We start from the raw sequence: 57,671 nt of genomic DNA, 5'->3' as shown, positions 1-57,671 counted from the left end.
CAGCAATGACTGCGATGAAAATCCCGTTATGCAAACGTGAAAAATCCGTGATCTCTTGTAAGAACGGTGACGCAAGGGATGCTGATTCCTTGACTGACTCCGTCCGCTCGTTCGTAATACCGATGACGTGACGTAAAATATCATTCGTCACATACAACGCGATATAGTTCATCATGATTGACGTGATGACTTCATGCACGTGGAACTTCGCTTTTAAGATACCAGGAATCGATGCCCAAAGTGCACCTGCTAAACCTGCTCCAATTAGAGCAAGCGGTAAATGAATCGCCATCGGTAGATCAAACTCAATCCCGATCCAAACTGCGACCATCCACCCGACGAGAACCTGACCTTCAACCCCGATGTTAAAGAGTCCAGTTCGGAAAGCAAACGCGACAGCAAGACCGGCAAAGATCAACGGAGCTGCTGCTCGCAATGTTTCACCGATGCTGTATGGTTCGCCAAAAATACCATAGAATAACTGATCAAAACCGGCAATCGGATCATACCCGCCGATGACCATGACGATCGCCCCGACGACCATTCCAAGGATGATGGAAAGAATCGGAATGAGGATGCCGTAAAAACGCTCTAACTTCATGAATGACCTACCTCCTCTTTCTTACCGCCGGCCATCAAGAAGCCAAGCTCGATCTCATTCGTTTCTTTTGGATCCAAGAAGGCAACTGTTTTTCCTTCATAAAGAACGGCAATCCGATCTGATACTTGAAGAATTTCTTCGAGTTCGAATGAAATCAACAAGACAGCGCGACCTTTTTCGCGTTCAAGAACCAACTGTTCATGAATGAACTCGATTGCTCCGACATCAAGACCACGTGTCGGCTGTGCTGCAATCAATAGGTCTGGTGAACGATCCACTTCACGCGCAATGATCGCTTTTTGCTGGTTACCACCTGACAAGGCACGAGCAAATGTCTCTGGACTTGGAGTTCGGACGTCGAACTTCTCGATGAGCGTTTTTGCTTTTTCCATGACTTGTTTATAGTTCATGATGCCTGCTTTTGAATACGGTTGTTTGTAATACGTTTGTAAGACCATGTTATGTCCGATTGAATAATCGAGGACAAGTCCATGTTTATGACGGTCTTGCGGAATGTGACCGACACCTGATTCCGTCACTTTACGTGGCTTCAAGTTTTTGATCGATTTATTGTTGAGGAAGATTTCCCCACTATCCGCTTTACGAAGACCAGTGATGGCTTCAATCAATTCCGTTTGCCCGTTTCCGTCGATTCCGGCAATTCCGACGATCTCTCCAGCACGAATGTCGAGATTTAATCCATCGACGGCTTTGATGCCGCGACTGTCCTTGACGACTAAGTCCTTGATGTCGAGAACGAGTTCTTGTGGAGTTGCCTTGGAATACTCCGCATTAAAGTTGACTTCACGACCTACCATCATTTCAGCAAGACGCGACTGTGTCATCGTCTCATCGATATCGACCGTTCCGATATACTTACCACGGCGAATCGTCGTACAGCGATCAGCTACTTCCATGATTTCTTTCAGTTTATGCGTGATGAGGATGATCGACTTTCCTTCTGCGATCAAACGATTCATGATCTGAATCAATTCCTTGATCTCTTGTGGTGTCAAGACAGCAGATGGTTCATCGAAGATCAAGATGTCTGCACCACGGTACAACGTCTTTAAAATTTCAACACGCTGTTGCATTCCGACTGAGATATCCTCGATTTTTGCATCAGGATCAACAGCAAGACCATACTGTTCAGAAATCTGGCGTACCTTCTCACGTGCAGTTGCACGGTCGATCTTAATTCCGGCACGTGGCTCTGCACCTAAAATGATGTTTTCAGTAACAGTGAAATTTTGAACGAGCATGAAGTGTTGGTGCACCATACCGATTCCAAGATCGTTCGCGACGTTCGGACTCGTAATATTGACTTTTTCACCACGTACACGAATTTCTCCAGCCTCAGGCTGATACAAACCAAATAAGACGTTCATCAGCGTCGATTTTCCGGCACCGTTTTCACCAAGTAAAGCGTGAATCTCACCTTTCCGAAGCTGGAGCGTGATGTTATCATTTGCGACGAAACTGCCAAACTCTTTTCTGATGTTTAGCATCTCAATGACGTATTCCAAGAAAATCCACTCCCATGTTTAGTTTAAAAGGGGGAGCCGCAATGCTAGCGACCCCCGCTTTCATTATTATTTCAGTGACGCTTCGTATTCTTTGTACTCGTCGTCTGTCGCTGGGACTTTGATGTCACCATCGATGATTTGTTTTTTGTACTCTTCAACTTTGTCGAGCGCTTCTTTCGAAACGTTGTCTTTTGAAGGTGCGATATCAACACCGCCGTCTTTCAGACCGAACTCAACGACTTTACCTGCTGGGAAGTTGCCGTCTTTCGTATCTTTCGCGACTTGTTCAACTGCTGTATCAACGCGTTTGACCATCGATGTCAATGTGACGTTCTCTGGCATACCTTCTTCGACTTGGTCACGGTCTACACCGATAACCCAAACATCTTCACCGTTTTTCTTACGGTTTTTCGCTTCTGTGAATACCCCTTGTCCTGTACCACCAGCTGCATGATAGATGACGTCGACTTTTTTACCGTACATACCTGAAGCGATCGCTTGTCCTTTTTCAGCAGCGTTGAAGTCTTCTGCATATTGAACTTCGATGTCAGCGTCTGGGTTGACTGCTTTAACACCTGCTTTGAATCCACTTTCGAACTTCTTGATCAAGTCAGAGTTAACGCCGCCGACGAATCCGACTTTATCTGATTTCGTCGTCAAACCAGCAACGACACCAACGAGGAACGATCCTTCGTTTTCTTTGAAGACGATTGACGCGACGTTTGGCTTGTCAACGACCATATCGACGAGTGCGAAGTTGCTCTTTTTGAACTGATCCGCTACTTTACCGATATCTTCTCCCATCAAGAATCCGATACCGAGGATCAAGTCGTATTTAGCACGAGCTAATTGCTGAAGGTTTGGTTGGTAATCCGATTGTTTTGCAGATTGAAGATATTTGTAGCCAGTACCTTCTTTTAGGTCGTTGTCTTTTCCGAACTTCTGGATACCTTCCCAAGCAGATTGGTTGAATGATTTATCATCCACGCCGCCTGTATCTGTAACCATACCTACTTTAAAGTCTTCTGATTTGCTGCCGCTACCTGAATCTTTTGAATCGTCGTTGCCACCACATGCTGCAAGGACCGAACTCATTGCTAAACCTGTTGCTGCTAATGCGAGAAGTGACTTCTTTTTCATCTGGAAAATCCCCTTTCGAATATGGTCATACAAAGTTCAAGACTACGTCTAGCACCCGAGGCTGGCGATGAGGAGCGTTACGTAGGTTATGACGGAAAGCGCTTTCAGTATTCATCCTAAAACAATGGCTCACACACGTTTACGGATGACGTGGAAATCAAACTTATCTGCTCGGAAATAGTTCGCTGAAAAAAGAACGGAACGGTCGAGCTCATCATAATGCGTTTGACGCAAAGCGAGCAGAGGTTGGTCCGTATGTAATTGTTCAGCGATTTTCGGATCAATACGTGGCTCGATGTGCGTCACGGCATGCGTGACACGTCGTCCAAGTTCTTTTTCTAAAGCATCAAATAATGATGTCGAAGAGGTGAACTGCTCTTCATTTTTAATATAATGGCTTGGAATCTTATCGATACAATAGACGACAGGAACATCCCCTGCGAGTCGGATTCGTTCGATTCGATAAACCAATTCATCCGGACCAAGTTGAAAACGCTCTCGGTCGCGCTCAGTCGGTTGGACCATCTCGGATGATAACACTTCTGATGTCGGAACCATACCTGCGCGCGCAATCATTTCTGTTACGCTGTACAATTCTTCGATTCCAGAAGTAAACGGTGGTCTTGCATTGATAAACGTACCGACACCGTGTTTACGGATGACGATGTTCTCATCTTCAAGAATTCGTAAAGCCTCTCGAAGAGTAGCTCGACTGACGCCAAGTTGCTTTGAAAGTTCAAACTCTGAAGGGAGCTTCTCGCCTTCCTTGTAAACGCCGTCATCGATGTCAGACTTGATCTTTTCAATCACACGTAAATAAAGCAAACGATGATCTAATTTAATCGACATGACGCATCTCCATCCTCTATCTAGTTGTAACCAGTGCTCAGACTTCTGACGTATGAGAACTCCAGCCAAGATAAGTATATGACGCCCAACACAATCCTGCAATCATTTTGTAACAGGTTAGAAGTCTGACTTCTGGCGCTTTTGTAACCCTTTTCATAACGCGATCAATAATGGAAGAAAATAGGGCATTCTACCTAAGAATGCCCCTTCTTTTTTCAACGCTTATTGCTCAGGTACTTCGATTTTTCCAGAAACGACATCTGTTTTTGCTTTCTCAAGCGCAGTCAACGTCTTCTTCGAAATCTTTTCAGATGGTACGATATCAACGCCATCTTCTTTCAGACCATAACGAATCGTTTTGCCGCCCTCGAGTTTACCGTCCTTCGCTGCGTTTGCTGTATCTTCGACTGCACGGTCGACACGTTTGATGACAGAAGTTAATGTAACATCTTCCGGCATACCCTCTTCTTTTTGGTCTCGGTCGACACCGATGACTGAGACGTTTTCACCGTTTTTCTTACGGTTCTTCGCCTCTGTGAAGACACCGTTTCCTGTACCACCTGCTGCTGGGAAGATGATATCTGCGCCTTTACCATACATTCCAGCTGCGATCGCTTGACCTTTTTCTGGAGCTGCGAAGTCTTCCGCATATTGGACATCGATTTTAATCTTCGGATTGACGGATTTGGCACCTGCTTCGAAACCGGCACGGAAACGCTCGATGACGTCCATCTTCATCCCACCAACGAAACCGATGTGATCTTTTTTCGTCTCCATTGCAGCAACGATCCCTGCAAGATACGCTCCTTCATTTTCCTTGAATGTGATCGACGTGACGTTTTTTCCTTCAACGACGTTATCGATGATTGCGAATTGTGTGTCTTTGAATTGATCAGCAACTGTTTTGATATCCTCATTGAACGTGTTCCCGATTCCGAAAACTAAATCTTCTCCCCCACGAGCAAGACGTGATAGATTCGGCTGATAATCTTGTTGCGATTTAGATTGTAGATAAGAGAACCCTTCATTCTTTTGAAGTTTGTTGTCTTTACCGTATGCTTGCAGACCTTCCCAAGCGGATTGGTTGAACGATTTATCATCGATCCCACCCTTATCGGCTACCATCGCTACAGAGAATTGATCTTTTTGATCGGCTTTCTCACCTGAACCACCACAAGCAGCAAGACCAACCGTCGCTACTGACATCATCGATACGATTACCTGTTTCTTCTTCATTTCATCCATCTCCTCTGCAATTATGAGAGCGCTTTCATTATCTATTTGTGAAAAAGCCGCTCCCAGCCCTCGTGTTGAAGGTCGGTCACTCATATGACTGAGTATGCCAAAAACACTACTGAAAATCAACAGACGTCTGACAACTATTTTCATGAAAGCGATTTTATTTTTGATGCATTTATGAATTTTTCCAGTCATTTCTATTTATACAAAATCATCATGTCTTTTTTTCATGTGTCTTTTCTTTTTTTCGAGACACCGGTTCTTATCTATACATTTTTTTAGAAAAGAAAAGGAAGCCTTGGAATATTCCACGACTTCCTTTCTACTCGATTAACGTCCCATGACGCGACGTGGTTTAGATCCTTCAGATGGACCAATCAGACCGTTTTCTTCTAACGCATCAATAAGACGGGCAGCTCGGTTGTAACCGATGCGGTACTTTCTTTGAATCATCGACGTAGATGCCGTCTCTTGTGTCAGAATGAACTGGACGACCTCATCGTAAAGTGGATCGTCGACCTCTGTTTCGCCCTCTGGTACATCTTTTGGAATCATCGCTTCAACATACTGTGCCTTTTGCTGACTGATGACATGATTAACGACCTTCTCGACTTCTTCGTCCGATAAAAAGGCTCCTTGTACACGGACCGGTTTGTTCATGCCGTTACCAAGTAACAACATATCTCCTCGTCCGAGCAATTTATCAGCACCTCCCGTATCAAGAATCGTCCGCGAGTCGGTCGCGCTCGATACACTGAATGCGATCCGCGACGGGATATTCGCCTTGATGACACCAGTGATGATATCAACACTCGGACGCTGAGTCGCGATGACCATATGAATTCCTGCTGCTCGTGCCATTTGTGCAAGTCGCATGATCGCATCTTCGACTTCGTTTGACGCGACCATCATCAAGTCGGCTAACTCATCGACGATGACGACGATGTACGGTAATCGTTGATGCACTTTTTCCTCAGCATTCATCTTATCGATCAATGCATTATAGCCTTCGATGTTACGCGCTCCGTTTTGACTGAAGATCTCATAACGACGTTCCATTTCCGAGACGACCTGTTTTAATGCCTGTGCCGCTTTTTTAGGATCGGTGACGACGGGTGCTAAGAGGTGCGGAATCCCGTTGTAGACGTTCAATTCGACCATTTTCGGGTCAATCATCATCAAACGGACTTCATCCGGTCGTGCCCGCATCAATATCGAGACGATCATCCCATTGATACAGACCGATTTACCAGAACCCGTCGAGCCGGCAACTAAGACGTGTGGCATCTTATTCAACTTCGCTGTCACCGTCTCACCAGAAATGCTTCGTCCGAGTGCGACGAGCAAACGATCGCTGTCCGATTGAACGCTCTCCGCTCCTAGTACTTCTCGAAGTGATACCATGGCGACCTCGCGATTTGGCACCTCGATTCCAACAGCCGCTTTGCCCGGAATCGGTGCTTCGATCCGGATATCTTTTGCAGCTAACGCTAGCGCTAAGTCATCGGCGAGTCCCGTGATTCGACTAAGCTTGATTCCTTGTTTTGGTTCAATCTCGTACTTCGTGACACTTGGTCCGAGATGAATCTTTAAGACTTTTGCTCCGATCCCGAACGACTTTAAGGTCGCAATCAATTTCGTCGCATTGTCCTTCAGTCGTTTGTTCTCGCCGGACAAGTCTTTTGATGTCGGTTCTGCTAACAAATCAAGCGACGGCAATTGATAACCGTCAGGTGTCTCTGTCATCGTCAACGGTCCTTGTGTCTCCGCTGCTTGCGGTTCAACGTGATCCGTGAAACCGATGATCGGAACGTCTTGAATGTTGACGGAAGGATCTTCTGCTTCTTGCTCCGGTTCAATCGGTTCCTCGACAGTTGCTGGTCGCAACGTCTTCGTTTTTTTCTCACGAACCGGTTTCGGTTTCAACTCTTTTTCGACACGAGGACGTGGTGTCCGTTCACGATTGCGAAACTCTTCTGCACGTTCCCGAAGCCCAAGCCACAGCTCTCCATAAAACGATGGGTTTAGTATATGAACGGCCGTTCCGATGAAGAACAGACCAATCAAGAAGGCACCCGCGCTCGAAATATAATAAGCTGCGTTTTGATAGAGCCATCCATTGAGAATACCACGCGGTGCTCCGAGCAATAGATCAATCCAGACGACTGAACCCATCAGTAACATCGACCATGCCCATTTCTGAGCACGTGACGCATTCGAGAGTAGTAAAAGTAGCACAGCACCGATTCCACCATATAATAAGGAGCCGAACTGACCAATTAACCGCTCTCCTCCATCAGCTAGCGTCAGTCCGACTTTCCCGAACTCCCCAAACGCGAGAACGAAAGCTAGTAATGAGACGATTGCGATGATGGTCGCATATGTACGATACGCAATCGGCTGACGTTGTTTCTTCGCTGCCGGTCGTTTCCGTGGCGGCGTTTTTTTTCGTACAGGTTTTCGTTTCGTCGTCGCCATACGTCATCCCTCCTGATAAAAAAACGGCTCAGTGGACCAGGTATTGGTCAATCTGAGCCGCTCGTTTGTTAAATCTCCATGATGATCGGAAGAATCATCGGGCGGCGTTTCGTCTGTTCATAGAGATAAGCACTGAGTTTATCTCGAATCAACGACTTCATCTCCGTCCAATCCAATTCTCCGTTTAATTTACCTTGTAGTTGTTTCGCAACGATTCGGTTCGCTTCATTGATCATATCCTCTGATTCACGCATGTAGACGAATCCGCGAGAGATGATTTCCGGTCCCGAGACGATTGTCTTGTTTTTCCGGCTGATCGTAATGACACAAAGGACGACACCGTCTTGCGATAACAAACGACGATCACGAAGGACGATGTTTCCGACATCACCCACACCGATTCCGTCGATCAAGACGTTTCCGGCGTTCACTTTGCGCGACATCCGTGCTTTGCGCTTCTCGAATTCAACGACATCCCCATTCTCGATGATGAAGATGTTGTTCGCATTGACGCCAACCGTCTGTGCGAGACGACTATGTGCCTTTTGCATCCGGAATTCTCCGTGAATCGGTAGGAAGAATTTCGGTTTGATCAAGTTGAGCATCAGCTTCAGATCTTCCGCATGACCGTGACCGGACACGTGTACTTTCCGTTGGTTGTAAATGACATTCGCACCAGCACGGAATAAGAGATCGATCGTTTTCGAAACCGACTTTTCGTTACCTGGAATCGGCGAAGCCGCAACGACGACCGTATCGTTCAAGCGAATATTGACTTGCTTATGTGCGTTACGCGCCATTCGTGTCAAGGCTGCCATCGGCTCACCTTGTGATCCTGTCGTCAAGATGACGACTTGGTTATCGTCGAGGCGGTTGATATCAGATAGATCAATCAATGTTTTCTGTTTGAAGCGTAAGTAATTCAAACGCTGTGCCACTTCGACGTTATTGACCATGCTGCGACCGACGACCGCTACTTTTCGGTTGTTCGCTTCTGCTGCTGCAAACACTTGTTGTAGACGATGAATATTCGATGCGAATGAAGCGACGATGACACGACCTGGTGCCTCATAGATGACATCGTTCAGTTCAGAACCGACGATCGATTCTGATCCAGACATCCCTGGTCGCTCTGCATTCGTTGAGTCAGACAGTAAGCAAAGTACTCCCCGTTGACCAATTGCTGCAATCTTTCCGAAATCCGCCTGTTTTCCATCGACTGGTGTGTAATCGAACTTGAAATCCCCTGTATGGACGATCGCACCTTGAGATGTTTGAATACAAACCCCGACTGCATCCGGAATCGAGTGGTTGACCCGGAAGAACGTAATAAAATGACCTGCAACGGTTAATTTCGTCTTGGCATCAATTGGACGAAGATCTGCCTTTTTCAATAAACCGGCTTCTTTTAATTTGTGTTCAATCAAACCGAGCGTCAAACGTGTTCCGTAAACAGGTACCTTTAAGTCACGCAAGACGTAACTGAGTGCCCCGATATGATCCTCGTGACCATGGGTAATGAAAATCCCCTGAATCCGCTCTTTGTTTTCTTTTAAATAACTGATGTCTGGAATGACTTTATCGATTCCAAGCATCTCATCTCCTGGGAACATCAACCCGGCATCGATGACGAAGATGTCCTCGTCGAGTTCGACGACGTACATGTTCTTACCGATCTCACCGGCGCCACCAAGAGCAAAGACGCTTACTTTTTCCGTCTTCTTCTTTGACACGACATGACCTCCTATAATTCATATTCACTTTTCGTGAGCCGTCCACTTATCACTATCACTATTCTAGCCGAATTTTCACAATCTGCCAACAATCGGACTAGGAAATCTAAAAAAAACGTCATTCCTGCCACATTACTCCAGGAATGACGTTGATCACGTATTCAACAAATCTTCGACCTCTTCCGTTCGTTTCGCTTTTTCCGAACGGCTTGGACGTTCACCAGCCTTCAGTTCGTCGAGCGAATACCCGAACGTCATCTCAAAATGAGGATAGTCGACGAATCGCTTCCAATCGCCTCCCCATTCGAAACCGAGCGCTTTTCCGATATCAGCGACTTCACGCCAATCACTTTTCCCTGACCGATTCCCATCATACTCAAGATCATATGAAATCTCTCCATTCACGAGCTGAACGAAATCGACAGCGAGTCCATAATTATGCATCGATTCACCACCACGTGCATTCGTGACGACTTCACCTGCCTTAGAACGTCCTTGTTCATAAAGCGCGTTCTGTTGCTGAATCGAGCGGTATCCTTGCGTAATCTTGATATCGATATTGTAGCACGAATGCGCAACACGGATCAGATCCTTTGCCCCTGCCTCGACAGCAGGGTGGAGACGCTTCAGGTTCGTCTCGCTTGCATTGATTAAGCGATCTTCCCCCGCTACATCTCGTGGACAACTATCAATCCCGAGCTCCGGTTGATCCATTAAAATCGTCGGCATCCGATTCATGGATGCCGCAAGAAACAATCCAATCGCAAACATCGTCAATAAAAATACGATCCAACCGAAGATTGTTCCCCGTTTCATCAGCGGCGAAGCTTCTTCCGAAGTTTTTGTAGAATCGGTAACCCAGTCTCAAGCAACAGATAGAGCGGACGATTGAGTACATAATCGAACTCACCGATTTTTTCAATCATCCGGCTGCCCCAACCAGATTTAAAGGCGTAGAGTCCCGCGTAATGATCATCCGGGTCTGTCGAACCACTGACTCCACCGAAGTCATAGGAGAGCGCACCATGTTCTTTCGCATATTGCATCATCGTCCACTGCATCAAGTGGTTCGGCATGAATTCCCGGTACTCGTTCGATGAAGCGCCGTATAAGTAATACGAGCGACGACCAGCAAGCGTCAAAAGACCGCCAGACAAGATGACACCGTTTGGATGTTTGGCAGCAATCGTCATCAGTTCCGTCTTCGACTTCTCTGCTTTTTCGATTTGTGCTGTCGTCTGCTCCAAGCGATTGTTTAAGCTCTTTAACTTCTTCTCAGCCGTCTCTTTCTCGAGCTGACGATGAATCTTCGAGAGTTCCTTATCGGCTTGAAGTAATAAGGCTTCTGTATTCTCAAGAGCACGTACGACATCGAGTTTCGTCAAAAACAAGACCGCATCACCTTTTGGATGGAGATGATCGTACAGATTCTCGAAATAATCCAGACCGCGGATCGAGAAACCATCCCGTTCGCCCGTCTCGACCATCAGTTTCGCAAATGTCTTTAGCCCTTCACGATCCGCTTGTTCGCATACGATACCTTTGCGTTCAGCAAGGCGGACGTTGTAGCGGAACTTCGAATGGAAACTGTCGAAGATCTCTTTTTCTGTCCCCACAAGACTCGTTTCCATCGTAAAGCGTGGTTGCGCGTAGTCAAAACCGCCACCGAAGCCGTTATGTTTGAACCCAAGTCCTTGCATCTCCTGCAACAGACCAGGGTATTCTTCCCGCTCGACGTTTGGATCAAATTTAATCGCAATCGCCTTCTGTTGTTTTGCGACACGAATCGCTTCGTCACGAAGGGCGCGAAGTGCGTCCGTATCCGTATAATCGACGACGAAACCGCGTGGTGCATAACAAAGCGTGAACGGTAGCTTCGGTACTTTCTTGAATAAGAGCAGTCCGACTCCAGCAATCTCACCGGAAGCAGTTCCGACCGCGATGCGTTCATGCGTCCATCCTGTCGAGCTTTTAACTTCTCCCCATGCTGGAAGCTGGAGTAAGTCACCTTTGGGATGTGTTTTTACGAATGTTTCAAATTGATCTATGGTTACAACGATTGGTTGATAAGTCACTTCTGTTCCTCCATTTGCCGTATCATCTCTTTGACGATGACTTCCTCATCGAGAGGGATTTTCTCATCCCCAATGATTTGATATTTTTCATGGCCCTTACCGGCTAAGATGACGATATTGTCTGGTCGTGCGAGACGTGCTGCGTAACGCACGGCCTCTTCCCGATCACCGATTTCAACGAACTGATCGTGGGTCATCCCTTTGGCGATGCCGGATGTAATCGACTCATATGCTTCATATCGTGGATCATCCGTTGTGATGACGACGGTTCCTGCGTAAGTCGAAGCGAGTTCGCCCATCTTCGGTCGTTTCGTCACGTCGCGGTTTCCACCTGTCCCGATCAGGAAGACGATCTTTTCCTTCGGTACGTCAACGAGTGCTTTCAGACATTGTTCGATGCCGTCAGGAGTATGCGCATAGTCGACATAGACGTTATATCCTTCAATCGGCAAGCGTTGCATCCGACCTTTTGCCGGACGGATTGCTGAAATCGCGCCTGCGATCGTCGCTAGATCGTATCCGCAAGACAAGAGGATCCCTGTCGCAAGCAACAGATTATAGACGTTAAAGCGACCGATGAAGTTCGCCGTGACATCGACTTGTTCTTCCTTGTACAGCATCGTGAACGTCGTTTGTTGAAGCGACTGTTCAATCGCTGTTGCTCGGAGGTCAGCTGCGTTGTCGATGCCGTATGTCATGACACGAGCACCTGTCATCATCTCATACAGCTCACTCGTCGGATCATCAGCATTCAAGACCGCGACTTTCTCTGTCGACAGCCGTTGACCGAGTTGTGCAAATAACAATCCTTTGGCACGCGCATAGTTTTCAAATGTTTTGTGAAAATCAAGGTGATCATGCGTCAGATTCGTGAATCCCGCAACATCGTAGTCCACACCTGTTACCCGACCAAGCTCTAATCCATGTGAAGAGACTTCCATGATGACATCTTGGACATCTTCTTCGTGCATCTGATACAGAAAGGCTTGTAACTCGGAGCTTTGTGGTGTCGTATTGCGACTTGGCACGACGCGGTCACCAATCTTGACTTCAACCGTACCGATGATGCCCGTCTTCCGACCAAGGTGCGCTAATATATCACGGACGATCGTCGTCGTCGTCGTTTTCCCATTCGTTCCCGTAATACCAATCATCCGCATCTTTTCAGAAGGATAATCATAGAATTTGCCAGCCAACTCGGCAATGGCACGTGATGTACTACGAACAAGAATGACAGGAATCGACACGTCGACCGGTTGTTCCGCAACGATCGCGACCGCTCCTTGTGCTTCCGCCTGTTTAGCATAGTCGTGTCCATCAACAGTATATCCTTTGATGGCGACGAACAATGTTCCCGGTTTAACATCCCGTGAATCGGTCGTAATGGACGTAACGTCCACTTCTACCATTCGTTCGATTTTTTGCGTCTGTATGACTTGAATCAATTCAGCTAAATTCAACGGTATTCCTTCTTTCTCGACATCGTCATTTCATATGTTTCATCTATTCCGTTCTGCTATCATGCTTCCTCTTCTTCGTCTGCCGGAAGAATATAGGCCTTTGCCGGTTCCTCCGAAAAGATGTGCTCAATCAGCCCTTCGATATCCGATGGACAAATCCGTTCGACATCCGCTAACACTTCTTCAAGTGATGGATGGCGATGTAGATGCAACTCATTTCGGGCGTTTCGATTCATGTGACTCGATGTGCCTTCGTTGCCTAGAATCAGAGAACCTTTCAGCTGCTCAATCCCATCTTCGAGTTCCTTCGTCGATAATCCATCCCGCTTCAAGCGATCGATTTCAGCAGCGAGGACCTGTTCGACCTCTTCGACCGATTCCGGAGACGTGCCGACATAGATCGTGAACGTTCCATGATCGTCAAACGTCGTGTAATAGGAAAAGACTGAATAGGCAAGACCGCGTTCCTCTCGGATTGATTGGAACAAGCGACTCGACATCGTCGCACCGAATGCATTATTGAGTAAGGCGAGGGCAGGCAAACGTGGGTCAGCAGAAGGAATCGCACGGAAATTATAACAAATATGAGCCTGTTCCGTATCCTTTTCCTTGCGAATCACACCATTTTGTAACCTTGGCTCTATCGTCTCGCGTGTCTTCGATCGTGATTCGAGGATCGACATCCGCTCTTGAATCTGCGCAATCAACGCGTCTGAGACGTTTCCGGCAACAGAAATGACGATTTGATCCGGAGCATACGCTTCTTCGAGATACCGCCCGATCATCGCACGATCAATCCGAAGCACACTCTCTTCTGTTCCAAGAATCGGACGAGCCATGACATCCTCTCCGTAAGCCGCAACAGCTAATAACTCATGGACGAGATCATCTGGTGTGTCATCGTACATTTTAATCTCTTCAATGACGACCTTTTTCTCTTTTTCCAGTTCATCCGCATCAAACGTCGATTCGAGGAACATATCCGCCAACACGTGAAAGGCTTCTCCTGCATGTTCATCTAATGTCTTGACGTAATAACACGTTTGATCCTTACTCGTGAACGCATTAATATTTCCACCAAGTCGGTCAAAGTAAACCGCAATCTCTTTTGCCGTATGGCGTTTTGTCCCTTTAAACATCATATGCTCGATGAGATGACTGATACCATGCTCCTCGATCTGTTCCGTCCGACTTCCTGCTTGAATGAAGATTCCGGTCGCGACGCTGCGTGCTTCCGGCATCCGTTCAACGATCAGTCGAACTCCATTTTCTAATTGTATCCGTTCGATCATAGTAATTCCTCCAAATATAGGAAACAAGGTGGCTCTCGTTGCATTCTCTGCACCGTCGAGCCACCTTGGATTCATTAGTTACGACGTGGTGGACGTTGTCCGTCACGTGGTGGGCGTGAACCCTGATCCCGGCGTGGCGGGCGGTTCTCACGCTCTGTCTTTTTCTTTTCTTCATATGCCGCACGATCTTCTTCGCTTAAGCCTTCGACGAGCAGGACTTTGTGCGAAGCATTGACGCGTCCCTTGTCATCGATTTCCGTGACACGGACTTTTAGCTTATCACCAAGTTTGACGACATCTTCTGTTTGACCGACACGGTTAAGTGCAAGTTCCGAAATGTGGACGAGTGCGTCTTTTCCTTTGAATAACTCGACGAATGCACCGAATTTCTCAACGCGACGGACTGTTCCATCGAACTCTTCACCGACAACGACTTCACGGACGATATCTTCGACCAATTGACGGGCACGATCGATGCCAGCTTGATCCGTCGAAGCGATAAAGACGGTTCCGTCTTGATCAATGTCGATCTTGACGCCTGTCTCATCGATGATACCGTTGATGACTTTACCACCAGGTCCGATGACATCACGGATTTTATCTGGATTAATTTTGAGTGTGACGATTTTTGGCGCGTATTGTGACAATTCGACACGTGGTTCAGCGATGACAGTTTGCATATGCTCAAGAATGTGCAGACGACCAAGACGTGCTTGTTCGAGTGCTTCTTCGAGGATTTGACGCGTGATTCCGCCAATTTTCATATCCATTTGCAGAGCTGTGACACCTTCGTGAGTTCCAGCGACTTTAAAGTCCATATCTCCGAGATGATCTTCCATCCCTTGGATATCTGTCAAGATCGAGTAATTGTCGCCTTCCATGATCAAGCCCATCGCAATACCAGCGACAGGTGCTTTTAATGGAACACCCGCATCCATCATGGCAAGGATCGAACCACAGATTGAAGCCTGTGATGAAGAACCGTTCGACTCAAGAACTTCTGACACGAGACGAATCGTGTATGGGAAATCAACTTCATTCGGAAGAACTGGTAAGAGTGCGCGTTCTCCGAGTGCCCCGTGACCAATTTCACGACGACCTGGTGCACGCATCGGACGTGCTTCCCCGACTGAGAATGGCGGGAAGTTATAGTGGTGCATGAAACGTTTCTCTTCCTTCAGACCAAGTCCATCGATGATTTGAGCGTCACCCGCAACACCGAGTGTCGCAACAGACAAGACTTGTGTCTGACCGCGTGTGAACAGACCTGAACCATGTGCACGTGGTAAGAGACCGACTTCTGAATCGAGTGGACGGATCTCAGCAAGACCACGACCATCCGGACGGACTTTATCTTCTGTGATCAGACGGCGGACTTCGTCTTTGACGAACTTATTGAGAACGCCTGATACTTCTGCTAGTTGTTCTGCTGTGACTGACTCGTCAGCTGCATACAACTCGATGTATTTTGCGATGACTTCGTTGATGGCAACGTCACGTGCTTGTTTTTCTTCGACTTGAACTGCTTGTGTGACTTCTGCCAATGCTTCTGCTTTCAGGCGATTGACGATTGTCTCATCGAAGCTTGATACCGTATATTCGAACTTCTCTTTACCGACTTGTGCGACGATCTCCTCTTGGAAAGCGATCATTTCCTTGATGACATCGTGTCCAAGCAAGATCGCTTCAAGCATTGCTTGTTCCGATACTTCCTTCGCACCTGCTTCGACCATGTTGACGGCATGTTTTGTTCCGGCAACTTGGAGGTCGATATCGCTAACTTCCATTTGCGCTGAAGTCGGGTTCACGACGAACTCTCCGTCGACGCGACCGATCGTCACGCCTGCGATTGGACCATCGAAAGGAATATCCGAGATCGAAAGGGCAATCGAAGCCCCGATCATCGCAGCGACTTCTGGTGAATTATCAGCATCTGACGAAAGGACCGTCGTCGCCACTTGTACGTCGTGACGGAAACCGTCCGGGAATAATGGACGGATCGGACGGTCGATCAGACGCGAAGTCAAGATCGCACTCTCTCCAGGGCGTCCTTCACGTTTCAGGAATCCACCTGGGATTTTCCCTGCCGCATATAATTTTTCTTCATAGTTCACTGTTAATGGAAAGAAATCTAAGTCCTTCGGTTGTTTTGATGCAACGACCGTAGCAAGAACGGCTGTATCGCCGTAGCGAATCAATGCTGCTCCGTTCGCTTGTTTTGCTAATTGACCGATTTCAATCGTTAATGGACGTCCACCGAGTTCGGTCGAAAACGTCTGTTTTGTTTGTGACATGCACAAATCTCCTCTCACTGCTATCCGTTTTTTCATTCAAATCTAATTATGTAGGTTCTTGCGCAAAAAGTCCATGAATCGGCAAAAAAAAGAAACAGGAGACGATGCTCCTGCTTCCCTACCTCGTTCTCGTCGGGATTAGCGACGGAGACCAAGACGCTCGATCAACGAACGGTAACGTGCAACATCCTTGTTACGAAGGTATGTGAGCAAGTTACGGCGACGACCGACCATTTTCAAGAGACCACGACGTGAGTGGTGATCCTTTTTGTGTGTACGTAAGTGATCGTTCAAAGTTGTGATCTGTTCAGTTAAAACAGCAACTTGTACTTCCGGCGAACCAGTATCGCCTTGTTTCGTAGCATATGCTTCGATGATTTCGTTTTTACGTTCTTTTGTGAGTGCCATTGTCACTCCACCTCCATCTTATGAATGACCGTATTCCCGAGCATCGGATGGTGAGACCAGATGCCAAGCGAATCGGCTGTACGTGATCGTACTGACCTATCATAACGAACCCTGTCCGTACTGTCAAACGCTTAATCGTGCATTTGCCTCTTCACGGTCCCGCGCCAATTGTTCTTTCAATTGATCGATACCATTGAAGGCTTTTTCATCGCGTAAGTAAGCGATCCATTCAAGCGTCAATTCTTGACCATAAAGATCCTCATCAAAGTCAAGAAGATGTGTCTCAATACTGACGTCTCCCGTCTCATAAAACGTCGGGCGTCTTCCGACGTTCGTCATCGCTTTGAATCGACGACCGTCCGCTAAGCGAACGAATGTCGCATATACACCGAGTTTCGGAATGACGTAAGAAAATTCCGGACGCATGTTGGCTGTCGGGAAGCCAATTTGTCGACCACGTGCGTCACCGTGAATGATTGTACCTTTGATTTGGTAGGGTTCTCCAAGCAAACGTGCAGCCGGTTCGACTTCTCCTGCAGCAAGTAAACGACGAATCCGGGTTGAGCTGATTTTTTCTGCTTCTTCTTGGAACTCTGCTACAACGGTGTGCGTGAACGTGCTCCGACTATGAAAATCAAGCGTCGTCATTTTTCCGGCTCCGAAGCGACCGTAGGAATAATCAAATCCAGCGACGACGTGCTCTGCTCCAGACGCAATCAGATATTCATCGACGAAAGCTTGCGGTGACAATTCCGAGAAAGGAATCGTGAACTCAATGACGTAAACACGATCGACACCAAGGCGTTCGATTTTCTCTAATTTACGTTCAAGCGGCGTGATGTAGCGGACCGGTTCATCCCCTTTACCAAGTACTTGTTTCGGATGTGGATCAAAGGTCATGACAGCCAAAGGCAGGCGACGAGCCTCCGCTTCTTTCCGTGCTGCTGCGATGACTTGCTGATGTCCGAGATGTACACCGTCAAAAAAGCCAAGTGCGATGACAGCAGGGGCTTTTTGAGGCTGTTCCGGATATGTCAAATGTATGATGTCCATGATGCTCTCTCCGATCTTAATCGATTTGTAGCATGACCTCGACGCGTGCTACCTGTTCTTCTGGAAGACGTCGATATAGCGCTAAAGGTACGTCCTCTTCATTATAGACAGTAAACAGCTCGAATTCGACTGGAATGCTTGTCAGCTTGGCTCCGTTCAAGACACGCTGCGCTGTTGCTGCGTCAACCGTCAATCGTGGCCATTTTTGGATGACGTGTTCGATCGGTAGGACGTGCTGCATCCGTTCTTCGACCGTCTCATACGATTCGAGTGTTTCGAGTGTGACGGTATCCGTCTCAGCAATCGCACCAGATCCTGTCCGGCGTAAGTCGCTCATGTGTGCCGCATAACCAAGTCGTTCTCCGATCTCGACTGCTAGCGTCCGGATATACGTCCCTTTCCCACACGCGATATCGAGGCGGAATCGGCAGAGACCATCTTCGAACACAAGGTCCGATGTCCGTTCTAATCGATCGATGCGAACGATCCGGGTCGGTCGCTCGACTTCAATCCCTTTTCGTGCATATTCGTATAACTTCTTCCCGTTCACTTTGACTGCTGAATAATACGGTGGCGTCTGTTCGATCTCTCCTGTCAAGGCGCTCAGAATATCAGCGATCGCCTCTTCAGTAATACTTTCGGGTTCGACCGGTGTTTCACGAACGATCTCTCCGTGTGCATCTTCTGTCGTCGTTGCAAAACCGATCGTCACTTCCGCCGCGTAACGTTTTCCTTCATCCGTGATGAAACGGGCAAGTTTCGTCGCTCGACCGAGACAAATCGGTAAGACACCTGTTACTTCTGGGTCAAGCGTCCCTGTATGTCCGACTTTTTTCGTCTGAAACAAGCGACGTAGACGAAAGACACAATCATGACTCGTCATGCCGGCTGGTTTATCTAGTGGTAATACTCCGATGGGTTCCACGTGATGTCCTCCTTGAAAAAAGGCAACCACACGCGTGGTTGCCTTAGGTGTTAATCTTTGTTCAAATTCCGAAGCAACTCATCAATGCGTGATCCGTATTCGACAGAAGAATCGACCTCGAACAATAGTTCAGGTGTTTTCCGCAGACGAATCCGCGATCCGATTTCCTTACGCATGAAGCCTTTTGATTTTTCAAGACCGATGCGCGCATCCTCACGTGCTTTTTCGTCACCGAGGACTGAATAGAAGATCGTCGCTTGTTGCAAGTCTCCTGTCACTTCGACACCTGTGACGGTAATCGGCTTGACGCGTGGATCCTTGACATCTTTGATGAGCAGTTGCGTAATTTCCTTACGCACCTGTTCGGCGACACGATTCGAGCGTAAACTCATGTTTGTTCCCTCCAGTTCGGAAGAATGGATTCCGTTCTGTTACTTCCGTTTGACTTCTTCCATGATGAACGCTTCGATGACATCATCAACTTTTATGTCATCATAACGTTCGATCTTAATTCCACACTCGTAACCAGCAGCGACTTCTTTGACATCATCTTTAAAGCGGCGAAGTGTATCGAGTTTTCCTTCGTAGATGACGATACTATCACGAACGACACGGACACCTGCATCACGTGTCAACTTACCTTCCGTGACATATCCACCTGCAATCGTACCGACTTTCGATACTTTGATGACATCGCGGACTTCAGCTTGACCGATGATTTTCTCGACGAACTCAGGATCAAGGAGACCTTTCATCGCTTGCTCGATTTCTTCAATCGCATTGTAGATGATCCGGTGAAGACGAATTTCGACTTTCTCCTGATCTGCCATTGATTTCGCGTTACCATCCGGACGAACGTTGAATCCGATGATGATCGCATTTGCTGCTGAGGCGAGGATGACATCACCTTCCGTGATTGCACCAACACCTGAGTGTACGATGTTAATTTTAACACCTTCGACATCAATTTTCTTCAATGAACCGGCTAAGGCTTCAACTGAACCTTGGACATCACCTTTGATGATGATGTTGAGGTCCTTGACTTCGCCTTCTTTAATGCGGTCAAAGAGATCTTCTAAGCTAACTTTCGCTGAATCGCGACGTTGTGCTTCGATTTCACGTTGGTAACGTGCTTCACCGATTTGGCGTGCTTTTTTCTCGTCTTCGAATGCGAAGAATTGATCGCCCGCTTTCGGAACATCATTTAAACCTGTGATTTCGATTGGCGTCGATGGTCCAACTTCTTTGACACGACGACCGATATCGTTGACCATTGCCCGGATACGACCGAACGTGTGACCGACGACGATTGGATCTCCGACACGAAGTGTTCCGTGTTGAACGAGAAGGGTAGCGACTGGACCGCGTCCTTTATCGAGTTTCGCCTCGATGACTGTTCCGCGACCGTTCATGTCTGGTGTTGATTTGTATTCTTGAACTTCTGAAACGAGAAGGATCATCTCGAGCAATTCGTCGATACCGTCTCCTTTAAGAGCTGAAACCGGTACGAAGATCGTATCGCCGCCCCAGTCTTCTGCAACGAGTTCGAACTCTGTCAATTCTTGTTTGACACGGTCAGGGTTTGCGCCTTCTTTATCCATCTTGTTGACCGCGACGATGATCGGAACGCCAGCTGCTTTCGCGTGGCTGATCGCTTCTTCCGTCTGTGGCATGACACCGTCATCTGCTGCAACGACGATGATCGCGATATCCGTGACATCTGCTCCACGTGCACGCATCGTTGTGAACGCCGCGTGACCTGGTGTATCGAGGAACGTGATCTTCTTGCCGTCGATCTCAACTTGGTAAGCACCGATGTGCTGCGTGATCCCGCCGGCTTCGCCTGCAGTGACCTTCGTGTTACGGATCGAGTCGAGCAATGTCGTTTTACCGTGGTCGACGTGTCCCATGATCGTAACGACCGGTGGACGCTCAGACAATTCGTACTGGTCAAGGTTCAATTCGTATTGATCAAAGTCCGTCTCATCGACTTGGACTGTCTTTTCGACTTCAAAACCAAACTCTGTCGCGAGCAGTTCGACTGTTTCGTCATCAAGATCTTGGTTGATCGTCGCCATGACACCGAGACCCATCAATTTCATGATCAGCTCATTCGGTTTTTTCGCCATTTTTTCAGCAAGTTCACCGACTGTCAAGTTGTCAGAGTATTGAACGACGTTTGCCATCGCCTCTTCTTGAGCCCGGCGAGCTGCTTTCCGTTGACTCGACTTCGAGTTCGGATCCGCTACTTCGAGTTTACGCGGTTCTGCTTTCTTTTGGTTCGGACGACGTTTGCCGCCACGATTGTTACGGTTGCCGAATTCTGGGCGTCCGCCTTTGCTGTTACGTGATTGGTTACCTGCTGGTTTGTTTGTACTTCCTGGTCGGTTCGGTTTATTATCTGATTTCACTTGTTTTGGAGCCTCCGTCTTTTGAGCCCGATATTTCTCGGGATTAAATACTTGATCGAGTTGCTGTACTGTCTGTTCATCTAATACTGCCATATGATTCTTGACTGGTTTCTCCAGCTTTTCGAGCTGGGTGATGACCTGCTTACTTGTTACGTTTTGTTCCTTGGCGAATTCGTATACACGTTTACCCAAAGGATCCACCTCCAATTAGTCGTTCGAGAGGAGTTCAGTTAGCTTTTTCGCAAATCCGGCTTCATTGACTGACACGACAACACGCGCATCCTTTCCTAATGCTTGACCGAGAATCGTCCGGTCGGCGACTTCTAGGTAAGGAACTTGATAACTCGTACATTTATCTGTGACTTTCTTACGCGTGGCAGCCCCCGCATCTGCTGCTAAAAGAACAAGCTTCGCTTGTCCTCCCCGTACTTCTTTCAGTACGAGTTCTTCTCCAGTCGTCACTTTCCTAGCTCGATTCGCGAGACCGAGAAGGGATTCCCATTTACTCATTTGTACCTCCCGCGATTTCAAGCAATTCATCGTATAAGGCATCTGTCGTCTTGACCTTCAAATGATGATCAAGCGTCCGTTTTTTCTTCGCCGTCGCAATGACTGCCGCATCTTTCGATAAATAGGCACCTCGCCCATTCATCTTACCATTTAAATCGATGACGACCTCTTGTTCAGGTGTTCGGACGACGCGAATTAATTCTTTTTTCGGCTTCATTTCCTGTGTGATGACACACTTGCGTAATGGTACCTTTTTTTGCACGAATTATTCCTCGCCTTCGACTTGGACCGCTTCTACTGCCGGCTCTTCCGTCGCGAAGACATCTTCGAGATCCATCGCTTCCGCTTCAGACTCGCTCTTGATGTCGATTTTCCAGCCTGTCAACTTCGCTGCGAGACGCGCGTTTTGACCACGTTTCCCGATGGCAAGTGACAATTGGAAATCCGGAACGACGACAATCGTCGCTTTCGCTGGTTCGTTGACGTAGACCGCAACGACTTGAGCTGGGCTGAGTGCATTCGCAACATATTCTTTCGGATCATCCGAGTAACGGACGATATCGATTTTTTCCCCGTTCAAATCATTGACGATGCGTTGAACACGTGCCCCTTTTTGCCCGACACATGCACCGACTGGATCGATGTCGTCAGCTGCGACTGCGATTTTCGAACGGTCACCCGCTTCACGCGCAACAGACTTGACTTCGACTTCGCCACTTGAAATCTCTGGTACTTCGATTTCGAAGAGACGTTTTAAGAGACCTGGATGTGTCCGTGATACGAGAATTGATGCTCCTGATCCTTTGACCATCGGATCAACCTTCGTGACGTACACCTTGATGCGATCACGAATCCCGAAACGCTCGTTCGGCATTTGCTCGTGTGTCGTCAAGACGGCTTCGATACCTTCTAAGTTGACGTACAAGTTCCGTGCATCTTGACGTTCGACGATACCCGTCATGATCTCGTCTTCACGATCCGCGAAGTGATTGTAGATACGTTCACGTTCTGCTTCACGCATTTTTTGTGTGACGATTTGTTTCGCCGTTTGTGCTGCAACACGACCGAAGTCGCCTGGCGTCACTTCGACTTTATGGAAATCGCCGAGTTCATATGTCGGATCGATCTCGTGCGCTTCTTCAAGCGAAAGTTGCTCTTCTGGTTGTGTCAATCGTTCGACGACTTCCTTAAGCGCGAAGACACGGATGTCTCCTGTCTGCTGGTCGAATTCGACCTTTACAGCCTCCGATTCTTTTCCGAAGTTGCGTCGGTACGCTGAAATCAATGCCTGTTCGAGCGCATCGATGATGATGTTCTTGTCAATTTCCTTCTCTTTCGCGATTTGATTGATCGCCTCGAGTAACTGTGGTCCCATCGTTCTCTTCCTTTCCGTCAGAACATTACCGCAAGTCGCGCAAGTGAAATCTTGTCGACCGGTATCTCAATTTTCAATTTTCTTGTTTTGACACGCACTTCGATTTCAAGCATCTCAGGTGTGTACGCGAGCAACGTTCCTTCGAATTCAACCGCATTCTTTACTGGATCGTGCGTTTTGATGTACACATGTTTCCCAATCGCCTTTTCGAAGTCCTCGTCTTTCTTCAATGGACGTTCCGCTCCTGGACTAGCGACGTCGAGGTAATACGGCTCGTCGATCGGATCATTGTCATTCAATGCTTCCGATAACTGTTCATTGATTTTGACGCAGTCTTCAAGATCCACGCCACCCTCTTTGTCGATGGAGACACGTAGGAACCAATCCGCCCCTTCTTTGACGAATTCAACGTCGACTAGCTCCATCCCCTCTCGTTCGACGATTGGTTTTGCGAGCGCTTCGACCTTTTCCGTTACGTTCGTCATCTTCATCCTCCTTCAAAAAACAAACAAGAAAGGAGCAGGTCCCCCTACTCCTTCCAAGTCGTAGTATAAAAAACATTTCCTCACTCAATATAGCATAGGAAAGCGCTCAAAGCAAGTGTTCCTAAGGGCTTACAAGTCGAACAAGGAGAGCTGATTCTCGTCCGGTAACCCTTCGAGACAGCCTAGGTTATCGAGCGTCTCAATGATCGATTTCGATAACTTAGCGCGTTTTTGGAGGTCTTCCTTCGAGAGGAATTCGCCGCCTTTACGTGCTTCGACGATCTGCTTCGCTGCATTCGTCCCGAGACCTGTCACAGCATTAAAAGGTGGTAACAACGTATCTCCGTCAATGAGGAATTCCGTTGCACTTGAGCGGTAGAGATCGACCTTTTGGAACGTAAAGCCACGTTCGATCATCTCAAGCGCGATTTCAAGAACCGTATACAGCCCTTTATCCTTCGCCGTCGCTTCAAATCCTTTATCCTTGATGTCTTGCAAGACTTTCCGAACGGCAGCAGAGCCTTTATTCATCGCACCGATATCAAAGTCACCCGCACGAACCGTAAAGTACGAAGCGTAGTAATACATCGGATGGTGGACCTTATAGTAAGCAATCCGGACGGCCATCAAGACGTAGGCGGCAGCGTGGGCTTTTGGGAACATGTACTTGATTTTTTTACAAGAATCGATATACCAAAGCGGTACATCGTTCTCGATCATCGCCTCTTCCATGTCAATCGAGAGTCCTTTCCCTTTTCGGACCGACTCCATGATTTTAAAGGCAAGCGACGGTTCAAGACCGGCGTAGATCAAGTAGACCATGATGTCATCTCGACAACCGATGACGTCTTTTAGTTCACATGTTCCGTTGTAAATCAATTCGCTGGCGTTTCCGAGCCAGACATCCGTTCCGTGCGAGAGTCCTGAAATCTGGACGAGTTCCGAGAACGTCGTCGGTTTCGTCTCTTCTAACATTTGGCGGACGAACTTCGTTCCAAACTCCGGAATACCGAGCGTTCCTGTTTTCGAATCAATCTGTTCCGGCGTCACACCGATCGATTCCGTCGAACTGAAGATTTTCATGACTTCTGGGTCATCGACAGGAATCGTCTTTGGATCTCGTCCTGATAAATCCTGTAGCATCCGGATCATCGTCGGGTCATCGTGACCGAGGATATCGAGTTTGAGTAAGTTATCGTGAATCGAGTGGAAGTCGAAGTGTGTCGTCTTCCATTCAGAACCCATATCGTCTGCCGGATACTGAATCGGACTAATATCATAAATATCCATATAGTCCGGTACGACGATGATCCCACCTGGGTGTTGCCCGGTCGTTCGTTTGACACCGGTGACACCACTGACGAGACGATCGACTTCCGCATTCCGATACGTCAGCTCATTCTCCGACTGATACCCTTTGACATAGCCATACGCCGTCTTCTCGGCGATCGTTCCGATCGTTCCGGCACGATAGACGTAATCGTCACCGAACAAGACTTTCGTATAGGCATGGGCTTGCGGCTGGTATTCTCCACTGAAGTTCAAATCGATATCCGGTACTTTATCCCCTTTAAATCCAAGGAACGTCTCGAACGGAATGTCATGACCATCCTTAAACAACGGGATATCACATTTCGAACAGGATTTATCCGGTAAGTCGAATCCCGAACCAACGGAACCATCATCGAAGAACTCCGATTCCTTACAATTTGGACAGACATAATGCGGTGGTAATGGATTGACTTCCGTGATCTCGGTCATCGTCGCAACGAGACTTGATCCGACCGATCCCCGTGAACCTACCAAATAGCCGTCGTCAAGTGACTTTTTAACGAGTTTATGGGAAATCAGATAGATGACGGCGAATCCGTGACCGATGATCGACTTCAACTCTTTTTCGAGTCGGGCTTCGACGATTTCTGGTAACGTGTCGCCGTAAATCCGGTGCGCCATATCGTACGACAAGTTTCGGACTTCTTCATCTGCCCCTTCGATCTTCGGTGTATAGAGATCTTTTGGAATGATGTCGATGTTCTCGAACTGTTCCGCGACGGCTTGACTGTTCGTGATGACGAGACGTTCCGACACATCCGGTCCGAGGAACTTGAAGTCGTCCATCATTTCCTTCGTCGTCCGGAAGTGCGCCGGCGGCAATTGCTTTCGCATGTTCAGCATGTTCGCTCCACCTTGCGTCCGGATCAAAATCTCCCGGTACGTGGCATCATGTTGATCGAGGTAATGCACATTCCCTGTCGCGACTGGTAAGATATCATGTTCTTCCGCGACGCGGATGATCTTTTTAATCAGTTCGCGCAGTTCGAGTTCATTCTGAACGATTTCCCGTTCGATCAAATGTCCATACATCGCGGGTGGCTGAATCTCGATGAAATCATAGAACTGCATCACTTTCGCTAAATCTTCGTCCGACTTGTTCAAGGCGGCATCAAACACTTCGCCATTATCGCAAGCTGATCCAATGATCAATCCATCCCGGTGCGCGACGAGTTGCGAGCGCGGTGTGCGGACGACACGGTGCACGTGTTTCGTGTGAGCAATCGAAATCAATTGGTACAGATTCTTCAAGCCTGTCCGGTTCTTCGCATAGACCGTCGCGTGGTATGGTCGTGCCCGCGAGATATCTTTCCCCATCTCCCGGTTGAGCGAGGCGTGTGTCTTCATGTCGAACATCTCATCTGCCATTTGAAGTAATTTGACCATCAAATAGCCTGTCGCTTCCGCGTCATAGATGGCGCGGTGATGCTGCGTCAATTCGATGTCAAATCGTTTCGCGAGTGTGTTCAATCGGTGGTTTTTTAGCGTCGGCATCAAGACACGGGCTAGCTCAAGCGTATCAATGACCGGCAAGACCGATTCATCGTGTCCACCGGATCGTAGCGTCGCATTCAAGAATCCGATATCAAACGAAGCATTATGGGCAACGAGAATCGAGTCGCCGACCCAGTCCATGAATTCCTTGACGACTTGTTCCGGATCTGGTTTTCCGCGGACCATATCATCGGTGATCCCTGTCAAATCAATCGTCGTCGCCGACAACAGATGCTTCGGATCCGCGAATGCTTCGAACTTATCGATGATATCACCGTCGTGGATTTTGACGGCTGCAAGTTCGATGATCTTGTTGTACATCGCGGATAAACCAGTCGTCTCGACGTCAAAGACGACGAATGTCGCGTCATCTAAGTTACGTTCCACCGGATGATAGGCGACTTGCACCCCATCATCGACGACGTTCGCTTCGATTCCGTACAATACTTTGATATCGTTTTTCTTTCCGGCATAGTAGGCATCCGGGAAACTTTGTGCACCCGCGTGATCCGTGATCGCAACAGCAGGATGACCCCATTTCGCCGCGCGTTCAACGTATTTCGTCACGTTCATGACGGCGTCCATTTGACTCATTTGCGAGTGCGCATGTAACTCGACACGCTTCTCGCCTGCCCAAGGGTCAGCAGGGGCTTCCATCTTCACCTCTGACAGTTGGGCAATCATCATACAAAGATCGCGCAGGAACGTATCGAACTCAACGCGACCTGCCGCTTGAATCCACATGCCTTTTTTGATGGCTGAGAGGATCTTGACGTCTGTTTCGTCACGCGCAAACATCTTGACGACGAGGGAGTCCGTATAATCCGTCATCTTAAACGTAAAGATCGTCTTTCCACTTCGTAGTTCACGACTCTCTGCCGAGAAGACGAGACCACGGATCGCAATCCGTCGTTCCTCATCTTGGATCGTCTTAATCGGGACAATCTCATCTTGAATTGGTTTCCCGATCCGGATCTCAACCGGTCCTTCATCGTCATCCCGCGATTGTTCCCGCTTGAATTGCAACTCGAGCATCCGTTTTGCTTCTTCCATGTCTTCCTGTTTCACCTGATTGCGCAACGCTTCTTGTTTCGATTCGTTGATTTGAACAATCGGTTCACAGTTGAATTTCGGAAATCCGTAAGCACTGTAAAGTAACTGCAACTCACCACATAAGCTACTTTTTAAGAATCCTGCTTCCGGTTCACTCCGGACCGGAATGAATAATTTCTGTTCTTTGAACTCCGGTAAGACCCGTCCAAGTTGTGTCCGCATCGCCGATGAGACATCTGCGAGATCCTGCACGACGTATGGCCAGTAATCATGATACAGGCGTTCGTCTGGTCGACCATCCGCGTATAGGATGACCTTGACTTCGGCGAATTGCTGATACCGACTTATCAAGCGACTCGTAAAGAGTTGATAGACGTTTTGTGGCAAAACCTGTGGCAAGCGGATCTCAAATGTCCAGGTTGCTTTTGCTTTATTGACGCGAAGCTTCTCAAGAACTGCTTCGTTAAAGTATTCTTCAATGATACCATTCGGTAATTCCAAGTCACTAAGCAACAGTGACATGCGTTGTTGTGTATCCACTCGCAATTGTGCTGTCTGATCGCTTCACACCGTGACAGCAACTCCTCCTCCTCTTGCGGATTGCCCAAGGGGCGAATGGGTGTGAGACAAGAAAACAGTCACTTTATGAAAAGTGACCGTCTCCATTCTTTATTCTAAACCTTCATAGAGTGAACGAACAGCCTCAACGACTTGTTCTTGTCCAATTTCTTCTGCATCGCCACCACGACGGGCTTTTAATTCGACGATTCCTTCTGCCGCTTTTTTGCCGACGTTCAAGCGAACCGGTAGACCGATCAAATCCGCATCGGCGAATTTGACGCCTGCTCGTTCTTTCCGGTCGTCAAGTAGGACGCTAAAACCTGCAGCTGTCAACTCACGGTATAGTGTTTCTCCGAGTTCAAGCTGTTCCGCATTTTTACCATTGACGACGATCAAATGGACATCGTATGGTGCGATCGCTTTTGGCCAAATGATCCCACGCTCATCATAATGCTGTTCGACGACTGCCGACAATGTCCGCGAGACACCGATGCCGTAACATCCCATGATGAGTGGTTGTGCTTTACCGCCTTCATCGAGGAACGTCGCTCCCATTCCTTCAGAGTAACGTGTTCCGAGTTTGAAGACTTGACCGACTTCGATGCCACGTGCGAATTTAACGTTTCCGTTGCCGTCTGGTGACGCGTCACCTTCTTCAACGAAGCGCAAGTCTGTATATTCTGCTTCGAAATCACGACTTGGGTCGACATGGATATAATGCGTTTCCGCTTTGTTTGCACCACAGACAGCGTTCGTCAAGGCACGAATCGCGTAATCGGCGACGATCTTCATGTCTGCCCCGATTGGTCCGAGTGTTCCAGGCGTTGAGTGAAGCGCTGCTTCAATCTCTTCGTCGCTCGCCATCGTGATGTCGAGTGCTCCCAGATAGTTTTTCAACTTGATATCGTTGACTTCGTGATCGCCCCGGACGAGTGCCATGACAAGCCCTTGCTCCGTCTTGAAGATGACGGTCTTGATTGATTCGTTTGCTGGTAAATTCAGATGTGCGCTGACCGCTTCGATCGTCTTCGCATCTGCCGTATGCACTTCTTCAAGTGCTTCTGGTGCTTTGTCTTGCTTCGGATAGGCATCGATGGACTCTGCCATCTCTAAGTTCGCTGCATAATCCGATTGGTCCGAGTAGACGATCGTATCTTCACCGATTGCTGCTAACGCATGGAACTCATGTGTTCCACTACCACCAATCGCACCTGAGTCAGCGACGACTGGACGGAACTCAAGACCAACACGTGTGAAGATCCGCGAATACGTATCAAACATGTTTTGATACTCTTCGTCTAAGCTCTCTTGTGAAGAATGGAACGAATAAGCGTCCTTCATGATGAACTCACGACCACGTAATAAACCGAAACGTGGACGACGTTCGTCACGGTACTTCATTTGAATCTGGAAGAGATTGACCGGTAACTTTTTGTACGAGTTCAATTCATCGCGAACGATTGAAGTGATCAGTTCCTCGTGCGTCGCTCCGAGCGCGAACCGGCGATCATGACGATCCGTCAAGCGCATTAATTCAGGTCCATAGATATCCCAGCGTCCTGTTTCTTCCCATAGTTCAGCTGGTTGAATCGCTGGCATCAGTAATTCTTGCGCACCCGCCGCTTCTAATTCCTCGCGGATGATCGTCTCGATGTTTGCGAGTACTCGTTTTGCGAGTGGTAGATACGAATAGATCCCAGCGGCATTTTGACGCATGAATCCTGCACGAAGCAAGAGTTGGTGACTGATGGCTTCTGCATCAGATGGTACTTCACGCAACGTTGGCATGAATAGTTTTGATTGTTTCATAATGAGTCACGAACTCCTTTGACTGAGTGATTAATTAAAAGAATTTTTGAATGTCGTTCCAAGTGACGACGAGCATGAGTAGCATCAAAAGCGCAAAACCGACGAAGTGAACCAATCCTTCTTTTTGAGGATCAACTGGTTTACCGCGTAAGGCTTCAAGGAAGAGGAACAACAATCGTCCTCCGTCAAGTGCTGGAAGTGGCAATAAGTTGAAGACTGCTAAGTTGACGGACAACAATGCTGTCCATGTCAATAGCATCGAGAACCCACTATCTGCGACCTGATCGGTCATTTTGACGATCCCGACTGGTCCTGATAATTGATCGACGCCAACGACACCCGTTACGAGATCTCCAACAGCTCCGACGATAAGCGTCGACATCCGCCATGTTTCTGAAACGCCCGTTTGTAGTGCTGTTCCGAATGATTTTTCTGTCTCATTCGTGACACCGATGATGCCAACCTTCTGTTCCCCTTGCTGTTGCACTTTTGGCGTGATCTCAGTTGTCGTCTCTTTTCCATCACGCTCATATTTTACTTCTGTCGCTTTCCCAGCACGATCTTGGAATCCAGCACGTAAATCTGTCCATTTTGCTGTATCCTGTCCGTTGACCGAGATAATCCGGTCACCTTCAACAAGTCCTGCTTGATCGGCAGGTGAACCTTTTTGTACTGTTCCGATGACGCTTTCCCCTGTCGGAGAACCATTATATAAGGCAAGACCGAATAAAATGACGAACGCAAGGACAAAGTTCATGAACGGTCCTGCAGCAATCGCAAGGACGCGTTTCCATACGGATTTCGAACCAAATGTGCGGTCATATGGCGCAATTTGTGTCCGTGTCTGACCTTCGACAAGAAATGCTGTCGGTGAGACAGGATAGCGAACCGATGTCTCGTCTTGTAACCCAACGAGTTCGAGTTGACGCAACAAGTCAATCCGCTCGACAGTAACGACTTGATCGACTTGTGGCTGATCCGCATCGAAATAAATCGTCTCGATGACGCCGTCCTTTAACTGTAATCCAACGGTTTGACCTGATTTGATCTCTACGAGTTCAGGTTCTTCACCCGCCATCTTGACGTAACCGCCAATCGGCAACAGGCGTACCGTATACAACGTCTCATTCTTAAACACTGAAAAGATCTTCGGTCCAAATCCAATCGCGAATTCCCGACAGAGAATACCTGCCCGCTTCGCCATTACGAGATGACCCCATTCATGGACGGCGACGAGTACACCGAACATCAGCACGATTGAAATAAAGGTCGTCATTACTTATCCCATCCTTAGTTAGCGAATGTAAGAGACGATACGAACTCACGCGCCCATCGATCAGCTTCAAGGATTTGATCCAAAGAAGGCTCCTCGATAAGCTCATGAGCTTGAAGCGCCGCCTCGACGCTCGCTTCGATTTCTAAAAAGCGAATGTCCCCTTTTAAGAAACGGTCCACCGCTTGTTCGTTCGCAGCATTGAGTACTGATGGCATCGATCCGCCGGCTTGACCCGCTTCAAAAGCAAGTCGTAACAACGGATAACGCTCAAATGATGCATCAGCAAAGTGTAAGCGTCCGATTTCCTTTAAGTTTAACCGTTCTCCCCCTTGGATTTCAAGGCGGGACGGATATGTAAGAGCGTACTGAATCGGTTCTCGCATGTCGGGCATACCAAGCTGAGCCATGACAGCCCCATCGTTGAATTCGACCATCGAGTGGATGATGGATTCACGGTGAATGACGACATCGATATCCGCATAGTCGACATCAAATAACCAGTGTGCTTCAATGACTTCGAACCCTTTGTTCATCATCGTCGCGGAATCAATCGTGATTTTTGCTCCCATCGACCAGTTCGGATGCGCTAGTGCTTGTTCGACCGTCACGTCTGCCAGTTCTTCACGTGATTGATCACGGAAGCTTCCGCCTGACGCCGTCAAGATGATTTGACGGACATCTTCTCGCCGCTCACCGTTCAAGCATTGGAAAATCGCCGCATGCTCACTATCGACTGGTAAAATCGTCACGTTTTTTTCGCGCGCGAGCTTCATGACAAGGTGCCCTGCCGTGACGAGTGTTTCTTTGTTCGCAAGACCAATCGTCTTACCCGCCTCGATCGCGGCAAGCGTCGGACGTAAGCCAACAGCTCCTACGACCGCTGTAATGACTGTATCGACTTCAGGATGCGTCACGACATCAAGCAATCCTTCTTCACCGATGACGATCGTCGGCTGATAACTCAACTGCTGCTCGAGTTCTTGACGTGTTGTCTCATCTTGAACTCCGACAAGCATCGGTTGCAAACGATTCAACCACGGTACGGCGACCGCCGTGTTGCGACCAAATGCAAAACTCGTCAATTCAAAAAGGTCTGGATTAGCCGCAATGACATCAAGTGTCTGCGTACCAATCGATCCCGTTCCACCGATGATACTGATTTTCTTCATAATGAAGTGCCTCCTCAAGCAAAGATATCGAGTACGACGAGGACCGTAAAGACGATCATCATGCTGTCGAACCGATCTAGAATACCACCATGGCCCGGTAGTAACGTTCCAGAATCCTTCACACCATAATGGCGTTTGTAAGCGGACTGGACCAAGTCACCAAGTTGCCCAACGACGGCAACGATGATGGCAAGGACAATGACTTTCCCAAAACCGACTGTCGGTTCGATACTTTCAAACACGACACCGAGTAAGATGGCAAGTAGCACGCCACCGACTGCCCCTTCAATCGTTTTGTTCGGGCTGATTGACGGCCACAGTTTATTCTTACCAAATCGTTTCCCGACGAAGTACGCCCCTGAATCCGTAAACCAGATCAAGAGAATGATCAAGAGCGACCACGTTAATCCATGTTCGAGTAAACGGATGTAGGCGAACGATGCAAAACCGACACCGACATAAACCGCAGTCAGCAGTAAAAAGGCGACATCATCGAACGTAAAGACATTTTTCGAAAACACATTCCAAAAGAGACCGATCAATAAAATGATCATTGCCCAAGCGATTGGTGAAAGTCCGATTGGGAGTGTCCGATCGACTGCCTCTTCATAGATACCGACGAATGGTAATAATGTGCCGATCCCGAATAAAATCCGTGGAATGCGCGAACCGCTCCATTGTCGCATCCGGACGAGCTCGGTATAACCGAGAATCGTTAGTATTGCCATAAACGCTAAAAAGGGAAGTCCACCGATGTACAAAAGCGCCAAAAAGATGGCGCCTGCCCATATCCCTGTGATAATCCGAGTTTTCATAAGCTAGTTCCTCATTTAATCAGACGCCGCCAAATCGGCGTGTCCGTTGATTGTAATCTTCAATTGCTGCCAAGAAAGCATCCCGACGGAACTCTGGCCACAAGACATCTGTAAAATAAAACTCTGCGTACGCCGCTTGCCAAAGTAAGAAGTTCGATAACCGTTGTTCGCCACTCGTTCGAATCACGAAATCGACATCGGTTACGGATCCTGTCATTAGCTCGCGCTCGATCGTCTCCGGTGTAATCGCGTCCGGTGACAATGTTCCTGCCTGAACCTGTGCGCCCAGTTTTTGCATGACTTGCACGAGCTCATCGCGTCCTCCATAATTCAGAGCGAAAATCAGACGAAGTCCTGTATTGTGTTGCGTATCCAGTTTCGCTTGTTCCACTGCCTCACGTGTGAAATGAGGGAGGCGTGACACTTCTCCTGCTACCTCGACTTTGACATTTTGCGCGTCTAACTCTTTTAAATCCGACTCTAGAAATTGTGCCGGCAGTTTCATGAGAAAACTCACTTCTTCTTCCGGACGCGTCCAATTCTCCGTCGAGAAGGCGTATAATGTCAGACTCTTAACGCCGAGTTCATTTGCAACCCGAACGACCTCACGAATCGATTTCATGCCTTCGCGATGTCCCATGATACGCGGAAGTCCGCGCTTTTGTGCCCATCTACCGTTTCCATCCATGATGATAGCGACGTGCTCAGGCACCCGGTCATAGGTTTCGGTTTCTTTCGTCTGATTCAACCATTGAAACATCCGCACTTCCTCCTCTCTCAATTATGAAGAAAGGGACTCTTCGTGTGACAAAGAGTCCCCCCCATGACGATCCGTCGCGTCATACTTCCATGATTTCTTGTTCTTTTTCCGTTGCTGTCTGATCAAGTTGTTTAACGAACTTGTCTGTCAACGTCTGAACATCTTCTGTGTAGCCACGCAAATCATCTTCTGTCAATGCACCATCTTTTTCTTGTTTCTTTAACTGCTCGTTCGTATCACGACGAATGTTACGGAGGGCGACCTTACCTTCTTCCGTATACTTCTTGACGAGTTTGACGAGTTCCTTCCGGCGCTCTTCCGTTAGTGGTGGAATCGCAAGACGGATGACTGTACCATCAGATGATGGCGCAAGACCAAGATCAGCACGTTGAATCGCTTTTTCAATCTCGCTTACCATTGATTTATCCCATGGAGTGATCAAGATAAGACGTGCTTCTGGTGTGTTGACGTTCGCTACTTGATTGAGCGGTGTCGGTGAACCGTAGTATTCGACTTGAACAGGATCTAAAATCGCAACGTTCGCACGACCTGCGCGGAGTGTCGCAAGTTCTTTCTTAAGTGAAAGATGTGCTTTTTCCATCCGTTCTTCGGCTTGTTTTAAGATTTCTTTTGACATATTATTTCCCCCTTACGATTGTCCCGATTTCGTCACCGATGACGACACGTTTGATGTTACCTTCTTCCATCAACGAGAAGACGATGAGCGGGATGTCATTGTCCATACAAAGTGATGTTGCTGTAGAATCCATGACTTGAAGTCCATCCTTTAAGACATCCAAGTAAGAGAGCGTTTCGAACTTCTTCGCTTCTGGATCAACATTCGGGTCAGCTGAGTAGACACCATCAACGTTGTTTTTCGCCATCAAGATGACCTCTGCTTCAATTTCAGCTGCACGAAGAGCAGCTGTCGTATCTGTCGAGAAGTACGGATTCCCTGTACCTGCTGCAAAGATGACGACGCGTCCTTTTTCAAGGTGACGCATCGCACGACGGCGAATGTACGGTTCTGCTACTTGGCGCATCTCGATTGATGTTTGAACACGTGTTTCAACACCTACATCTTCTAAGCTGTCTTGAAGCGCAAGCGAGTTCATGACTGTCGCTAGCATCCCCATATAATCGGCGTTGGCCCGGTCCATCCCAAGTTCTGCACCTGTTTTGCCACGCCAAATGTTTCCAGCTCCGACGACGACCGCTACTTCAACGTTCAATTCAACTAATTCGCGAATCTGTTCCGAGATAGATTTGACGATGACAGGATTGATCCCAAACCCTTGATCTCCTGCGAGCGCTTCTCCGCTCAATTTTAACACAATCCGGTTATATTTCGGTTGCATGACTATGTCCCCCTTGCTAAATTCCGTAAAAAAGGAACACGAACCACTTCCACACGAAAGTGGATTGAAGCATACGTGTTCCTTCTCTTGTCATCAGGATGATCCCGATTCTTATTTTTTAAGTTGGTTCATAACTTCTTCAGCGAAGTTCTCTTCGCGTTTTTCCATACCTTCTCCAACTTCGAAGCGTACGAATGACACGACTTTACCGCCTTTAGATTCTACATATTTACCAACTTTGAAGTCTGGATCTTTGACGAACGTTTGATCGACGAGGCAGATTTCCTCGAAGAACTTGTTCATACGACCAACGATCATTTTTTCAACGATGTTAGCTGGTTTTCCTTCGTTCAACGCTTGCTCAGTGAGGACTTTTTCTTCACGCGCTTTTTCTTCTTCTGTGACAGAAGTACGGTCAACGTAAAGTGGACGTGCTGCTGCGATGTGCATTGCAACGTCTTTTGCAACTGTTTCGTCTGTCGTACCTTCGATGACGACGACTGAACCGATGCGTCCACCCATGTGGAGGTAAGAACCGAAGACTGCGTCATCTGCTTTTGTGAAGAGTGCTACGCGACGGAGTGAGATTTTCTCTCCGATTGTTGAAGCTTCTTCTGAGATGTATGTGTCGATTGTTTTACCTGCTTCGTATTCAGAAGCAAGAGCTGCTTCAGCAGTCTCAGAACCGTTACGGAGAACAGCGTCTGCGATATTTTGAACGAGTGTTTGGAAACGTTCGTTTTTCGCAACGAAGTCTGTTTCTGAGTTGATTTCGACGAGTGCCGCTTTGTTACCGTCAACTGCAACTGCAGTCAACCCTTCAGCAGCGATACGATCGCCTTTTGCTGCTGCTTTAGCGATCCCTTTTTCACGCAAGAAATCTACTGCTGCGTTCATGTCACCGTCAGTTTCAACGAGTGCTTTTTTGCAGTCGAGCATACCTGCACCTGTTTTTTCACGAAGTTCTTTAACCATTGCTGCTGTAATAGCCATTCGATATTCCTCCTTATAACATCCTTAGTTTCAAAAAAAAGGTGATAAAAGGTCGATTCCCTTTATCACCTGGCATCACGAATTACTCAGCGTCTGCTACTACTTCTTCAGTAGTTTCAGGTGCTACGTTATCTTCGCCTTGTTTAACTTCGAGGATTGCGTCAGCCATTTTACCAGTGAGCAATTTGACTGCACGGATCGCATCGTCGTTCGCTGGGATGACGTAGTCGATTTCGTCTGGATCACAGTTAGTATCAACAATCGCAACGATTGGGATGTTGAGTTTGTGTGCTTCTGCAATCGCGATACGCTCTTTGCGTGGGTCAACGATGAAGAGTGCATCCGGAACGCCTGGCATATCTTTGATACCGCCGAGGAATTTCTCAAGACGAGTCATTTCTTTTTTAAGAATGATGACTTCTTTTTTAGGAAGAACTTCGAATGTACCGTTCTCTTCCATTTTTTCGAGTTGTTTCAAACGGTTGATACGTTTTTTGATTGTAGAGAAGTTCGTGAGAGTTCCACCCAACCAACGTTCGTTGATGAAGTATTGACCTGCACGGATCGCTTCTTCTTTCACAGTGTCTTGAGCTTGTTTTTTCGTACCAACGAAAAGAACGTTTCCGCCTTCAGACGCTACTTCACGGATGAAGTTGTATGCTTCGTCTACTTTTTTGACCGTTTTTTGAAGGTCGATGATGTAGATTCCGTTCCGTTCTGTGAAGATGTATTTTGCCATTTTTGGGTTCCAACGGCGTGTTTGGTGACCGAAGTGTACACCAGCTTCTAACAATTGTTTCATCGAGATTACTGCCATGATGAATTCCTCCTTTTGGGTTTTGGATGTCCTCCGCGATGATCGTCTGTCCAGCTAACCTATTAAAGGCACCGCAGCTGGCGATACATGCGTGCGTAATTAACACCGTAGACTAATATAGCATAAAGATTACCGAGGGGCAACCTTCGTTTGATGAGAAAGTTTAGCAATCAAAGCAACCTCTCCCGTCCCACGATTCAAAGACCGCGCAAGCGTCTCAAGATCTGCTCCTTCTCGTAGCGCCTGCTTGACATCCGTTAACGTTGGTTCTTTTGAAATGGATTGTTCGATTTCGACGGTTTCCGATTTCTCGTATGTAGCCGCCTTCACCATCTGTGGAGACGCGTCCGGTACTTGATCAACCTGTTTGTTCGCTTCAATTACGGATGTCTCCGTCATGGCGTTGACGTTCTCCATGAAATGAAGCAACACTTGTTCCGTCTCATTCTTTTCACGTTCCAACCGGGTAATTCGGTCTTTAAGCGCTGCCTGCTGGCGAAACAACACCAGCAGCGCATAACAGACTAAAGCAGCTAATAAAATATAAACGACAGTCATAATTCTTCCTTTCACATGGCGACACGATCTGCTAAGTAGGCACTTCCGAGCGCATTCTTCAACTTACGAAGCGCTTTTGAATGGATTTGTGAAATACGGGAAGTCGAGAGCCCGAGGACTTCACCAATTTCAGTAAGCGTCAATTCTTCATAATAGAACAACGAGACGACAAGTTGTTCTTTTTCGGATAGCCCTTCGACTTCCTCTGCCAGTTTAGCAATCAACTCTCGCATTAATAACATATCTTCCGGTGTAGCAGTATCTGGATCTAAATAGGAGACGGTCATCGCCTTCCCCTCATCCTGTAGCGTGACTGCTTCATCGATCGATAATACATTCGCAAAATAGCTTTCTGCTAAAGCACCCTTGACCTCGTCCGGTGTCATGTCGACGATGGAAGAGACTTCGTCTAACGTCGGCGTCCGTTGCAAAGATTGTTCAAGGATCTCGACGGCTGCCTCGACCCGTTTTGCTTTTTCCCGTAAGGAACGTGGTAACCAATCGATTTTACGAAGCCCATCTAAAATAGCTCCTCGAATCCGAAAGGCGGCATACGTGTCGAATTTATTATTATGATTTTGATCGAATTTTTGAAGCGCATCGTACAATCCCATCATCCCTAAACTTTTCAACTCGTCTCGATCGACACTTTTAGGCAACGTCGCACTTAAACGCTGAACATGGTATTGAACAAGTGGTTCATAATTGTGAAGTAACAGGTCTGCCACCGCAATATCGCGTGTGGTCAGCCATCGATCCCAAAGTTGTTGTAATTCCTCACGCATGACCATTCCTCCTCTAGATTTCCAGCGTCCCGACATTCACCGTCCGGATGACGAGACGCCCTGATTGTGAGTGGAACTCGATCGTTCGTCCATTCGTGCCGCCAACATCTTCGGCAACGAGTGGAATTTTGACTTGTTGAAGCATTGCTTTGACCGCAGCGATGTTTCGCTCACCAATCCGCATTGATTCATGTTCATACTTAAATTGAAACATCTGAGCCCCACCCGCAATCTTCGCACGTAATCGGATGGCTCCACTTGCTCGTAATTCGCGGGCTACCTCTAGAATTGCCGTATCCGCGAACTTTCCGACTTCAAGCTCCCGATTCCGACTGATCGCTGAATCAGGCAACATGACATGCGCCATACTCGATAACCCTCGTTCCTGGTCATAGATGACGACGCCTACACACGATCCAAGACCCGCCGTCCGTAAAATGACGGGGCGTTTACTGATGGCGTACTCCGCAATCCCAATCCGTACGATTTCATCCATTCAAGTCCACACCCAATCGTTCGAAGACCGTCTGAAAGGCGTTAGCTTCAGGCAACAAAAGTAAATGTCCGGTCAAATCGTTTCCTGCACTAGACAAATGAGTGTCGATATAGACAGCCATATTTCCTGGAGTCGTTGATTCAAGTAAGGCTACTTCAAGTAACGCACCAACCATATCAAACGCTGATGCAGGAACACTGACATGTAACGATAAATCAAGCCAATCGGAGATAGCCCGAGCGTATGCTCCAATTAAAATATTCCCAATTTCTTCCCAAGCAGAAACCCCCATTTCGTGGGAATCGGAAAAAAAGTGGAATTCCGTCTGCATCAATTGGCTCACGAGCTTCTCTGCATCACGAAGTGGCATCAAAAAAAGTAACGTTGCTTGAATATCGCCAGAAAAACGTAACAATGCACCAGCGGTATACGTTTCCGCCCCTCCACTTCGCTCGATGATCGTCGTGAAATCCTCAAGTTCAGCGGAAGGTACTTCGATCTCAATCGGTTGTCCAAGTAAGGTTGAAAGTGCTGTCGCTGCGTGACCAGCTCCAATGTTGCCGACTTCCCGTAAAATGTCCCGTTCGTTTGGATTAAGCATGAACGATGTCCTCAAATAAGCGATTCGGTTCAATCAACGAAAACAATTGCTGATCGCCTTTTGCGACTGCAGTCAAATACGAGGCATCCTCCTGCTTTTGTTCACTGAGCGGTTCAATCCGAACATCCGTTGATTCGACGACTTCGTTTGCCCGGTCGACGATGAATCCAGCGTCCCCATGCTCCAAAGTGGCGATGATGATGCGTGTTTCTTCCGTTTCTTCCATTAATTCGAATCCAAGGCGGGCACGCAGGTCAATCACGGGAGTGACGACACCTCGCAAATTGATGACTCCTTTGACATAGGATGCAGCGTTCGGAATCCGTGTGATCGGGATGAGCCGTTCGATTGAACGAACAGACTGTACATCAATACCGTATGCATTATCTTCTAATTGAAAAACAACCCATTTTTGTTCCATCTTCGTTCCCCTCACTTCCGTAATAGTGCATTGCTGTCAATGATCAATGCGACTTGTCCGTCTCCAAGAATCGTCGCGCCAGAAATGGCACGGATGCCTTCTAGATAACTACCGAGTGGCTTCATGACGATCTCCTGTTGACCGATCAATTCGGATACGATCAACCCTGCTAATTTTTCGCCACTCCGGACGACGACGACCGAATAGGCTTCTGCCTCATGTTGTGGCAATCCGTAAACTTCATTCAGCGAAATAAGTGGAACCAATTGTCCACGGAAATCAAATACTTTTTCCCGGTGCGCTTGCAGGATCGCCGATTTACGTAAAGATGTCGTCTCGATGATGGCAGTCAGTGGAATTGCATACGTTTCTTGTCCGAGCTCAACGAGCATGGCTGAGATGATCGAGAGCGTCAATGGTAAACTGATACGGAAAATCGTTCCTTCTCCGCGACGTGTCTCAACGAATACTTCTCCACCCAATGATTCGATCTTTGATTTGACGACGTCGAGACCAACACCACGACCAGACAAGTCCGTGACTTCTTCTGCTGTCGAGAAACCAGGTGCGAATAACAGCATCGAAGCCTCTTCGATCGTTAATTGCATCGTTTCTTCTTCTGTGATCAATCCTTTTTCAATCGCAATCCGTGTGACACGTTCGTGATTGATACCTGCTCCATCATCTTCAATCTCGATGAAGACTCGGTTTCCTGAATGGTAGGCACGAAGCGAAAGATTTCCTTCGACCGGCTTATTCGCTAAAATCCGTTCCGCTTTGTTTTCAATTCCATGATCGATCGCATTACGGATCAAGTGGACAAGTGGATCACCAATCTCATCGATGACTGTGCGATCAAGTTCCGTCTCAGCACCCGTAATGTGTAGTTTGATATGTTTTCCGACATCCTTCGAAACGGAACGCACCATTCGTGGGAAGCGGTTGAATACTTGTTCGATCGGCATCATTCGTAACGTTAAAACGAGTGATTGCAATTCGTTCGTGCCCCGTTTGATCCGTTCGACCGTATCTGTCAATTCCGGTGAGCTGACTTCTGCTGCAATACGCTCCAAACGTCCGCGGTCGATGATGAACTCTTCGAACAGATTCATCAAACGATCAATCCGCTCGAGATTGACACGAATCGTTTTCGAAGCGACAGGCACAGATAGATCTGTCTGTTCTGGTGAATCCGGTGAAGCTATTGGTGCAGGTACTGATGTCGCAACCGGCACTTCCTGTGGAAGGGTGGATGTCGCCACCTCTGCTTCTGGTGTTGCTTCGAACACGTCCATCGTTACTGTTGCGACTTCAGAAACCGAGGCAACCGCCTCTTGAATGACCGATTGCTCTTGTTGTGTCACGAATAAAACAGAGAATGACGTCTCAAAATGTTCTTGCTCCAGTTCATCAGATGTCGGATTCGACAAAATGACATCTCCGAGCTGTTGTAAACGATCAAAGACCATGTAGACACGTGCCGCTTTTAAGATGACGTCTGCTGAAAGTTCGACTTGGACGATATAGGCTTGATAACCGGACGCAATCGATTGTTTGACGACCGCTTCCGAATAGACATCACATTCGAATGTTGATGGTGCAGTTGATGGCGTAACCGAAATGATCTCTTCTTGTTCGGGACGAATGAACTGCTGTAATCGTCTCACTGTTTCCGTAACGTCAAGTTTCCCTTTTCCACCGCGACTGATGTCTTCTACCATCGTTTCCAGTTGCTCAGCAGCAACGAATAGGACATCGATCAACTCAGCTGTAGCGGGTTGTTTCTTTGATCTGACTAAATCAAGGGCGCTCTCCATCTCATGCGTCAAATCAGCGATCGCATCATATCCCATCGTTCCTGCCATCCCTTTTAGCGTATGGGCAGAACGGAAAATTTGATCGATGACCGCTTCATCGTCTAATCGTTCTTCAAAAACCAATAAGCTTGTGTTAATAGCTTGTAAATGCTCCATCGACTCATCGAGGAACAACCCCACATATTCATTTAAGTCCATGACTGATACCCTCCTTTAATCTTAACGGACATGATCTTTTCGTTTTTTCAGACGATGTAACAATCGATCTAAAAACTTCCGTTCTTTGACTTGTACACCTGTTAGAGACGTCGTGATATGATCGAGTCGCCAACTGACGTCACTCGTTCGATCCATCAAGTAAAATGGCATCTGTGCCTTGACTGCTTTGACGACTGTCGGATCTTCCGGCAAAAAACCGGTAAAGCGCAGTGGCTTTTGTAAAAATTGTTGGCTGACGAGCGCTAGTCGATCAAACGTTTCAAGTGCTTCTCCACCATTCGTCGCCCGATTGACGACTACGGAAATCGGAAGATCCGTCGCATGATGGTGTGCCAGTTTGACGAACGCATAACCGTCCATGATTGAAGTCGGCTCTGGCGTGACGATCAACCAGGCTTCGTCTGCACTACTGATAAAATCGAACGTCTGATGATTGGCGCCGGCTCCTAAATCGAGCAACACAAAATCATACTCATAGAAAAATTGGAATTCCCGCAGTAGGAACACGACATCCTCCTTCGTCAGATTCGTCAGTTCCGCAAATCCACTCCCGCCATGAATGAAATGAAGGGATGGCGACTGTTCAACGATTGCGTGCTGGAGTGATTCTCGTCGTTTGACGCATTCCATCAAGGATGACTTCGATGATTTACCGAATAGAATACCAATGTTCGCCATCCCGATATCAAGATCAATCAAGAGTACTCGTTTTTCTTGTAACGATAATGCCACGCCAAGATTCACCGCGACATTCGTTTTTCCGACGCCACCTTTTCCACTCACGATGGCAATCGTCTTCGTTTCCTTGACGGTCACTTTTGATCGTAAGACACGTGCTTGATCTTCTCGCATCATCTCATCCCTCTCTCGACGATCATTCGGGATAACTCATCCGCCGTAGCGAACGTGATGTCTTCTGGCACTTCTTGACCCGTTGTCACGCAATAGATTGGTAACTCCGTTTCTGTCATAAGTCCAAACATCGACCACAGTTCACTTGTTTCATCTGCTTTCGAAAATACGAACCCTGATAAGGGAATCTTGCTGAAACGATCGTGGATCTGTAATAAATCTCGATATTTCGATGTCAAACTAAGAACTAAGAATACATCCGTATCCTCAAAGTCATGACGACTTCGTAATTGCTCTACATATGCTTCGTCAAGGAAATTCCGTCCCGCTGTATCGACAAGTACGATATCGCATGAAGCTAGCGCCTGCTTCGCTTGTTCGAAATCTTCCAGGTCGTATGCAACATGAATAGGAATACCTAATATGTCGGCATATGTCTTCAGTTGTTCAATCGCTGAGATCCGGTATGTATCGGTTGTGATGAGACCGACTCGTTGATTTTTGATGAGCGTATGGTGTGCAGCGAGTTTAGCGATGGTCGTCGTCTTACCGACACCAGTTGGTCCCGTCAGCATGACATAACGTGCAGTCGACGGCGTCACGCGTAATGCCGTCTTTACTTCTTCCGTCAAGAGATCGGTTAATTCCGTTTGCTGCGTTTGATAGTACGCAGTCAGTAATCGCTCATGCAATCGTTCAGACACTTGTTGTAACGCTGGTTCTGCCAACAGCGGCGCATAATGTCGCAATTCTTTTGGCAATGGTCGTTCGCCGATCGTAACGATCGTTGGACGCACGGGGATCGGTTGGATGGTTTCCACAATGTCCTTCCGACTCGTTGTTTGCTTCGAGACGATCGGTTCGTTCGACACATGTTCATCCACCGATGCAACCAGTTCCACTTTTTTCTTCGCAAATAATCCAAAGAATCCGCCCACTTTGATATGGCGAGTATTTAATATGATGGCATCGTTACCGAGTTCGCGTTTGATGCGTTCCATGGCTTCGCTAACGGAATCCGCCGTGACTTTTTTGACTATCATCGCTTAAATCACCCCAATACTCTTAACTTCAATCGTCGGCATTAATTCGTTATAAGACAAAATCGGAATATCTGGAAAATACCGTTCTGTCAATTGACGGACGAACATCCGGATACTTGGAGAAGTCAGGATGATCGGATGCGCCCCGTACCGTTCGAATTCCGTTGCTCGCTCCTGTAACGTCTCGATGAAACGTGTCGCCTTTTCGGGATCAAGCGCTAAATAATTTCCAAACTCCGTCTTTTGGATGGCCGACTGGATATCCAGTTCCATCTCACTCGAAACCGTCACGACATGCAAGACATCTCCTTGCATGACCTGTTCCGTAATTTGCCGCGATAAGGATTGACGGACATATTCAGCAAGCAATTCGCTGTCTTTCGTCACCGCCGCATAGTCCGCGAGCGTTTCAAAAATCAATGGTAGATTTCGAATCGAGACTTTTTCTTTTAATAATTGAACGAATACTTTTTGAAGTTCCCCGATTGATAACAGTTGTGGTGTTACTTCCTCGACCAAAATCGGATGCGATTCCTTCAAATGATCGACCAACTGTTTCGTCTCTTCTCGACCGAGTAACTCAGCGGCATGTTTCTTCAAGAGCTCCGTTAAATGCGTCGCGACGACGGAAGGTGGATCAACGACCGTATAGCCTGACATCTCTGCTCGGCTCCGTGTCTGCTCATCAATCCAGAGTGCCGGCATACCGAAAGCCGGTTCAACCGTCTCGATACCTCGAATTTCTGGATCGTCGACACCCGGGCTCATCGCTAAATAATGATCCAGTAATAGCTCACCACTTGCCATCTCACTTCCGCGAATCTTGATTCGATACTGGTTCGGTGATAACTGCAGGTGATCACGAATCCGAACGGTCGGTAGAACGAATCCAAGTTCGAGTGCTAGCTGCCGACGAATCATGACGACACGATCGAGTAGATCGCCACCTTGCGCTTCATCAGCGAGTGGAATCAAACCGTAACCGAATTCAAATTCAATCGTATCGACATTCAATAAGGAAATGACCGATTCACTCGAACGCAAGTTTTCGCTCGGCGCTTCCTCAACGGCGACCTCTTCTTGCATCGTCTTCGTCGTCTGTTTCATTCGCCAAGCGAAGAAGCCGAACAACGCTGCAATCGGCATCGTGACGTAATCAGGAATCGCTGTGAATAGTCCGAGTAAGAAGATTGCTCCAGCCGCGATTCCGACGAGTAACGGTGTCCGTGTCAATTGACCGATGACATCCTCCCCAAGGTTTCCGTCGGATGTCGAGCGCGTGACGATGATTCCGGTCGCAACCGAAATCAACAGTGCTGGAATCTGACTGACAAGACCATCTCCGACCGTCAGTAACGTATACAATTTGACTGACTCAGCCATCGGTAAGCCTTGTTGGACGACACCGATGATCATTCCAAAGATCAAGTTAATGATGACGATGATGATACCAGCAATCGCATCTCCTTTAACAAACTTCGAGGCCCCGTCCATCGCGCCATAAAAGTCTGCTTCCGATTGAATTTTTTGACGACGAGTCCGAGCTTGTAATTCGTCGATCATACCGGAGTTCAAGTCGGCGTCGATTGCCATCTGTTTTCCGGGCATCGCATCAAGCGTAAAACGTGCCGACACTTCCGAGACTCGTTCTGACCCCTTCGTAATGACGAGGAACTGGATCAAGACGAGAATCAAAAAGACGACGAAACCGACGAGTGCCTTACCGCCGACGACAAAATTTCCAAAAGCCTCGATAACTTCGCCACCATTTCCGTTTGATAGGATCGCCCGTGTCGTCGAGACGTTAAGTGCCAGACGAAACAAAGTGACGATCAATAACAACGTCGGAAAGACAGAAAACTCAAGTGCCTCTTTGGCATTCATCGCAACGAGTAATACCATCAAAGCAATTAAGATATTGATGATGATTAAAAAATCGAGCATGATAGCAGGCAGTGGGATGACGAGCATGAAGACGATCATGATGACGCCTAGCAGAACCGTTAAATCTCGTGTTGATATACTCATGATGCTTCATCCTTTCATTTTGCTTGTTTCAGTTGATAGACAAAGGCGAGTGTTTCAGCGAGCGCCTGATAGAACGTTTCATCCACTGCCATACCAATCTCTGTTTGAGCGAACAACGCCCGCGCCAGCGGACGATTTTCAACAATCGGGACATCAGCTGCTGTCGCCTTCTCCCGAATCCGGAACGCGACAGCATCTACGCCTTTTGCAACGACAATCGGTGCCATATGTTTTCCGTCATCGTATTGGATCGCTACCGCATAATGGGTCGGGTTCGTGATGACGACATCGGCATTCGGTATTTCTTGCATCATCCGCCGCATCGCCATCTCCCGTTGTTGTTGTTTAATCTTTCCTTTGATTTGAGGGTCACCTTCCGTGTTCTTATGCTCATCCTTTAAATCCTGTTTACTCATTCGAATCGACTTTTCGAAATCAAATTTTTGATAAGCGAAGTCTAGAATGGCTAACGCGATCAAGGCGATACTGACCGACAAACCGAGTAAAAATGTTAAATGACCAATGATAGCTAACGCATCGCCGATTGGTTCCGAGGTCAACCTCGAAATCTCGACTTTGTTGTTCCAAAGAACCGTGCCACTCGTGACACCGATGACTAACAGTTTAAAAACGGATTTCAAAAACTCGACGAGTGCTTTAACGCTAACGATCCGTTTGACGCCTTGAAGCGGATTGATCCGGTCCAGCTTCGGCTGAATCGCCTCACCACTTAAGAGCACACCAATCTGAACGAAATTGCCAAGGATTCCGATGACGACCGCTGTTAAAAAGAACGGTGCGACTAAAATCCCCATTTGAATCAGCATCTCGACTAAAATCTGTTCAATTCGTCCCTCTTCAACAGCTTGCAGAACTTGACTTGCACTGAGACCATCTTGTAGGACGAGTACGAATCGCCGTCCTAGAAATGGACCGAAAAAATAGAGAACAAGAAACATCGCGAATAACATAAAACTACTCGTTAAGTCTGCTGATTTTGCGACCTGTCCCTTTTTACGCGAGTCATCCCGCTTTCGAGGTGTCGCTTTTTCCGTCTTCTCACCAGCGAAGTACTGAAGATCAAGGCGTAATCGATATGAATGCATGTCCTTAACCTCCTAGTAATCGAATGGCGTCTGCAAGTACATCTTGCAACAATGGAACGAATCGACCGATTCCTGTGATCGTCGCTCCTGCTAATAAAAACAGAATCGCGTATCCCATTAACAGTTTGACGGAAAAACCAATCGCAAAAATGTTGAACTGGGGTGCCGTTTTCGCTAAGAAACCAAGTGCGAGATCCACTAAAAAGAGTGAAACGACAAGTGGCATCGCCATTTGTAAGGCAGTCAACATCGCAAGTCCGACGACACGGATGACCAAACTCATTCCTGCGTCGCCTGATACCGCAATCAGACTGCCCGGCGGAAAGATCTGAAAGCTCGTATAGATGCCGTCCAGTAAAATGAGATGCATATCAGAAGCGAGCAGGACGAGTAACGTCAGCATGTAATAAAATCGTCCGACGATTGGTGACTGTCCGCCAAACATCGGATCATAAGCGGAAGCCATCGCAAGACCCATCTGTAAGTCAATGATCGAACCCGCAATTTGTGGGGCGTATAATAAAAAACTGGCAAGTAAGCCAAGAGCTAGCCCCACTAAGACTTCCGTTCCCATCCGAAAGAAAAAATCGAAGTCTTCTACACGAACGTCCGTCTTCACGGCGTAACTCGCAAAGTAAGCAAGACCCGCCGCAAGTGCTAATTTATGTTGCGCTGGTAATTGTCTTGATGAAAACAAAGGCGCCGCAACGAGAAAACCGACGATCCGTCCAAAGACGAGCAGAAAAACACTCAGGAAAGAAAGTAATGTCATTTTCGGGAAACCTCAGCGATTTGTTTGAATAGATCAATCGTAAAGGTCTGTAACTCCTGCATAATCCAAGGTCCAAAGAAGACGAGTGCTAAAAACACGGCAACAATCTTTGGAACAAACGATAACGTCTGTTCCTGAATCTGCGTCGTCGCCTGCAAAATACTGACGAGCAGACCGACGACGAGCGAGACGAGTAACAAGGGGGCCGATACTTTGAGTAATGTCCAGACAGCAGAACTCGCCAACTGAATAATCATTTCTTGAGTCATCTTTTCTCCCCCTAACGCATACTGACGAGCAGTGATTCAACAATCAGGTGCCAGCCATCGACTAAAATAAATAACAGCAATTTAAACGGTAACGCAATCATGACTGGCGGTAACATCATCATTCCCATCGACATCAAAACACTCGAGACGACCATGTCGATGACAAGGAAAGGAATGAAGATCATGAAGCCGATTTGGAAGGCTGTCTTCAATTCACTAATCGCATATGCTGGAACGAGTGCGACGAGTGGAATATCTTCAATCTTTTCCGGTTTTTCATAATTACCGTATTTTAAGAATAGTTCTAAATCATTCGTTCGCGTGTGCTTCGACATGAAGCGTTTCATCGTATCTCCTGCTTTATCAAACGCTTCATCTTGACTGATTTTATCAGCCATATATGGTTTTAGAGCCGTCGTGTTTAATTCCGATATGACGGGCGACATGACGAAAAGCGTAATGAACAGCGCCAGTCCGACGAGTAGCTGGTTCGGCGGCGTCTGTTGTGTTCCGAGAGCCGAACGGACGAACGACAACACGACGACGACACGCGTGAAACAAGTCATTAAGATTAGTAACGAGGGCGCCAGTGATAACAACGTCAGTAATACGAGCAGTTTAATCGATGTTGCTGTTCCTGACGGAGTATCGAGTGAGATCAGGTTTTCAATCGTATTCATAAGCGCCCTCGATTCTTCTGCAGTTGCTCGAGTTGTTGTTTGAACGTCTCAAGAAATGGTGAAGGTGCTGATTTCGAAGATGCCTCTTCAAGATCCGTCGGTTCGTATCCCTCTAAATCGTCCAGCGTGTCTAAGAGTTGCACGTTCTCACCAACACCGACGACATAAATCTTATCCTGCACTTTCACTAACTGAACCGATCGATCCTTACCAAGTGGTACACCACCTAGATGGGTCAATCGTCCGGAATGTCTGACGCCTCGCGTCCGCTCGTGAATAAAACGTGTCACGAGGATGAATCCGCCGATCAAGACGACGAGAACGACGACTCCTTTAAAGATGGTCAATGCCATGGAAGGACTCTCATCGACTTGCTGAGTCGTCGGTGCATCGTTCTTGGTTGGATTTAATTTTTCTTCGACCGTTTCAGCCTGTACAGGAAGTGTCAGCAGAAACAGAAGACAAATCAGCAAAGTCACTTTTTTCATGACGAGACAGTTTTCGAGACCGCTTCAAGCACACGATCCGCTTGGAACGGTTTGACGATGAAATCTTTTGCACCTGCTTGAATCGCGTCGATGACCATCGACTGTTGCCCCATCGCTGAACACATGATGACTTTAGCGGCAGGATTGAATGCTTTGATTTCTTTAAGCGCAGAGATTCCGTCCATCTCAGGCATCGTAATGTCTAGCGTGACGAGGTCCGGTGTCAATTCCTTATACTTTGAGACCGCTTCGCGTCCGTTTTCTGCTTCACCGACGACATCATAGCCGTTCTTCGATAGGATTTCCTTGATCATCATCCGCATGAAAGCGGCGTCGTCTACGATTAATACTTTTGCACTCATAATAGTTCCTCCTTAGAACATCCGAAGACGTTCTTTTGTATTTACGATTTCTGTAATGCGTACACCGAAATTCTCTTCGATGACGACCACTTCACCCGTTGCGATCAATGTATTGTTGACAAGAACGTCAACTGGTTCCCCTGCCAGTTTGTCCAGCTCGATGACAGAACCTTGTGTTAATTCCAATATGTCACGAACGGAGCGGCGTGTCCGTCCTAACTCAACCGTGACGTTCAACGGAACATCATATAACATTCCGATATTTCCTGGCGTGCCCTCTACTTCCATCTCACCTAACTGACTAAATTGAACTGGACTGACACCGACTGGCGTTGCTTTCGGTTCAGGTGGTGGGACGACCGTTCGTTGTTCCATCGCTGGTGCCGGTGTTGGTTGCGCTTGTGGTTGTGGTTGTTCTGGTTGCGCTTGTGCCGTTGCTTGTGGTGCAGGTTCTGCTTGTTGGGTCGTACTCGCGCTAAAGAGTTTTTGAATCAATTGTTTCGAGAAATCCAGTGGTGCTAATTGAACGATTTTTGAATCAATCATCGCGCCAATCTTCAGATCAAACTCGATGATGACCATGTTCTCCCAAAGAGAAAAGCTATCGACGATGCTCTTATCTTGTGAAAAATCAAAAATTTCAACAGCAGGTGGTGAGATATCGATTCGCATGGAGAACACTGTCGACATCGATGTCGCAGCAGCTCCCATCATCTGATTCATCGCTTCCTGTACAGCAGATAGAGCAATCGGATCCATCTCAAGCGATTCATCAATGACACCATCGCCTCCCATCATCAGGTTCGCGATGACAGAAGCATCTCGCTGTGTCAGGATCAGGACATTTTCTCCTTTAAATCCTTCTGTATAGCCGACACGCAACGCGACGTGCGGAATCGGATAACGACTTCGTAATTCTTCCATCGAAATCATCCGAACATGTGGTGTCGTGATTTCTACTTTTTGATTCAACAATGCCGATAAGGCCGTTGCTGAATTCCCAAGTGAGATGTTTCCGACTTCCCCTAGCGCATCGATTTCCATATCATCTAATATTTCCTCTGCGTCCGAATCTTGCGGTTCATCGTTTGATGGCGTTCCGCGTAACAACGCATCGATTTCATCTTGCGAAAGCATATCGCTCATGTTATTCCTCCTCAATTCGTTGTAAGACTTGCAAAGCGAGGTGTTTCCCATTTAGTCCCGGTCGGGCTTTGAACATCTTCCGGTCATCGACGAATACATCGACGGCATCCGAGGCTCGCGTCTTCAGGGATAAACAATCGCCTACTTCGAGGTGTAACAATTCACCAAACGATAGCTCTGTTTGGCCGAGCACTGCTTTTAAATCGACGACGGAACTCATCAACTGCGTTTGCATGTGTTCAGACTCTTGATTATCTGCTGTCGTTCGCTTTTCTTGTTGCATCCAATAATGACTTGATAATTTCGGAAGAACGGATTCAAGGGTCACGAATGGCAAACAGACATTCAACGTACCGCTCACTTCTCCAACCGTTACGTAAATCGATACGAGGATGACCGTCTCATTCGGAGAAACGAGCTGTAGAAACTGCGGATTGATTTCTAAATCGTCGTACTCCGCCTCGACTTCCGTCACCGATTCCCAAGCGGCGCCATATTGGACGAAGGCACGTTTGAACAATTGTGTCAGAATACGCGTCTCGATCTCCGTCAAATTTTCAATCTTGTTCATCCCTTCACCCGGTCCTCCAAGTAATCGATCGAGCATCGCATAAGCAATGTTCGGATTGACTTCGAACAAGACTTTTCCATCAAGCGGATGAAGGTTCACAAGATTGATCAATGTCATGTTCGGAATAGAATGAATGAATTCATCGTACGGGAGTTGCTCGACTGTATTGACCGTGAACTGGACGTACGTCCGAAGTTGTGCAGAAAAATGCGTCGTCAACACTCGGGCGAACTGTTCATGGATACGCGTCAAATTCCGTAATTGATCTTTTGAGAAGCGAAGCGCTCGTTTAAAGTCATAGACTTTGACACGGCGCTGCTCCTCTTGGCTTCGGATTTCCTCGACTTCCATATCTCCGCTTGAAATGGCTGATAGCAAGGCATCGATTTCATGTTGGGATAATACTTCGCTCATGCTGCCACCTCACTGGATGATTTTTTTCGTCGTATAGACACGCTGGACATCACCTTCTTGGATGAGCTTCTTGAACTGCATCCGTAACCGTTCTTCGAGCTTCTCCATATCCGCTTTTGAGTCTAAGTCCGACTTTTTCATCGCAGATAAATCACCTAAGATGATGTTATTGATTTGAAACTTTCGTAATTCTAAATCATCACGCGTTGCTTGATCGTCTGTAACGATCGTGAATTGGACATTCAAGAACCGTTCGTCTGCGATGTTCGTCGTCAAGTCGTCTGTCTGAAGACTTCGTGCATCAAGTTCTTCACCCGTCGGCTGTTCGACTTTTGCTTCTGTCGTATCATTAGCTAAAAAGTAATTCATGATCATATAACCTGCCCCAACCATCAATGCTGCGACAATGATCATGATTAAAGGGATTTTTAGTTTACTCTTCTTCTTTTCCTCGGCCATCTTCGAGCCTCCTTACACTGTTCAAGCCCGCTAATCCGATTTGTTGATAAAAAGCGATTGCGATTGCCTTGACCTCTTCTATTGATTCCTTCACGACATAAATCTGTCCGCCAACGAGTTGAATCGTCGTATCCGGAGTGGAACGGACAGATTCAATCAGAATAGCGTTTAGTACGAGTGGTGCATTACGTAATGTCGTTAGCATAATCATCGTTTCAGGTTGACCAATTCCTCAAGAACTTGGTCAGAAGTCGTAATGATTCGCGTATTCGCTTGGAAACCACGTTGGGCAATGATCATCTCCGTGAATTCTTCTGATAAATCGACGTTTGACATTTCGAGCGTTCCAGATGTCAATTGACCCATTCCGTTCAAGCTCGGTGTTCCAAGTACTGGCTCACCTGAGTTTTGCGACGCTGCGAACACGTTGACACCTGATTTTTCTAAACCACCTGGGTTAGCAAAGTTCGCGATCGTGATATAACCGACGTTTTGTAATGCTCCTGTCGTATCGACGTAAGTGACGAGACCGTCTTTACCGATTGATAAGTTACGTGCATCCGTTGGTACTTTTAGTTTTTGGAATCCTGCGCCACCTGCTTCCGGAAGGGGTACCGGTGGTGTCTCGCCATCTGCAATTGCTTGAGAGTCACTACCAATCAAATAGTTTCCGTCGCCGGTAACCAAGTTTCCTTCAAGATCGGTATAGAAGTTACCCGAGCGTGTATAACGAATCCCTTCCGCCGTGACGACTTGGAAGAATCCTTCCCCAGAAATCCCGACATCGAGGACGCGACCCGTATTTTGAAGCGCACCTTGGTTATACACATTATCGACTGTTGACATCGATGCTCCAAGACCGACCTGTTTTGGGTTCGTTCCACCGACATTACCACCAGCACCGGATGATGAACCGACCGATTGGCTGACGAGATCCTTAAACGTCACCCGTCCTTTTTTATAACCGAACGTGTTGACGTTCGCGATGTTATTCCCGACGACATCCAGTTTCGTCTGGAAGTTCTTAAGCCCACTGATTCCTGAATACATTGAACGTAACATTATTTTTCCTCCTTTGATTGAATCTGCGTCAACTCGTATACACTAATCTGTTTTCCGTTCGATAATTCGGCCATGATATCCAGCCCATCCCGTTTTACACTAACGACACTGGCTGTCTCTTCGACGGTCGTCGTCTGTTCTGCTCCAGAAGCATCGGTCGTCTTTGACTCGGCTTCATAACTGACGTTCTTACCAATCAGATTGCTGTAGGATAATAACGCCGTCGCATGTTGGTTCAAGACCATCGTGTCCATCGTCTTCCCGATTGCTTGCATCTGTTCAAGTGAAGAAAACTGCGCCATCTGAGCAATGAAATCCTTATCTTCCATTGGTGCCGTCGGGTCCTGATTCGACAGCTGGGCAATCAGAATTTTCATGAACATATCTTTATCCATTGCTTTATTCGTCGGTACTTGTGACTTTTCAGGAAGCTGGTATGAAGTACCATCTGTTTTGATTGCATCAGTCATCGTCTTCCTCCTCTTCTTCCTCTACTGGAGCGGGTGTTTCTTGATAAGGGGACTCATGCTCCTGCTGATCACGTGTGAAGGACTGTTGAAACTCCCGTGCACTAGATGCGATCATCCCCGTCTCGATCTTCACGACCGGCGTCTGCTGGTGTAAAGCTGTCTGCAATTTTCCAAGTTGTTGCTCGATCGATTGTTTCGCTTGTTCAGTACTCGCAAACAGTTTGATGGTCAATGCCCCCTCCTTACGATCGAGTTGAACGACGACCTCTCCAAGCTGCTCTGGATAAAGACGAATCGACAATCGAGTTGACCCGTCAGCACCTTTTAAGAACGGTGCCTGTTGAAGTGCAGCTTCAATCCGTTGTTGAATCTGTTCTGGTACGGGTAGCGGCACTGGACGAATCGTTTGCAACGGGGTACCCTTGTAAATCGGCATGCTCATTGGAGTCAGCGCGGCTTTTCCTTCTGGATCAACGGCCATGGTCGCTTTTCGCATGAGTGAAGCGAATACCAACGGAAGCGGTGTCTTTCCTTTTGCCTGCTCAGCTACAGCTACAGTGTCCGACTTGAACGCTTCGACAATAGGACCAGTTTGCGGGAGCGTCTGTTTCACAGGCAACGCGGAAATGTCTCCTTCAATCGTAGTAAGTAATGGTTGTTTTAAGTTGTTCGTATGATGATCTTTCATTTTGATCGTATCGTTCGTTACTGTCTGCAAGACGACTTGCTGAAGCAATGGTGGCAATTGATCGAACTGATTTTTCGCCTGCTCGACATTTCCCTCAAGCAATTGTTTGACGAACGCTAGTAGTTGTTCCATTTTCTTCGGTTCTTGTTTTAACGCCTCTACTTCCGGTTGTTTCAGTAAAGAGAGAAGCTCGTCCGGTTGATCTACGAGTTCTTGTATCCAATCCGGTAATAGTGGTGTCTCCACTTTCGTCTCGAGTGCTGTCAAATCAGCTGAGACCGGTGACGATGACGTTGTTGGTAACTTTGTCAGATAATCCAGTAACGAAGCAAATTGACCACCAACCGTGGTCATCTCTCCTTTTTTCCCTGTTCCAGTATTCAAGTTCGGGGAGGATGATTGTATTACTTCCGTCATGTTCATCTGGCTTCCCTCCTTACTTCGTCGCGAGTAGCTGTGTTAAGGCCGCCGCTTTTTTAGCATCCATCTTGGCAATGATCGCCGCCTGTTGTTCCGCATCGATGTCCTCGATGATCGGTACGACTTCTGTCGGACTGAGTTCGTTTAAGATGAGCGCAGCATCCTTTGGTGCCATTTCAGCATAGACATCAGTCACAGATGCTGCTTTTTTCTTCGTCGTCTTCGTTTGATCCGTCGTCGCGGGCGTCGGTGTTTGTTTTAAACGATCTCGTTCTGCAATCAAACGTTCGACTTCCTGTTCTTTAGCTTTTAAAGTATCCGATTGTTCCTTGCTTTGATTGCGTAGTTTCTTGATTTCTTGATTCGCTACTTTCAGACGACGTTCGAGTTCTGCTGACGGATTTGCTTGATTCGTAGTCGTTTTTTCCGTTGCGAACGGTAAGGATAGCAATGGACGTCCATTCGCATAATTTAATACGAAATAAGCTGTCAGCAAGATTAAAATCAAAGGGATGATCAATAAAGGTAAGATCCATCCTTTTGACGTTTTATTTTCACTCATATCATCCGTCCTCTTCCAAACTGTAACAATGCCAGTTCATCTAATTGATTTTGTTCCGTCAATGCCTCGATTCGTTTCGTTTCAACCGTATGATTCTCTTGCAGACGACTAAACTTCTTCTCCTCGATCAACGCTCGTTCGAGTGCTTCCTGTGCGCGTTCATAGCGATTTTTCGATTGTGTCACGTACAGTTGTTGCCGTTCGATTTCTTGCTTCACGACATCTCGAGCCCGCTCTCGATATTGCGAAGACGTTAATTCGACGATGCCAATCTCATCTTGCGCTTTCAGAAAGGATTCATAACGGACGAGCAGATGGTATAGTTTTTCGACTTCGATCTCATATTGTTTTTTATGAAGGCTCAATTCTTTTGCGACGCGATCTTTCTCTGCTTCAGCCAAAGGAATGATTCGTTCATAAATCGTCTTCATCTTCCGTCCTCCTTACTGAATCGTTGCCATGAGTTGCTGACAAGCTCTCTCGAAGTCACTGTCTTCATGGATTTGTTGTTTTAAAAAACGGATCAGCTCCGGATATTTATCAACGGCACGATCAATTTCTGGGTTCGTCCCTTTTTTGTAGGCGCCGATATTGATTAAGTCTTCCGAATCAAGATACGTCGATAACAGCTGTCGAAATGCGACGGCAGCTGTCTTTTGTTCAGCAGTCGTGATTTGATTCATGACACGACTGATGGATCGTAAGACATGAATCGCCGGAAACTGTCCTTTGTTCGCAAGATTACGATCAAGAACGAAATGACCATCTAAGATCCCTCGTACAGCGTCTGCAATCGGTTCATTCATGTCGTCTCCATCGACGAGCACAGTATAAAAAGCCGTAATCGAGCCATCTTGCGTTTTCCCGCTACGTTCGAGTAACTGAGGAAGAAGAGCAAAAACGCTTGGTGTATACCCTTTTGACGCAGGCGGTTCACCTGTCGCAAGACCAATTTCTCGTTGTGCCATCGCAAAACGTGTGACAGAGTCCATCATCAAGACCACATTCTTACCTTGATCCCGAAAATGTTCAGCGATAGCTGTTGCCGTATAGGCGCCTTTTAAACGAACAAGTGGCGGTTGATCACTTGTCGCTACGACCAAGATGGAGCGTTTCATTCCTTCTTCACCGAGTTCTGCCTCCACGAATTCCTTGACTTCGCGTCCTCGTTCACCAATCAAGGCAATGACGTTGATGTCTGCTGTCGATCGTTTTGCAATCATACCGAGTAATGTCGACTTCCCGACTCCTGATCCTGCAAACAAACCAACGCGTTGCCCTTGACCGACTGTTAGTAGCCCATCGATGGCACGGATGCCCGTCGAGAGAACATCACTGATACGAGGTCGCTCCAATGGACTAGGTGGTTTACGAACAATTGATGTCGTACGTAAATTTTCTAATGACTCCCCGTCCAGTGGTCTCCCTAGACCATCGAGCACCTTACCGATCAGTTCATCCCCTACCGGGACGTGGAGTGGTTTTCCTGTCGCAAGAACAATCGAGCCTGGAGCAATCGATGTCGTTTCACCATACGGCATGAGTAGGACGTGACCTTCTCTAAAACCGACGACTTCCGCTTCAATCGTCTGCCGTTGTTGAATTTGGATCAAACAACGCTCGCCGATTGCGACAGCCGTTGGTCCACGTGATTCAATCATCAATCCAATCACTTGTACGACCTTTCCGGAATGCTGAACGAGTTCTTCCGGACGAATTTCTCGAACTGCGGCTTGAATCGCATTTACGTTAAACATGATGTAAAACCTCTTTGATTTTGGTTTGTAGGGCTTCAAAGCCACTTGTCAAACCACCTGTGATTGCTCCATTCTCCGAGTCGATCCGATAATCGCGTGCTTTAAGCGCTGGATCAAATCGTAATTGAATCGTCGCATTAGCACCTAGAACACCTTGGAGCTGCTCTTCAAGCAGAACGACCCGTTCAAAATCCGCTGGTGAAGCGTAGATAATGATCTTTTCACGATCTCGGAACTGAATGATCAACTGATGTAATAATTGGTATAATGCCTCTTCTTCTTCATCATGTAACTGCTCTAGAAACTGATGCGTCACCTGGAGTCCAAGCACACA

At 47.4% G+C, this 57,671-nt stretch carries 57 protein-coding genes (2 of these 57 cut by a window edge); all 57 read right to left on the bottom strand.

All coding sequences use genetic code 11. The annotated features are described in order from the left end of the window. Positions 1-601, bottom strand: the 5' portion of a protein-coding gene (locus AYO36_RS05070) for an ABC transporter permease (protein WP_023468663.1). The gene continues 470 nt to the left of window position 1, outside the view; 601 of the gene's 1,071 nt are visible here — the first part of the coding sequence; its start codon is at positions 599-601; the stop codon falls past the left edge of the window. After that, positions 598-2,127, bottom strand: coding sequence for an ABC transporter ATP-binding protein (locus AYO36_RS05065; protein WP_023468664.1), 1,530 nt, complete (start codon positions 2,125-2,127; stop codon positions 598-600). Before AYO36_RS05065 ends, AYO36_RS05070 begins: the two co-directional genes overlap by 4 nt. A 66-nt stretch (positions 2,128-2,193) precedes the next feature. Beyond that, a complete protein-coding gene (locus tag AYO36_RS05060; protein ID WP_050677451.1) occupies positions 2,194-3,267 on the bottom strand; it encodes a BMP family lipoprotein in 1,074 nt (357 codons plus the stop codon). Positions 3,268-3,396: 129 nt separating this feature from the next. After that, complete coding sequence (locus tag AYO36_RS05055; protein WP_023468666.1) at positions 3,397-4,116, bottom strand: GntR family transcriptional regulator; 720 nt, start codon at positions 4,114-4,116, stop codon at positions 3,397-3,399. Positions 4,117-4,338: 222 nt separating this feature from the next. After that, complete coding sequence (locus tag AYO36_RS05050) at positions 4,339-5,352, bottom strand: BMP family lipoprotein (protein WP_050677452.1); 1,014 nt, start codon at positions 5,350-5,352, stop codon at positions 4,339-4,341. A 333-nt stretch (positions 5,353-5,685) separates the two neighbouring features. Beyond that, positions 5,686-7,833: a DNA translocase FtsK gene (locus AYO36_RS05045; protein WP_064299666.1), complete on the bottom strand. Its 2,148-nt coding sequence runs from the start codon at positions 7,831-7,833 to the stop codon at positions 5,686-5,688. A gap of 68 nt (positions 7,834-7,901) precedes the next feature. Next, complete coding sequence (locus tag AYO36_RS05040) at positions 7,902-9,566, bottom strand: ribonuclease J (protein WP_023468670.1); 1,665 nt, start codon at positions 9,564-9,566, stop codon at positions 7,902-7,904. Between the two features lie 153 nt (positions 9,567-9,719). Then, positions 9,720-10,382 (bottom strand): M15 family metallopeptidase, encoded by a 663-nt coding sequence (locus tag AYO36_RS05035; RefSeq protein WP_023468671.1) that lies wholly within the window; start codon positions 10,380-10,382, stop codon positions 9,720-9,722. Further along, entirely contained in the window at positions 10,382-11,641 is a 1,260-nt protein-coding gene (locus AYO36_RS05030; protein WP_064299665.1) for a lipid II:glycine glycyltransferase FemX, read from the bottom strand. The genes AYO36_RS05035 and AYO36_RS05030 overlap by 1 nt, the downstream gene beginning before the upstream one ends. Beyond that, on the bottom strand, positions 11,638-13,086 hold the full coding sequence (locus AYO36_RS05025; RefSeq protein ID WP_432277381.1) for a UDP-N-acetylmuramoyl-L-alanyl-D-glutamate--2,6-diaminopimelate ligase: 1,449 nt from the start codon (positions 13,084-13,086) through the stop codon (positions 11,638-11,640). Before AYO36_RS05025 ends, AYO36_RS05030 begins: the two co-directional genes overlap by 4 nt. A gap of 74 nt (positions 13,087-13,160) precedes the next feature. Then, entirely contained in the window at positions 13,161-14,393 is a 1,233-nt protein-coding gene (locus tag AYO36_RS05020; RefSeq protein ID WP_064299663.1) for a M16 family metallopeptidase, read from the bottom strand. A gap of 74 nt (positions 14,394-14,467) precedes the next feature. Continuing rightward, on the bottom strand, positions 14,468-16,687 hold the full coding sequence (pnp, locus tag AYO36_RS05015) for a polyribonucleotide nucleotidyltransferase (protein WP_064299662.1): 2,220 nt from the start codon (positions 16,685-16,687) through the stop codon (positions 14,468-14,470). Between the two features lie 138 nt (positions 16,688-16,825). Continuing rightward, positions 16,826-17,095, bottom strand: coding sequence for a 30S ribosomal protein S15 (gene rpsO / locus AYO36_RS05010; RefSeq protein ID WP_023468676.1), 270 nt, complete (start codon positions 17,093-17,095; stop codon positions 16,826-16,828). 123 nt (positions 17,096-17,218) lie between these two features. Next, the gene (locus AYO36_RS05005; protein ID WP_064299661.1) at positions 17,219-18,148 is read right to left on the bottom strand and encodes a bifunctional riboflavin kinase/FAD synthetase; all 930 of its coding nucleotides are present in this window, start codon (positions 18,146-18,148) and stop codon (positions 17,219-17,221) included. A gap of 16 nt (positions 18,149-18,164) precedes the next feature. Beyond that, positions 18,165-19,073, bottom strand: a complete 909-nt coding sequence (truB, locus tag AYO36_RS05000) for a tRNA pseudouridine(55) synthase TruB (protein ID WP_023468678.1) — start codon at positions 19,071-19,073, stop codon at positions 18,165-18,167. Between the two features lie 50 nt (positions 19,074-19,123). Further along, positions 19,124-19,465: a 30S ribosome-binding factor RbfA gene (gene rbfA, locus AYO36_RS04995; RefSeq protein ID WP_023468679.1), complete on the bottom strand. Its 342-nt coding sequence runs from the start codon at positions 19,463-19,465 to the stop codon at positions 19,124-19,126. Between the two features lie 39 nt (positions 19,466-19,504). Further along, positions 19,505-21,676: a translation initiation factor IF-2 gene (infB, locus tag AYO36_RS04990; protein WP_050677459.1), complete on the bottom strand. Its 2,172-nt coding sequence runs from the start codon at positions 21,674-21,676 to the stop codon at positions 19,505-19,507. A gap of 15 nt (positions 21,677-21,691) precedes the next feature. Beyond that, positions 21,692-21,994, bottom strand: a complete 303-nt coding sequence (locus AYO36_RS04985; RefSeq protein WP_023468681.1) for a YlxQ family RNA-binding protein — start codon at positions 21,992-21,994, stop codon at positions 21,692-21,694. Continuing rightward, positions 21,987-22,256 carry an RNase P modulator RnpM gene (gene rnpM / locus AYO36_RS04980; protein WP_023468682.1) on the bottom strand — a complete coding sequence of 90 codons (270 nt, stop codon included), beginning with the start codon at positions 22,254-22,256 and terminating at the stop codon, positions 21,987-21,989. The genes AYO36_RS04985 and rnpM overlap by 8 nt, the downstream gene beginning before the upstream one ends. A gap of 3 nt (positions 22,257-22,259) precedes the next feature. Continuing rightward, positions 22,260-23,369, bottom strand: a complete 1,110-nt coding sequence (gene nusA, locus AYO36_RS04975; RefSeq protein WP_023468683.1) for a transcription termination factor NusA — start codon at positions 23,367-23,369, stop codon at positions 22,260-22,262. Between the two features lie 17 nt (positions 23,370-23,386). Beyond that, positions 23,387-23,854: a ribosome maturation factor RimP gene (gene rimP, locus AYO36_RS04970; protein WP_023468684.1), complete on the bottom strand. Its 468-nt coding sequence runs from the start codon at positions 23,852-23,854 to the stop codon at positions 23,387-23,389. 129 nt (positions 23,855-23,983) lie between these two features. Further along, positions 23,984-28,255, bottom strand: coding sequence for a PolC-type DNA polymerase III (locus tag AYO36_RS04965; RefSeq protein WP_197273421.1), 4,272 nt, complete (start codon positions 28,253-28,255; stop codon positions 23,984-23,986). Between the two features lie 147 nt (positions 28,256-28,402). Next, on the bottom strand, positions 28,403-30,103 hold the full coding sequence (locus tag AYO36_RS04960) for a proline--tRNA ligase (protein ID WP_050677461.1): 1,701 nt from the start codon (positions 30,101-30,103) through the stop codon (positions 28,403-28,405). Positions 30,104-30,137: 34 nt separating this feature from the next. Further along, positions 30,138-31,379 carry an RIP metalloprotease RseP gene (gene rseP, locus AYO36_RS04955; protein ID WP_023468687.1) on the bottom strand — a complete coding sequence of 414 codons (1,242 nt, stop codon included), beginning with the start codon at positions 31,377-31,379 and terminating at the stop codon, positions 30,138-30,140. Positions 31,380-31,393: 14 nt separating this feature from the next. Next, positions 31,394-32,548 carry a 1-deoxy-D-xylulose-5-phosphate reductoisomerase gene (locus AYO36_RS04950; RefSeq protein WP_064299660.1) on the bottom strand — a complete coding sequence of 385 codons (1,155 nt, stop codon included), beginning with the start codon at positions 32,546-32,548 and terminating at the stop codon, positions 31,394-31,396. A 14-nt stretch (positions 32,549-32,562) separates the two neighbouring features. Further along, entirely contained in the window at positions 32,563-33,363 is an 801-nt protein-coding gene (locus AYO36_RS04945) for a phosphatidate cytidylyltransferase (RefSeq protein WP_029342045.1), read from the bottom strand. A gap of 19 nt (positions 33,364-33,382) precedes the next feature. Then, complete coding sequence (locus tag AYO36_RS04940; protein ID WP_029342046.1) at positions 33,383-34,123, bottom strand: undecaprenyl pyrophosphate synthase; 741 nt, start codon at positions 34,121-34,123, stop codon at positions 33,383-33,385. Between the two features lie 79 nt (positions 34,124-34,202). Continuing rightward, on the bottom strand, positions 34,203-34,760 hold the full coding sequence (frr, locus tag AYO36_RS04935; protein ID WP_023468691.1) for a ribosome recycling factor: 558 nt from the start codon (positions 34,758-34,760) through the stop codon (positions 34,203-34,205). Between the two features lies 1 nt (position 34,761). Continuing rightward, entirely contained in the window at positions 34,762-35,481 is a 720-nt protein-coding gene (gene pyrH, locus AYO36_RS04930) for a UMP kinase (protein WP_029342047.1), read from the bottom strand. A 111-nt stretch (positions 35,482-35,592) separates the two neighbouring features. After that, positions 35,593-36,474: a translation elongation factor Ts gene (gene tsf / locus AYO36_RS04925; RefSeq protein ID WP_023468693.1), complete on the bottom strand. Its 882-nt coding sequence runs from the start codon at positions 36,472-36,474 to the stop codon at positions 35,593-35,595. Positions 36,475-36,556: 82 nt separating this feature from the next. Continuing rightward, positions 36,557-37,291, bottom strand: coding sequence for a 30S ribosomal protein S2 (gene rpsB / locus AYO36_RS04920; protein ID WP_012370721.1), 735 nt, complete (start codon positions 37,289-37,291; stop codon positions 36,557-36,559). Between the two features lie 129 nt (positions 37,292-37,420). Next, positions 37,421-37,849 carry a hypothetical protein gene (locus AYO36_RS04915; protein ID WP_064299659.1) on the bottom strand — a complete coding sequence of 143 codons (429 nt, stop codon included), beginning with the start codon at positions 37,847-37,849 and terminating at the stop codon, positions 37,421-37,423. Positions 37,850-37,860: 11 nt separating this feature from the next. Then, complete coding sequence (locus tag AYO36_RS04910; RefSeq protein ID WP_047393832.1) at positions 37,861-38,634, bottom strand: FliA/WhiG family RNA polymerase sigma factor; 774 nt, start codon at positions 38,632-38,634, stop codon at positions 37,861-37,863. 13 nt (positions 38,635-38,647) lie between these two features. Next, positions 38,648-39,130, bottom strand: coding sequence for a chemotaxis protein CheD (locus tag AYO36_RS04905; protein WP_029342052.1), 483 nt, complete (start codon positions 39,128-39,130; stop codon positions 38,648-38,650). After that, positions 39,123-39,731 carry a chemotaxis protein CheC gene (locus AYO36_RS04900; protein WP_029342053.1) on the bottom strand — a complete coding sequence of 203 codons (609 nt, stop codon included), beginning with the start codon at positions 39,729-39,731 and terminating at the stop codon, positions 39,123-39,125. Before AYO36_RS04900 ends, AYO36_RS04905 begins: the two co-directional genes overlap by 8 nt. Further along, the gene (locus tag AYO36_RS04895; protein WP_029342054.1) at positions 39,724-40,152 is read right to left on the bottom strand and encodes a chemotaxis protein CheW; all 429 of its coding nucleotides are present in this window, start codon (positions 40,150-40,152) and stop codon (positions 39,724-39,726) included. Before AYO36_RS04895 ends, AYO36_RS04900 begins: the two co-directional genes overlap by 8 nt. Positions 40,153-40,163: 11 nt before the next feature. Next, a complete protein-coding gene (locus AYO36_RS04890; RefSeq protein WP_064299658.1) occupies positions 40,164-42,167 on the bottom strand; it encodes a chemotaxis protein CheA in 2,004 nt (667 codons plus the stop codon). 21 nt (positions 42,168-42,188) lie between these two features. Next, a complete protein-coding gene (locus AYO36_RS04885) occupies positions 42,189-43,043 on the bottom strand; it encodes a MinD/ParA family protein (RefSeq protein ID WP_050677468.1) in 855 nt (284 codons plus the stop codon). After that, complete coding sequence (locus AYO36_RS04880; RefSeq protein WP_064299657.1) at positions 43,040-44,083, bottom strand: flagellar biosynthesis protein FlhF; 1,044 nt, start codon at positions 44,081-44,083, stop codon at positions 43,040-43,042. Before AYO36_RS04880 ends, AYO36_RS04885 begins: the two co-directional genes overlap by 4 nt. A gap of 3 nt (positions 44,084-44,086) precedes the next feature. Next, entirely contained in the window at positions 44,087-46,111 is a 2,025-nt protein-coding gene (gene flhA / locus AYO36_RS04875; protein ID WP_064299656.1) for a flagellar biosynthesis protein FlhA, read from the bottom strand. A 14-nt stretch (positions 46,112-46,125) separates the two neighbouring features. Continuing rightward, positions 46,126-47,217, bottom strand: coding sequence for a flagellar biosynthesis protein FlhB (gene flhB / locus AYO36_RS04870; protein ID WP_029342059.1), 1,092 nt, complete (start codon positions 47,215-47,217; stop codon positions 46,126-46,128). A gap of 4 nt (positions 47,218-47,221) precedes the next feature. Continuing rightward, positions 47,222-47,989, bottom strand: coding sequence for a flagellar biosynthetic protein FliR (gene fliR / locus AYO36_RS04865; protein ID WP_029342060.1), 768 nt, complete (start codon positions 47,987-47,989; stop codon positions 47,222-47,224). Next, positions 47,986-48,258, bottom strand: a complete 273-nt coding sequence (gene fliQ / locus AYO36_RS04860) for a flagellar biosynthesis protein FliQ (RefSeq protein ID WP_023468705.1) — start codon at positions 48,256-48,258, stop codon at positions 47,986-47,988. The genes fliR and fliQ overlap by 4 nt, the downstream gene beginning before the upstream one ends. Before the next feature lie 11 nt (positions 48,259-48,269). Then, positions 48,270-48,938, bottom strand: coding sequence for a flagellar type III secretion system pore protein FliP (gene fliP / locus AYO36_RS04855; protein WP_029342061.1), 669 nt, complete (start codon positions 48,936-48,938; stop codon positions 48,270-48,272). Continuing rightward, positions 48,935-49,426 (bottom strand): flagellar biosynthetic protein FliO, encoded by a 492-nt coding sequence (locus AYO36_RS04850; protein ID WP_064299655.1) that lies wholly within the window; start codon positions 49,424-49,426, stop codon positions 48,935-48,937. Before AYO36_RS04850 ends, fliP begins: the two co-directional genes overlap by 4 nt. Further along, entirely contained in the window at positions 49,423-49,788 is a 366-nt protein-coding gene (locus tag AYO36_RS04845) for a response regulator (RefSeq protein WP_035407009.1), read from the bottom strand. The genes AYO36_RS04850 and AYO36_RS04845 overlap by 4 nt, the downstream gene beginning before the upstream one ends. 12 nt (positions 49,789-49,800) lie before the next feature. Further along, the gene (gene fliY / locus AYO36_RS04840) at positions 49,801-50,934 is read right to left on the bottom strand and encodes a flagellar motor switch phosphatase FliY (protein WP_064299654.1); all 1,134 of its coding nucleotides are present in this window, start codon (positions 50,932-50,934) and stop codon (positions 49,801-49,803) included. A gap of 1 nt (position 50,935) precedes the next feature. Continuing rightward, a complete protein-coding gene (gene fliM, locus AYO36_RS04835) occupies positions 50,936-51,919 on the bottom strand; it encodes a flagellar motor switch protein FliM (protein ID WP_029342065.1) in 984 nt (327 codons plus the stop codon). Positions 51,920-51,928: 9 nt separating this feature from the next. Beyond that, complete coding sequence (locus tag AYO36_RS04830) at positions 51,929-52,378, bottom strand: flagellar basal body-associated FliL family protein (RefSeq protein ID WP_029342066.1); 450 nt, start codon at positions 52,376-52,378, stop codon at positions 51,929-51,931. After that, positions 52,353-52,583 carry a flagellar FlbD family protein gene (locus AYO36_RS04825; protein WP_369815312.1) on the bottom strand — a complete coding sequence of 77 codons (231 nt, stop codon included), beginning with the start codon at positions 52,581-52,583 and terminating at the stop codon, positions 52,353-52,355. Before AYO36_RS04825 ends, AYO36_RS04830 begins: the two co-directional genes overlap by 26 nt. 2 nt (positions 52,584-52,585) lie before the next feature. Continuing rightward, complete coding sequence (gene flgG, locus AYO36_RS04820; RefSeq protein ID WP_029342068.1) at positions 52,586-53,440, bottom strand: flagellar basal body rod protein FlgG; 855 nt, start codon at positions 53,438-53,440, stop codon at positions 52,586-52,588. Further along, positions 53,440-53,910: a flagellar hook capping FlgD N-terminal domain-containing protein gene (locus tag AYO36_RS04815; RefSeq protein ID WP_029342069.1), complete on the bottom strand. Its 471-nt coding sequence runs from the start codon at positions 53,908-53,910 to the stop codon at positions 53,440-53,442. Before AYO36_RS04815 ends, flgG begins: the two co-directional genes overlap by 1 nt. Continuing rightward, positions 53,903-55,021, bottom strand: a complete 1,119-nt coding sequence (locus tag AYO36_RS04810) for a flagellar hook-length control protein FliK (RefSeq protein ID WP_064299652.1) — start codon at positions 55,019-55,021, stop codon at positions 53,903-53,905. The genes AYO36_RS04815 and AYO36_RS04810 overlap by 8 nt, the downstream gene beginning before the upstream one ends. A gap of 13 nt (positions 55,022-55,034) precedes the next feature. Continuing rightward, on the bottom strand, positions 55,035-55,580 hold the full coding sequence (locus tag AYO36_RS04805; protein ID WP_050677477.1) for a MotE family protein: 546 nt from the start codon (positions 55,578-55,580) through the stop codon (positions 55,035-55,037). Beyond that, positions 55,577-56,011, bottom strand: coding sequence for a flagellar export protein FliJ (locus tag AYO36_RS04800; protein ID WP_029342072.1), 435 nt, complete (start codon positions 56,009-56,011; stop codon positions 55,577-55,579). Before AYO36_RS04800 ends, AYO36_RS04805 begins: the two co-directional genes overlap by 4 nt. Before the next feature lie 12 nt (positions 56,012-56,023). After that, positions 56,024-57,337 (bottom strand): flagellar protein export ATPase FliI, encoded by a 1,314-nt coding sequence (fliI, locus tag AYO36_RS04795; protein WP_064299651.1) that lies wholly within the window; start codon positions 57,335-57,337, stop codon positions 56,024-56,026. Beyond that, on the bottom strand, positions 57,330-57,671 hold the final stretch of the coding sequence (locus tag AYO36_RS04790; protein ID WP_064299650.1) for a FliH/SctL family protein. It continues 396 nt past the right edge of the window; only the last 342 of its 738 coding nucleotides appear in the window; its start codon lies off the right edge, out of view; it ends in the stop codon at positions 57,330-57,332. The genes fliI and AYO36_RS04790 overlap by 8 nt, the downstream gene beginning before the upstream one ends.

Source organism: Exiguobacterium sp. KKBO11 (assembly GCF_001644945.1).
GTDB lineage: Bacteria > Bacillota > Bacilli > Exiguobacteriales > Exiguobacteriaceae > Exiguobacterium_A > Exiguobacterium_A abrahamii.
Note: the sequence above shows the minus strand (reverse complement) of the source record. Positions and strands in the feature narration are given on the sequence as shown.

Coding starts and splice junctions, on each gene's coding strand:
- nusA (WP_023468683.1), bottom strand. CDS start 23,369: ATGGGACCACAGTTACTCGAGGCGATCAATCAAATCGCGAAAGAGAAG.
- flhA (WP_064299656.1), bottom strand. CDS start 46,111: ATGAGTATATCAACACGAGATTTAACGGTTCTGCTAGGCGTCATCATG.
- AYO36_RS04845 (WP_035407009.1), bottom strand. CDS start 49,788: ATGAGTGCAAAAGTATTAATCGTAGACGACGCCGCTTTCATGCGGATG.
- AYO36_RS04910 (WP_047393832.1), bottom strand. CDS start 38,634: ATGCGTGAGGAATTACAACAACTTTGGGATCGATGGCTGACCACACGC.
- AYO36_RS04800 (WP_029342072.1), bottom strand. CDS start 56,011: ATGAAGACGATTTATGAACGAATCATTCCTTTGGCTGAAGCAGAGAAA.
- rimP (WP_023468684.1), bottom strand. CDS start 23,854: ATGACGAACGTAACGGAAAAGGTCGAAGCGCTCGCAAAACCAATCGTC.
- rbfA (WP_023468679.1), bottom strand. CDS start 19,465: ATGAGTTTACGCTCGAATCGTGTCGCCGAACAGGTGCGTAAGGAAATT.
- rpsO (WP_023468676.1), bottom strand. CDS start 17,095: ATGGCACTCACAAAAGAACGTAAAAACGAAATCATCGAAGCATATGCT.
- AYO36_RS04905 (WP_029342052.1), bottom strand. CDS start 39,130: ATGGATGAAATCGTACGGATTGGGATTGCGGAGTACGCCATCAGTAAA.
- AYO36_RS05020 (WP_064299663.1), bottom strand. CDS start 14,393: ATGATCGAACGGATACAATTAGAAAATGGAGTTCGACTGATCGTTGAA.
- AYO36_RS04900 (WP_029342053.1), bottom strand. CDS start 39,731: ATGCTTAATCCAAACGAACGGGACATTTTACGGGAAGTCGGCAACATT.
- AYO36_RS05035 (WP_023468671.1), bottom strand. CDS start 10,382: ATGAAACGGGGAACAATCTTCGGTTGGATCGTATTTTTATTGACGATG.
- tsf (WP_023468693.1), bottom strand. CDS start 36,474: ATGGCTATTACAGCAGCAATGGTTAAAGAACTTCGTGAAAAAACAGGT.
- fliP (WP_029342061.1), bottom strand. CDS start 48,938: ATGAATACGATTGAAAACCTGATCTCACTCGATACTCCGTCAGGAACA.
- fliQ (WP_023468705.1), bottom strand. CDS start 48,258: ATGACTCAAGAAATGATTATTCAGTTGGCGAGTTCTGCTGTCTGGACA.
- pyrH (WP_029342047.1), bottom strand. CDS start 35,481: ATGCAACCGAAATATAACCGGATTGTGTTAAAATTGAGCGGAGAAGCG.
- AYO36_RS04960 (WP_050677461.1), bottom strand. CDS start 30,103: ATGAAACAATCAAAACTATTCATGCCAACGTTGCGTGAAGTACCATCT.
- fliI (WP_064299651.1), bottom strand. CDS start 57,337: ATGTTTAACGTAAATGCGATTCAAGCCGCAGTTCGAGAAATTCGTCCG.
- AYO36_RS04915 (WP_064299659.1), bottom strand. CDS start 37,849: ATGACTGTCGTTTATATTTTATTAGCTGCTTTAGTCTGTTATGCGCTG.
- AYO36_RS05005 (WP_064299661.1), bottom strand. CDS start 18,148: ATGGACATCATACATTTGACATATCCGGAACAGCCTCAAAAAGCCCCT.
- AYO36_RS04880 (WP_064299657.1), bottom strand. CDS start 44,083: ATGATAGTCAAAAAAGTCACGGCGGATTCCGTTAGCGAAGCCATGGAA.
- AYO36_RS04805 (WP_050677477.1), bottom strand. CDS start 55,580: ATGAGTGAAAATAAAACGTCAAAAGGATGGATCTTACCTTTATTGATC.
- AYO36_RS05055 (WP_023468666.1), bottom strand. CDS start 4,116: ATGTCGATTAAATTAGATCATCGTTTGCTTTATTTACGTGTGATTGAA.
- rpsB (WP_012370721.1), bottom strand. CDS start 37,291: ATGGCAGTAATCTCGATGAAACAATTGTTAGAAGCTGGTGTACACTTC.
- AYO36_RS04965 (WP_197273421.1), bottom strand. CDS start 28,255: ATGTCACTGTTGCTTAGTGACTTGGAATTACCGAATGGTATCATTGAA.
- fliR (WP_029342060.1), bottom strand. CDS start 47,989: ATGACATTACTTTCTTTCCTGAGTGTTTTTCTGCTCGTCTTTGGACGG.
- AYO36_RS04825 (WP_369815312.1), bottom strand. CDS start 52,583: ATGCTAACGACATTACGTAATGCACCACTCGTACTAAACGCTATTCTG.
- AYO36_RS04810 (WP_064299652.1), bottom strand. CDS start 55,021: ATGAACATGACGGAAGTAATACAATCATCCTCCCCGAACTTGAATACT.
- AYO36_RS04945 (WP_029342045.1), bottom strand. CDS start 33,363: ATGAAAACTCGGATTATCACAGGGATATGGGCAGGCGCCATCTTTTTG.
- AYO36_RS04830 (WP_029342066.1), bottom strand. CDS start 52,378: ATGGCCGAGGAAAAGAAGAAGAGTAAACTAAAAATCCCTTTAATCATG.
- pnp (WP_064299662.1), bottom strand. CDS start 16,687: ATGTCACAAACAAAACAGACGTTTTCGACCGAACTCGGTGGACGTCCA.
- flgG (WP_029342068.1), bottom strand. CDS start 53,440: ATGTTACGTTCAATGTATTCAGGAATCAGTGGGCTTAAGAACTTCCAG.
- rseP (WP_023468687.1), bottom strand. CDS start 31,379: ATGACGACCTTTATTTCAATCGTGCTGATGTTCGGTGTACTCGTCGCC.
- AYO36_RS04940 (WP_029342046.1), bottom strand. CDS start 34,123: ATGTTTCAATGGTTGAATCAGACGAAAGAAACCGAAACCTATGACCGG.
- flhB (WP_029342059.1), bottom strand. CDS start 47,217: ATGCATTCATATCGATTACGCCTTGATCTTCAGTACTTCGCTGGTGAG.
- frr (WP_023468691.1), bottom strand. CDS start 34,760: ATGTCAAAAGAAATCTTAAAACAAGCCGAAGAACGGATGGAAAAAGCA.
- AYO36_RS04885 (WP_050677468.1), bottom strand. CDS start 43,043: ATGATGCGAGAAGATCAAGCACGTGTCTTACGATCAAAAGTGACCGTC.
- AYO36_RS04985 (WP_023468681.1), bottom strand. CDS start 21,994: ATGAGTAAATGGGAATCCCTTCTCGGTCTCGCGAATCGAGCTAGGAAA.
- AYO36_RS04895 (WP_029342054.1), bottom strand. CDS start 40,152: ATGGAACAAAAATGGGTTGTTTTTCAATTAGAAGATAATGCATACGGT.
- AYO36_RS04950 (WP_064299660.1), bottom strand. CDS start 32,548: ATGAAGAAAATCAGTATCATCGGTGGAACGGGATCGATTGGTACGCAG.
- AYO36_RS05060 (WP_050677451.1), bottom strand. CDS start 3,267: ATGAAAAAGAAGTCACTTCTCGCATTAGCAGCAACAGGTTTAGCAATG.
- AYO36_RS04850 (WP_064299655.1), bottom strand. CDS start 49,426: ATGAAAAAAGTGACTTTGCTGATTTGTCTTCTGTTTCTGCTGACACTT.
- AYO36_RS04890 (WP_064299658.1), bottom strand. CDS start 42,167: ATGGACTTAAATGAATATGTGGGGTTGTTCCTCGATGAGTCGATGGAG.
- fliY (WP_064299654.1), bottom strand. CDS start 50,934: ATGAGCGATATGCTTTCGCAAGATGAAATCGATGCGTTGTTACGCGGA.
- fliM (WP_029342065.1), bottom strand. CDS start 51,919: ATGAGCGAAGTATTATCCCAACATGAAATCGATGCCTTGCTATCAGCC.
- AYO36_RS05045 (WP_064299666.1), bottom strand. CDS start 7,833: ATGGCGACGACGAAACGAAAACCTGTACGAAAAAAAACGCCGCCACGG.
- AYO36_RS05050 (WP_050677452.1), bottom strand. CDS start 5,352: ATGAAGAAGAAACAGGTAATCGTATCGATGATGTCAGTAGCGACGGTT.
- AYO36_RS04815 (WP_029342069.1), bottom strand. CDS start 53,910: ATGACTGATGCAATCAAAACAGATGGTACTTCATACCAGCTTCCTGAA.